Here is a 54,360-nt window from a genome sequence, read left to right on the forward strand (position 1 = left end):
GGGCTACTCGTCCGCCAAGATAGGCTTTCTCTTCGACCAGATAGACCTCGCTTCCCGCTTCGGAAGCTTCCACCGCGGCGGTAAGTCCGCTGATTCCCCCTCCAACCACCAGAATACTCTTATAAGCCATCCTTTTACCTCCCTTATATGCCAATAAACTCTCGACGAACGTCGAGCCGGCTGGTCAAGTTGCCCTGAACCAACCTTATAGCACTCCCCCAGCGTGATTTATGGAGGATATTTGCTTTTAATGGCTAATATACATAGTACCGCTGTATTATTGTAAATTTAAGAGTATTGTGAACTTTTAAAACTCGAAATTAATCGCAAGAAACCGCAAGAAACTACAATATAATGGGGAATATGAATACTTTCACATATAGAAGTAAAAAAAATAAGTAACACCAAAAGACTCTTTTGAAGTGCCCTTAAACGTGATAAACTCAGTCATTTCAACGCTCAGACAGTTCGTTTTCATAATTAAGATTAGCACTGAGGCCTCCATAAGTCAATATTACTATAATTAATATATTATATAGTGAATTAATTTTATAGATAATTCTATTGAAAATTCAAATAGCAGTTCTCTTGCTAAAATAGGTGTGTTAATTTACATGTCGATATAAATCGAATACGAGAAGTTTATGATTGTGCGCTAGGATTTTCCCACGCCTATCACCCCAGCTTCTTGAGATATTTCGCGTATTCAGAGAATAGGACAAAAATGACCATAATAATAACGAATCGTAGAATTAACAAAACCCTCGTTATGCATTAAAAACACATTAAAAAAAACCACGGGGTAACTCAATCGGTTAGCCCCGTGGTTCTCTTAAAGGGAACTATAAAGCTTATAAAGACTCTGGGTACCGCTATTTTCTTCTCCCGCAGCAGCCAGTTTGTCATAAAGTGATTTGGCGAGTTCAAGACCCGGAGTCAGCAAGCCCATTTCTTGGGCGGAATCCAGAGCAATGGTCATATCTTTAATAAAGTGCTTTACATAAAAGCCCGGCGCAAAATCGTTAGCCAGCATACGCGGGGCCAAATTACTTAAGGACCAGCTTCCGGCGGCGCCCGATTCTATACTTTTAAGAACCGTTTCAGGATTTAAACCTGATTTTTGGGCATAAGCAACCGCTTCACATACCCCTATCATATTGGAAGCTATGGCAATTTGATTGCACATTTTTGTATGCTGACCTGCCCCGGCGCTCCCTTGATAAATAATGTTTTTCCCTAAGAAACTCAAGATAGGAACTAAAGCGTTAAAGACTTCCTCGTCTCCGCCTACCATAATCGCCAGGCGGGCCTCTTTCGCTCCCACATCTCCGCCGGAAACAGGAGCATCAATGGCATACATAGTCTTGGCTCGAGCTTCTTGATAGATTCTTTGCGCCAAAGATGGTGAAGAAGTCGTCATATCTACCAGATAGCTGCCGCTTTTGGCGTGTTTAATAATGCCTTTTTCTCCGAGATAGATTTCTTCCACATCTTTAGGGTAGCCGACCATAGAAATAATAACGTCACTGTTCTTTGCCAAATCAGCAACATTGTCTTGCCAAACAGCTCCCGCTTTAAGAAGCGAATCTGCTTTATCTTTAGTACGGGTGTAGATATTCACTTGATAGCCGGCCTTTAGGATATGAGAGGCCATGCTTTTTCCCATAACCCCGGTGCCTACAAAACCAACTTTTGAATTTTTACCAATAACCAGCAACTACTAAATCCCCTTTCATTAGCCCTAAACCGGGTTGCACTGCTTGTCATGACAAGACGTTCGGTTTATTTACCCGCTTTCCAGAGACCATGAATTGTGCAATATTCTCTAACTTCTACCACATCGTCAGCTTTGACCAGGAAGAAAGCTTCCGGGGCTTGTCCGGGCGACAATTCAGCTCTGAGGACTTGATCCTTGGTTAAAACTTCAATAAAGCGAATAAAATGTTTTTCCTCCATAGGATGGGCAGCACTGCCAACTTTAACTTTAATTCCATTGTCCGCCGCTTCACACACAGGCACATGTTTTTCTAAACTGGCGTCGACAACACCGGCTTCCAGTTTATTCATGGCTTTGTTGCAGCAAACTAGAGCCGGCGCCCCTGGGTTAACTACCTCAACGACATTGCCACAGACACTACATACATAGAGTTCTCTCAAATTGGTCATTTTTTCTGCCTCCTTTTAATTTAAGCTTAACCGTCTATAGTATTCAATATTCTTCAAGGGACAAGAATTTCCTTCTTTCAATAAGGATACATTTTGCGCGGCAAGACTATGAAGTATTTGAATTTGTTTGTTATGGTTTTATTTACAGAATATTTCTAATACTATCTGTTTCTTTAGTTAAATTTTTATTATAATAAAAGATAGAGTTACCTTGGAAAATCGTGCTTAGCATTTTGAAGGAATGTTCATTCTCTGATTAAGAAGAAACTTTCCCCTCCTGCTCCCAATATCCTATGTCTTAGCAATCTCAAGGATTGAAATTTGCGGGATAGAGCAGAATCCTCCTCAGGTCAATCTCTAAATCTTTAAGAAAAGGAGCTCTTTAAATGTCTGACGATGATAGACAAGAAAGTGCAGCCAAAGCCCTTAAACTTCTTCAGGAAGAAGCGGAGCTTAAAGGAGCCGCTCGCCAAAACCGCTACCCTGAACAAAAATTTTTCGGCTATTTTTGTTCCTATTTTCCGGAGGAACTTCTTTTGGCGGCAGATCTGGAGCCGCTTCGCCTGCTGCCCGACAGCGGAAACTCGACTCCGGCTGAACTTCCGAGCTATTGTTGTTCTTTAGCCAGAGGAACACTCGCCAGGGAAATAAGCGGTCAGTGGCAGGATCTCATAGGAGTTGGTTTCACGCATACATGTGACACAATGCAATGTCTCAGCGGAATTTGGGCCGCAGCGGGCCACACTAAAACAGTCGACCTTGTTCCCCCCGTCATGTTGAAAGCTCAAGGCGCCTCACGCTATTATCTCTCTGAACTTGAGTCTCTTGTCGTCCAACTAGGGGTGCTAACTCATACTGAGATAAGCGCAGCAAAAATACGCGCTAGTATCGGTTTGTGCAACCGAGCGCGTGAATTAGTCTCCCAGCTTGATGCCCTGCGCCCTCAGCTCCCCTCTCCTTTGGTTTCCGCTCTCCTCAGAGCCGGACAGCTTATGCCGCGTTCTGAATATATAAAAGCTCTGGAAGCATGTTATCCGACAATCCAGGCTATGGCGATGCCGCAGGAGCAAAGGACAGGCATCCTGATCAGCGGAGCAGTCTTGGAAAACGATCATCTCTTGGCCATGATCGAAGACCTAGGCGGCAGAGTTGTGGCTGATGATACTTGCACGGGATATCGTCACTATTCCGGCCCAAGGGTTTCAGGAAGGGATAATCCACTGCAAGATATTGTACAGCGTTACACTGAAATGCCCCCTTGTCCTTGTAAACACCGCGGTTTAAATGAACGGCACAATTACCTGGAAGCTCTGGCTCAGCAGCGCAAAGCCCGGGCTGCCATCCTCGTTATCCGCAAATTCTGTGAACCCCACGCTTGGGATTCCCTATCGCTTGCACGACAGCTCCAAAACAGCGGCCTGCGCACTTTAATTTTAGAACTCGAAGGGACAGATGTTGGCGGACAAGAAAGAACCAGGCTCCAGGCCTTTCTGGAAAACCTGACCTAAGATTTTGATTGTAAAGGAGAACACAAGCCATGGAAAATATGGGGAATTGCGCCAGCAGACTCGCTGCAAATCCTGAACGCCGATCCAAGCGCCGAAGTTACCGGCCTCTGGCCAGCAGCGCTGCGCTCAAAAAAACTATGGGCCGCTATTATGCGCTGACAAATTACCATCACTACTGGGGCAGGGGCTTAAACCGTCCTTTGGCCTGGGTAACAAGCGGTGCACCTGTGGAACTCCTAAGAGCTTTTAAAATTCATCCTGCCTACCCCGAACAATATGCCGCCATCTACAGCACGCGCAAAGCTACGGTGGCCTTGTGTGAAGCTGCTGAAACGGAAGGATATTCCTTAGATCTTTGCTCCTACGCTCGTTCAAATATTGGAGGAGTCCTGCGCCCGGACCTTGCTCCCTATGGAGGCATGCCTAAGCCGGATCTTCTCGTTGCCTGCAACAACATCTGCGGTACCGTGCTCAAATGGTACGAAGTTTTAGCCCGCCATTTCGCTGTCCCTCTCCTGGTTTTAGACACTCCGTTTCTCACCGGAGAATTAACACCTCAGGCTAAAGACTATGTTCTCAGCCAATTATACGGAATGGTCTCAGAGCTCGAGAAAATCACAGGTCGAAAATTCAAAGAAAAGAGCTTAGCCCGGCAAATGCGTCTTAGCAGTGAGATTACCTCGCTTTGGAAAGAAACCAGGCAATTCTGCCAGGCTATTCCTTCCCCGCTCAATGCTCCTGATCTTTTCATTCATATGGCGCCTATTGTTGTCCTGCGCGGAACACAAAGCGGAATCGATTATTACCGTCAGCTTAAGGAAGAAGTCCAAAATCGTGTCGCTCAAGCGGAGGGCGCTATCGAAAATGAACGTATCCGTTTAGTCTGGGACAATATCGCCATCTGGCCTCAGGTTTTTGGCTTTAATAAACTGTTTGCGGAGCGAGGGGCTTGTTTTGTAACCGACACTTATAGCGGCGGTTGGGCCGTTGAGCATGCCCCCGGCACCCCTATGGAAAGCTTAGCGGCTACCTATACCGAAGTTTTCCTCAACCGTTCCCCCGATTTTCGGGCAAATCAGTTAATTAATCTGATCAAAGAATATAAAGCCAACGGCTTTGTCATGCATTCCAATCGCTCTTGTAAGCCTTATTCTTTAGTTCAAGAAGTCATTCGCCGGAAGGTTATGCGTGAAACCGGTGTGCCGGGCTTAATGATTGAAGCGGACATGGCCGATCCCAGAGCCTATGCCGCTGAACCTGTTCGCAACCGGGTTCAGGCTTTTTTAGAAACCTTCGATTAATAGAGATGTGACGAGGAGGAAAGGAATGGAAAACTATTATTTAGGTGTCGATATTGGTTCTCTTACCGTTAAAATTGTCTTGTTAAACCGAGCCAAGGAAATTTTAGGACAAAGTGTGGCGCGAGCGGGCTACAACGGCCGGGATGTAGCTAACCGTTTAATTGAGCAACTTCTTGCGCAGACAGGCTTATCCGCCTCGGAAATCAGCGTCACGGTAGCCACCGGGTATGGTCGGGTCACCTTTCCTTCTGACCGGGAGGTTTCGGAAATTACCTGCCAGGCCAAAGGAATCAGCCATCTTTTCCCTTCTGCTCGAACGATCATAGATATTGGCGGTCAAGATAGTAAAGTTATTAAATTATTGCCAAATGGCAAAGTCGGTGACTTTGCCATGAATGACAAATGCGCTGCGGGAACAGGCCGCTTTCTCGAAGTTATGGCCTCTGCCCTGGAGGTTGACTTGTCGGAAATGGAGGCTTTTGTCGCGCCCGCCAAGAACCCGACAAAAATCTCCTCCTTTTGTACTGTATTTGCCGAGTCTGAAGTCATCTCCCAAGTATCGTCGGGAACCCCAAAAGCGGATATTTTGGCAGGAGTTTGTGACTCCGTCGCCAGCAGAGTAGCTTCTCTGACCAGTCGTATAGGCCTGGAACCGGATATTGTCTTTACAGGCGGGGTAGCCCATAATCACGGCGTTGTGAATTCTTTAGCCAAACAGCTGGGCTTTCCCCTCTTAGTGTTTAAAGAACCAAGCATCACTGCAGCACTTGGGGCTGCCTTACTGGCCTTTGAAATTCGCACTCTCAATCTTTCGTAAAGCTGTGCGAGCACGTTCCCGAACGTTGACAGATTCGCCATAATCTTCGGCAACTCTGCCCAATTCTTTAACAGCCGCTGAGGCTCCAATGTCTCCAAGGGCCTGAGCCGCCATTTCTTTCACGCTAACTACCGGGTCTTTAAGCAGTTGAATGAGAGAAAACGTCGCGGCTTTGTTTTTAAGCTGCCCTAACGCCTGGCAAGCGTTGGCGCGAATTAAGCTGTCATTGTCGCTCAAGCATTTTAGAAGGAGTTCATGAGCCTCGGGAATGCTGGCTAACCCCTTAATTAGATAAATATCCACCCGGCGGCTGACTTTTTTCAATATACTTTTATGTAGCTCCAAAGCCTGTTCCTCTTTTAACTCATCTAAAGTCCAGGCTAATAATTTAATCAAAACCTCCTCATTTTGACTTAGCAGGATTCCCCTGGCCCGTTCAAAATCCTGAACAATTAAGGCACTTTTTAATTGGTCCCCTAATTTAGGCAGGAGAAAGTTGGCAATGGTTTGCGCGCTCTTTTCACTGAGCGTTAATTTTCCTGCCTTATTTTTTTGAATATAGTGCATCGTTGTTAAGCCGTCGATAACGCAAGAAAACAGATTAACGCGCTGCCCTGTGGAAGAACCAAGAACAGAGCCGAGAATCCCTGAAACCTCACCTAAAGATGAAATTAAGTCATCTTCATCCAAGTGCCCTTCATGGGTATGAATAATCTCCAACAGAGCTACTAAATCCGGCACTTGTAAAGGCAACCCTAAATCAATAATCACTTGCTCCAGAATTAAACGTTCTTTAAATAGAGGCTCACCGGTCAGTGAAGTATGAAACTGGTAGAGAAAACTCAATTGTTCCTGGCCAAAATCTCTCAGCTCAAAATTCTGCAGGCATTCTAAAAGGCTGATCCGGTGATTCAGGGCAAACCCTTTGACCTTTTTAAATCTAAGAATGAGCAGATCCAAATAATCTAAGGGATATCCCATTCTTTCAGCGATACTTGGCAGGGATTCATCACAAATCCAGAGGCGGAAGATCCGTCGCCAAGGCTCCTTAGGATCAACCAGCTGTGGGCGCTTGATTATTTTTTGGGCAGGGGCCAACAAATCCTTTGCCAAATCCGCGACTACGGCGGAAGGATTGGCAAACTGATTCTTCAGCTTCCACTGAAGAATTTCACTAAACGTAACGTTTGTCAATAAATCGGCGTTATGGCAAAAACAATAAACAAGATCGGGAATTATTGTCTCATTAATATACTTTAAGGCCATAGGGCTTCTTGGCCCGCCCCATTCTTCCAGCAAAACAACGGCAAGCTCATCCCCTAATTCAGACAGATCAGCTTGGGACCATTCCCTGTGAATTAAATCCGGCACTGCTGATCACCTTCAATGAGACCTTTTTTGGGGATAGTGGTTGCCTCCTCTTCCAGGCCAAGATTCCAGCCAAGTTCCAAGGCTTTTAAGTTTCTGTCAACCGTCCCTTTCGGGGCCCGCTGACGAACAGCCTCCTGAACCTTTTCCAAGGGAACTACCCGGCTTAAAGCGGCTACAACTCCCAGAGCGACGATATTGGCACTTTGTTCGGAAGCAAACTCTGTCCGGGCGGTTTTCGTTATCGGAAGTGAGTAGAGATTTCTCGGGCGCGGTTTGACTTCCGGAACATAAGAATCATCCACGACCAGTACGGCATCTTCATCCAAATTTAAACCGTACTTTTTATAGGCTTCCTGACTGAGGGTTAAAACAAAATCCGGCTTTTCCACTTTGGGATAATAAATGACCTCATTGCCAATGATCACCTCAGCCCGGCAGGCGCCTCCCCTTGCCTCCGGTCCATAGCTCTGGCTTTGGGCGACATTCCTGTCTGCCTTAATTCCGGCCTCAGCTAAAATAATAGCGGCTAGAATCAGCCCCTGACCGCCGGTACCTGTTAAAAGGAATTGCTGTTTAGACATTAATGCTCCCCTCCTGTATTCTTTGTCTTAATTTCTCATACTCATGAGTATATTCCGGTCTCTGGTACCTGAAAATCTCACCAATTTGGAAATCTTCATCGCTCACAATTTTTTGTCCGGCTTTTACGGCATGTTCTTTCTGCCAGAGCAGCATGTCAGCGGGAGTTTTAAAGCGGTTTCTCCGCCCATAAGAGACTGGACACTGTGATATTGCCTCAACTATGGAAAATCCCGGGTTATTATAAGCGTCAATAATGACTTTGGTCAGAAGTTGATTGTGATAAGCGGTCGCTCTCCCTCCGTAGGTTGCCCCTGCGGCTTTACAGAGCTCCAATATTTGAAAAGGTCTTTCCAGATTGCCAAAAGGGGAGGTTGTTCCCCGTTTATCATGAGGAGTTAAAGGGGAAGTCTGTCCACCCGTCATGCCATAAATACTGTTATTTATTACTATGGCTGTCAGATCAATATTGCGCCTGGCAGCATGAATTAAATGATTGCCGCCAATGGCTGAGGAATCTCCGTCTCCCATGACCACAAAGACATCTAACTCAGGGCGGGCAGCCTTAATTCCGGTAGCAAAGGGCAAAGCTCTCCCATGGGTCGTATGAATAGTGTTGAAGTCCAAATAACCGGGCATTCTGGAAGAACAGCCAATTCCCGAGACAAAAATCACTTTATTTTGGTCAAGCTGCAGAGTTTTGATAGCGCGCATAATAGCGGCGGTAATTGTGCCGATTCCACAGCCGGGGCACCAAATATGGGGTAATGTTTCAATGCGAAAGTATTGGGCAATGTCACTGAACATACTCTATTACCTCCCGAATTCTGGCTAAAATTTCCTCAGGAGTGATTAACTCACCGTCCATCCGGTTAAAGCGATGAACCATTTGGTAACCAAAGAGCTTTTCAACTTCTCCGACCAGTTGTCCGCTGTTCATTTCTACAACCAAATATTGGCGTTGAGACAGTCTTTCCAGCTGCTGCCGGGGAAAGGGCCAAATTGTAATCGGTCGAAAAAGCCCTACCTTCAGGCCTTGCTTGCGGGCTGAATAAACCGCTTCCATCGCCGAACGGGCGGAACCTCCGTAGGCGATAACAACTAATTCCGCATCCGCCATCCCAACTTCTTCGAAGATCTGGATACGCTCTAAATAGGGATTGAGTTTTTGCGTCAATCTTTGCATAAATTTTTTCACGACCGGCGGACTACCTGTCGGCAAACCCTTTTCATTGTGAGTCAGGCCTGTGACGTGATAGCGATAACCCTCCCCGAAATTGGCCATAGCCGGAATCATGCTCTCGTTATTTTCATAAGCGATATAATCACCCGGAGGAACCGCCGGCTTTTTGCGTTCAACGACGGTTGTTGCTTCAGGCAGGATAATTTTCTCCCTTAAATGGCCAACAACTTCATCCATCAAAAGGATCACCGGAATGCGGAACTCCTCTGAAAAATTGAAAGCCTGGACCGTCAATTCATAACATTCTTGAACGGAAGACGGGGTTAAAGCAATAATAGGATGGTCTCCATGGGTACCCCAACGGGCTTGCATGACATCGGCCTGAGCGGGGGAAGTCGGCAAACCTGTACTGGGACCGCCACGCTGAACATTTACAAGGACACAAGGTACTTCCGTGGCAATGGCATACCCCAGATTCTCCTGCTTCAGGGAAAATCCCGGCCCGCTTGTTGCGGTAAGAGATTTAAGGCCCGTCAAAGAGGCTCCGATCACAGCTGCCATGCTCCCGATTTCATCCTCCATTTGGATAAAGGTGCCACCGCGCAAAGGCAATTTTTCAGCCATGATTTCAGCAATCTCCGTAGAAGGAGTGATTGGGTAGCCCGCATAGAAAAGCACTCCCGCCGCTAAAGCTCCTTCGGCCACAGCTTCGTTACCTTGCATTAATCGCGCTTCATTCATCGTTTCTCACCTCGACATTTATGGCAAAATCAGGGCAAAGTCTCTCACAAATCTTACAAGCTATACACTGATCGGGCTTAGCCACCACAACTTTACCAAACTCATCCCCTTCAAGTACTTTTTTGGGGCAAAAAGCGATACATATGCCGCATTTTTTGCACCAATCCTGACTAACTACAACCATTGCTGTTTGTACTGCTAACACCAAAACTCAACCATCTCCTCCAGGCTATTAAATTATCGGCTCTCTTAATGAAATTAGTTCCCGGGAAAACAAAGTATGACAAAATAACTGCCAATCTTAAAATAAGTTCTACTTTTGGGACAAGTCTGAATAGTTCTTTACTATTTCGCTGCAGAACAACCAATCTCCTTCATGACAACTTAAAATTTTGGCTTAAGAACTCAGGCAGCGGCAGCCGCATCTTCTCCGATTGCGCCAAGAAAACAGCCCCTCATACCTTTTCGTACGAGGGGCTGATCTCATTCAGAGTTATCAAGAAAACCCGGCCTTATAGCGAGCTTACGAGAACAAAAACCGCTAGCTGCCCTTAGGCCTGAAGTTCCCTCTCATAAGAGAGGCGAAAACAAGCGGGCACTCGATTCTTTAAGCCGATTTGCCAAAGGACGGGTCTGATATTCTTCCAGAACTAATTCTTTGCTGTCTGCAATATCCCGATGAAAATCCTGCTCCAAGCGCTGAGCCAGAGGAGCAGCATAGATAAAAGCGCTGATCTCAAAATTCAGGCTAAAACTGCGAATATCGAAATTAGTAGAGCCGACGACGCCGATTTCTCCATCCAGTATTAAGATTTTGGCGTGCAAAATTCCTTTCTGATACTCATAAATTCGCACACCTGAGGCCAATAGCTCTTCGACATAAGAATGAGACGCCCAATAAGTAATTTTATGATCAGGAACACCCTGAAGTATAATTCTCACATCTAAACCGCAGAGAGCCGCGGTTTTCAAAGCCATAATTGATCCTTCATCCGGTATAAAGTATGGTGTTTCAATGCATATAGTTTTTTCGGCGCTTGTCAAAGCCACAAAAAATATTTCCAGCATAGAGCCCCAATCGGAATCCGGACCGGTAGCGGCAATTTGAGTCATCTGGATGGAGAATTGCTCGGATTGCGGATAGTATTCCGGTTCTGAGACAGCCTGGCGCGTAGTGCCATTCCAATCATTTAAAAATACGGCCTGAAGAAAATTCACCGAATCGCCCTCAAGCTTAAGAAAGGTATCACGCCAAAAACCGATGCGTTGATTGCGCGATAGGTATTCGTCGCCCACATTTAGACCGCCAAGAAAACCTATGCGCCCGTCGACAACAATAATCTTGCGGTGATTGCGCAAATTAAGGCGTCGCGATAAAAACGGGAAACGCACGGGATAAAACACTTCGGCCTCGACTCCGGCTTTTTTTAGCTCTCCAAACCGTTTCCTTACAGAGCGATTAACTAAACCGTCGATGAGCACGCGCACTTTTACTCCCTCGGAAGCTTTGTGAATTAACAAGTTCAGGATATCCTGCCCGATACTGTCGTTATGAAAGATGAAAAATTCGAGGTGGATATGATCCCTGGCACTTTGTAAGGCAGCAATAATGGCTTTAAATGTGTCGTCACCGTTTGTCAATACTTCAGAACGATTATTAAGCGTTATAGATGCCGAGGCATCATTGAGCAATACGCGGGCAAGTTTTTTCTTAATTGGAATAGTTGCCGTATAATCCTCAATTTCTTCACTTAGCTTTACTTGTCTTTCCTGCAAAATTTCTTCGACGCAACTGGGCAGAACTTGTTTATGCCGCGAAAGCTGATGTTTCCGAACTACTCTGCCCAAGATCAAGTAGATCAGAGCTCCTAAAATCGGCAAAACTCCTAAAATCAGCAACCAAATGATCGTCTTGCTCGGATCTCTATTTCCTAAAAAAACCAGGGAGCCAAGGATAATGAGCTGAGCGAAAGTTATTAAAGCAATGGTTATCAGCAGAATGACTATAAATGACCCTCCTCTAAAAAACATCCTTGACGATGTTCTGTAAATCGTCGGCCGAGCGGCAGCGATAAGCTCTCGTATAATAGGGTTGGTAATCTTTCATAATATTATCCGGCTCATTCCACTCTTCGATATTTAAGGGGTTGAGCCAGAAAATATGCCGTACATTTTCAAAGATTTGAGCAATGAACTCTTTTTGAGAGGAACGATAATTATTTTTGCCATCTCCTAACAAAATAACTGTGGCTCTTGAGGAAACATCAGTTAAATAGTTCTCGGCCAGTTCCTTAAAAACCGCTCCATAATCAGAGTAGCCCAGACTGATTCTGTGACCCCAACTTTTAATCTCTTGTTTTATCTCTTCGAGGTCTTCATGCCAAACAAAATCGGAAACATCCCATACCGTATCGATGAAAAAATAAACTCTGACTTTGCGAAAACGTCCTCGCAAACAGGAAACCAAAACTATTAAAAACTCCACATAGGCCGCCATAGAATTAGAAACATCACACAAAACCACCAATTCAGAAGCACGGGGAATTTTGCGGCGATAACTCAGGGCAAAAACCACGCCGTTCCTCTGCGCACTTTGCCGAACTATGCGAGCAATATCAATCATCCCTTTGTTGTGACTGGCTTTCCAGCGTTGTCCGGGCCGGACGGCCAGCTTGCGGGCCCATTTCCGGATACTTGACTTAACCAGGCTCTTTTCTTGGTCGGAAAGGTTGTTTAAAGGCTTAAAGAGCCAATGCTGCCTGACAAGAGGCTGCCAGCTGTTTTCTTGCCGAACCTGAGCCTCTAATACGCTCTGTTTGACCTCGCCCAGCAATGCCAAACGATTCTTTTGATGACTATACCACTCTTCTTCAGTAAGACTGCCGCGCTGGTAGGCTAAATCATAAGAATTAATCCAGGCATAGTAATCCATGTCGGCTAAAGCCGCGTTTACCAGGTCTTCAAAGTCAATCCCCTGATCCATTAGTTTAGCAAGTTTCTGGTGATTTATAATCAAAGAGCGCCCCGCAGCGGAGGCTGAATTCGTCAGGCTAACTCCCCCAAAGCCGGGGCCGATTCCTAAGCCGCCGATATTAGGGCCGCTCTCTTTCTCCTCCCCAAGAGGCAGAACTTTCTTGTCCCGCCTTGGGTCCGCATCCCCCTGAGTGGAATCAAGGATAATTCTCCAAATTGTTTCGAAAGTAAGAGCATCCTGCGGTTTGCGGATTAACAGGGCTTTGAAAATCTCTTTATCAGCTATAAAAGGAAATCGTTCCATACAAAGCTGAAGCTCGAATACATCTTGAGAAGAAACCGCTATGGAAGCTTCCCTCAGAGCACCTATTAATCTCAGGAAATTCCATCCATTCATTCTGCAGCCCATCCTAACTTGACGACGATCCGCGTTTAACAGTGCTTGGATGCCTCAGAATCCCACTTTTTAAGGCGTTCTTCCAATTTGGCAATATCTTTAGGATACTTCAGTAAGACATTGAGGGTCCCCATTAGTTCGCTGTAATTGATCTTTTCTTTTTGAAGTGCGTGGAGTGAACGGGCAAAATCAATGGATTCCGAGACACTGGGTAACTTTTGCAAGGGCAGCTTCCGCACTTTGGCCACAAACTCACAGACTTCTTGCACCAGACGAGCGGATAGTTCAGGTGCCTGAGAGCCAAGGATGGAAATTTCCCGTTCTATGGAAGGATATGTTAAATAAATATGAAGGCAGCGCCGTCTCAGCGCATCGCTAAAGTCACGGCTATTGTTGCTTGTTAAAATCACAATCGGATCGGTCTTGGCAACGATCGTCCCCATCTCGGGAATAGTGACCTGTTGTTCGGCCAATAACTCTAAAAGAAAACTTTCGAATTCTTCATCACTTTTATCTAACTCATCAATTAAGAGCAGAGCAGGTTCTTCTGAACGGATAGATTCCAGCAAAGGGCGGGAAAGTAAAAACTCCTCTGAAAACAAGTCAAACTTAATTTTCTCCCAATCTTCTGTTCTGGAAAGCTGTAAACGCAAAAGTTGCTTGGCATAATTCCAATCGTAGAGTGCTTTCGTTATATCTAATCCTTCGTAGCACTGCAGCCGTATCAATTTTCGTCGTTTTGCCCGCGCCAAAGCCAGTGCCAGTTGCGTCTTGCCAACTCCCGCCGGCCCTTCTATCAGGCAAGGTTTTTTTAAAGCTAAGGCTAAAAAAAGTGTTGTTGCAGCGTCTTGAGCAATCAAATACCCTTCTTTTGCTAAAGCCTGGGTTAAATCCCAAGGAGATGTAAGCATTTTGGGCCTCCTTAAGAGCACTTAAAGCTTGTATTTGCTTTAAATTTCTGGTTTTTATTGTCTCCATCCCAGAGTTATCAATCGTCAATAAAGGAACGTACAAGATGATAGGCGGAAAATTGGCCAAAACTAAAATACGTAATCATAGGTCTTTGCGGGAAAAGCTTTCTTGTTATGGCTTTGGCATCAAGCCCTTTTTGCGTTAGGGTCAAAATCTGACCCTGTAGATCTTCGAGATAGTGTAGTTTTCTCTCGATCAACCGGTAGCCTTGATTAACGACCCCGGCATGAGCACAATAAACCGTATCGAAATTTTTCTTTAACAGCAGCGCCAAAGACTCCATCAGGCGAGGTATATTCTCATGGCGCCGCACAATTCTCGTTTTGTCATGAAGAAAAAGATCACCGCTAAAGAGGCGACCTTTATCCTCATCTAAGAAAACAACATGATCCGAGGTGTGCCCGGGAGTATGAATGACTTCCCAGCGGGAATGTTCATTCTCGACGAAATTTGGCAAGGCCTCGGCTGGAAACTCTTTTCGATTTCCCCAAAATGCCCGGCGGTAAAAGGGAATTTCCCCCTTGACTTGACAGATATGTAGTGATTCCGAGTGGATATAGGCGGGAATCTGAAATTTAGCTGTTAAATATGCCGTATTGCCCGTATGATCTTCATGATAGTGTGTATGTATGATTTTATCCGGACGGTGAAGCAGACAAAATTCCGAGATTTCTTTTTCCATTCGCTGAGGGCCAGTGTCAATAAGCATTCCATCTACAAAATAGCAATAAACATTGAGACGAGAACCCATCATTTGGATCGTACTGCTGAAAACTTTGACCTCTGGATCGTAATTTTGTGAGTTATGACTTAAAATGTTGTGAAGGGTCATTTTAGCAACCTCACTTCTCAGAACCGGAAATAATCGTCCAATTTCCAATTAGTTAATTATACTACAACTTCCCGTTAAAAAGTTAGGGTAAAACCTTGAGCAGGGAAAACCTTCAGACTTACAGCTAACCTTTGGTGCTTGATTTGCGCTGCTTTCCATTGCTTAAGCTTCCGGGCGCTTTTATAAAGGGTGTCTTTTTCGGAGAAGAATCTGAAATTTTCCCATAAGCCATCTCTTTGAGTGAAATCCTTATGCCAAAGGTGTTTTCCAGCTTTTTTATATAGGGCACCTCGGGCTTCGCTACGAGGGATATGGCAACCCCAGGTTCCCCTGCTCTGCCGGTTCTGCCTACCCGGTGGAGATAAAGCTGCGGGTCTTCAGGAAGATCAAGATTAAAAATATGGGTAATTCCTTTGATGTCTAATCCCCTGGCTGCCAGGTCGGAAGCCACGAGCAAGCTTATTTTGCCGTGTTTGAACTCCTCCATTGCCTTTCTGCGGCTCATTTTACTGACACTCCCATAAATCCCTTCCGTCTCCAAGCCGTGGTATCTAAGCTTTTCCACGGTCTTTTCGATTTCCTCACTTTTATTGATAAAAATCAGGGCTCTGGGAGGAACGATTGAACGAATAAGCTTTCTCAAAACTTCAATTTTATCTCTTTGCTCGGCAAGAAAATACATATGGGAAATGGTTGGCGCAATCATTGCTTTAGGGGTAACCCGAACAATCGCCGGGTTTTTCAAAAAGCCTTCAACACGCTGCAGCGTAGCAGGGGCAAGCGTGGCAGAAACCAGAACAAGCTGGGTTTGCTTTAATGTCGTTTTAACAACAGACTGGACATCCTGCAAATTCTGCTCATCCACTAAGCGATCCGCCTCATCAAGCACAATTGTTTTAATAGTTTGAGCCGAGATTTTTCGTTTCCGGATCAATTCGAGAATCCGACCGCTGGACCCCACGATAATATGCTGTTTTTCTTTTAGCTTTTCAATTTGCCTTGAGATATTGACATTGCCAATAATCACAGCTGAAGTGACCGGCAGGCCGGAATTCTTGGCCAGCGTCTCTATTTCACGGTGAATTTGCAAAGCTAATTCATGAGTTGGCGTTAGAATCAAGGCTTGATTCTCTCTCTTGGCACGATTGATTTTCTGGAAAAGAGGCAAAAGATAAGCCAAAGTTTTGCCGGTTCCGGTTTCCGATTGTCCAACAACATCATTAGTCTCCAAGATTAAAGGTATTGTTTGTTCCTGGATTATTGTCGGCTCCTTAATTCCCTGCTGACTCAAAGCCAGCACTAAGGATTCCTCAAGGCCAAGCTGGGCAAAGGATAATGACATTGTGATCTCCGTCCTATCTGATTAATTTTATTGATTAGCGGCAACATACAAAGCTTTCACTGTTATTGCGTGCTAGTCTTAAACTCAAATTTCAATTTGCCTTCCACGGGATTTTCCCAAACTAAATGTGCGGCAAAGGTTTTTCCGGTACTCGATTTAAATCCTTTTATTAAAGGGGTTTTTCCTTTTTTCAGCAGACATTTCATTTGATGGGGAGTGATCGTCTTGCCGCATAGTTGTTTCTTCCAGACCACAAAGCGACAGCCATTTCTCCAATTAGAACAGCCAAACCCTTTTTCTCCTTCGATGACCTCACACCCGCACCTCGGACATTTTCCCAGCGCTTCGGACGGACTCTTCATTGCCGTATTATCGTCAGCTTTCTTCACTCTGCTGACTTTGGCTCCAAGAGCTTTGGTTGTCTTTGGTCCGCCAGCCTCTTTTTCCGCCCTCTTTGACTGCTGCTTGGGAGCTAAGGCTAAGGGGACCTTGCCATGCTGTCGCTCAAAAGAACGAAGCTCATTGATGATCTGCTGAATAGCGGTTTCAACTTCTGCCATGAATTGTTCTAAAGTCTGTTGGCCTTTTTCGACTTTGGAAAGATTAAACTCCATTTGTCCGGTCATTTCCGCACTTATTAAGAGCTGGGCTTTGGGAAGACGCTCTTTAATCAGCCGAATAAGTTCCGATCCTTTCAGTGCAGGTTTCAAGGCCTTCTTATCCTGGAGAATATACCCTCGCTCAATCAGGTTCTCAATAATCGCCGGCCGGGTCGCCACAGTCCCCAAACCTTTTCCTTTTAGCTGCTGCCGCAAAATCTCGTCATCAATTTGCTTACCTGCCCCTTCCATTGCCTTAAGCAAATCGCCTTGGGTATATCGTTGGGGAGGTTTTGTTGATTTTTCTTCTATGAATACCCGCTTCGTGCTAACCTTCTGACCTGGGTTCAAGGGAGGAAGAGCGACATTTTCTTCCTCTCTTGACTCAAGCTCATCCTTCCTCTTAGTTTTCCTCTTTATCGCCTTCTCTACACCTTTATCCTCTTTTTCTTCTAAACTGTAAACAGCTTTCCAGCCGGAGCTCAACAAAACTTTGCCTCTTGTGCGGAAATGTTCCTCTTCAACGACAGTGATGACATCAGTCTGAGCGTAGCGGGCTGAGGGAAACCAGACGGCGAGAAAACGCCGCGCGATCAGGTCATAAAGTTTCTGTTCATCTATTGTGAGTCTGGCTAAGGGAATTTTCTCGGTTGTCGGAATAATGGCGTGATGGGCAGAAATAGTATTGATCACGCGGCTTCCTTTAGGCACCCCATAACGTCCGGCTTCTTCGGCAAACCCGATATAAGGTTCCTGGCGAAGAGCATTTAGATGAGCGGGCAACTTAGGTATCAGATCTTCTGAAAGATAGACACAATCTGTGCGCGGATAGGTTATTCCTTTTTTTTCATAGAGAGATTGGGCTACTTGCAGAACTTTTTCCGCGCTAAAACCATACTTTTTGGATGCAGCAATTGTCAGGGAGGTTAAATCAAACAAAAGAGGGGGCGGTTCCTGTACGTCTTTACGAGTTAGCTTGGCTATGTCCGCGGCTTTATTCTTAGTTTTAGTGACAATCTTCTCGGCTTCTTCAAGCTTCGTCAAGCGCCTGGTTTCGTCCTGGAAATCGAACCACTTTCCTTGGTACTCTCCGAGAGCAGTTGAAAATTCCGCTCGAACTTCAAAGAATGGCTGAGGCACAAAACGTTCTATTTCCCATTCCCGCTCGACAATTAAGGCTAAGGTCGGTGTTTGTACCCGTCCAATGGAAATAACATTGGGTTTTTTGCGAGCCGTGTCAAAACTGCCAAACAAAGAGGTAAACCCTTCCGTTAGGTTCATGCCAAAGTCCCAATCGGCATAAGCTCTGCCGTTCCCGGCGGCTGTTAAACCTGCCATAGAGCCTGCCGAACGAAGCTGCTTCATACCTTCCCGGATAGAAGCCGTCGTTAGTGAAGAAATCCAGAGGCGGGCCAACGGTTTTTGACAGCGAGATGCTTCCCATAGTTCCTGAAAGAGCAACTGACCTTCACGATCGGCATCCGTCCCGCAGATAACTTCCTGAATCTCGGAAGATTTCAGCCAGCGCTGCACCACCTGGTACTGTTTAGCTGCTCCGGCTTTAACTGTTCTGCGGAATTCATTCGTTGGGGGCAGGACCGGCAGCCTGTTTAAACTCCAACGTTTTCCGACTTGATCCAAATTCATATAAGCCTCTGGACGCTCAAGTTCTAAAAGATGGCCAAAACACCAGGTGATGACATATTGCTCGTTTTCCAAGTAACCGTCTCCCCTATTTCCAACGCCTAAAGCTTGGGCATACTCGCGGGCTTGAGACGGCTTCTCCGCGATGATGAGTCTCTTTCCCATCTCATTAGCCTCCGTATCTTCGCCGTCATTAATTATCCAAAGTGTCGCAAGGTATAAATCCCCCGGCATAGTTGACTTATTTTTAATTATATCTTAACAGACTGACAGCTTATTGTAAGCCATGATTTTATCCGCTGACTAATCCGCTCTAAGACTCCCGCTTCGGCAAGCGCTGAGTTAAGAGCGGCTAAATCCCTGGCTAAGTGCGACTAAAATTCAGATAGAGTTAAAATTCCACCTGAATCAAGTCTTCTTTAGTCAGGAAAAATTCAGCCCTAAAACACTCATTCCTCTCAACTAAAAAACACCGTTAACAAAAACGGTGTTTTTAGCGTTTTTCAGGCAATGAGGTTTAAATCTCTTCAGGACTCCAGGAGGCGAGGTAGCCTTTTTGTTCCTCAGTTAAAGTGTCAATGGCTAAACCAAGGGATTGAAGTTTTAGCAGCGCTACTTTCTCATCAATCTCAGTATTCACTTGATAAACACCAGGTGTCAGCTTGTCATAGTTGGAAACGACATACTCAAGCGACAGGGCCTGAAGAGCAAAGGTCATATCCATAACTTCGGCGGGATGTCCATCTCCCGCGGCCAGGTTGACAAGACGACCCTCAGCCAGCAAATACAGCTTTTGACCGCTGGGTAGTTCGTATTCGGTAATATTCGTGCGAGCCGTACGCTCCGAAAGGGCAATTTCTTTGAGTTGAGCTACATTTACCTCAACATCAAAATGACCGGCGTTGCAAAGAATTGCTCCGTCTTTCATGACAACAAAATGCTCTTTATTGATAATACTGGTATTGCCCGTAACCGTTATAAAGAAATCACCAAATCTAGCTGCTTCAGACATGGGCATGACTTCAAAGCCATCCATCAAGGCTTCATTGGCTTTGATCGGATTGATTTCACAAATTATGACCCGGGCGCCTAAACCCTTGGCTCTCATGGCCACACCTTTACCGCACCACCCGTACCCGGCAATAACCGCAGTTTTACCGGCCACTACCAGATTTGTCGTGCGCATAATTCCATCCCAGACGGACTGCCCTGTGCCGTAGCGGTTATCAAAGAGATATTTACACTGGGCATCATTAACCGCTATCATGGGAAATTTAAGAACTCCGTCTTTCGCCATCGAATGCAGCCGCAAAACACCTGTCGTCGTTTCTTCAGCTCCGCCCTTAACTTTCTTGAGCAGCTCAGGGCGTGTTGTATGGATTGTTGAAACAAGGTCTCCTCCATCGTCAATAATAAAGTCCGGCTCAGTATCAAGAGCCCGCTGAAGATGCTGTTTATACTCCTCATCCGTCGCATTGTACCAGGCATGGGCCTCTATCCCTTGTTGCACGAGAGCAGCCACAACATCGTCCTGAGTTGAAAGCGGATTGCTGGCAACCACAGTTACTTTCGCGCCCCCTGCTCTGACTACCTGAGCTAAATAGGCTGTTTTAGCTTCTAAATGCAGACAGATTACTACATTTCGGCCGGCAAAAGGCTTCTTTTGCTCAAATTCCTGACGAACCATATTCAGAACTTGCATTCTTGGCGCCACCCAATCAATTTTGTTCTGTCCTAAGGGTGCTAAAGCTAAGTCTCGAATGGTTGATTGCATACATTCATACCCTCTTTCTATTTCTAAGACTATATTATACTCTATTTCTCAACCTTTTTACTATCGACGAAATAATTGCTCAACTCATCTCTGCCCATAGACGTTAAGGTAAAAATTTCTCATTCCTGCAATATCTTCTGCCGAAAGCTCCACGGCTCCCCCTACAAGCTGAGCAAAAATAATGATCTGCGCCGATTTTTCAACAACTTGGCAGACTTTGAGAGCTTCATCCAAGTCCCTGCCAACCCCCAGCATCCCATGATTGGCAAGCAATACCGCATTTCTGCCTTCTAAGGCTTTCACGGCCTTAGCTCCCAGTTCCGGCGTTCCAGGCAGAGCATATTCGTTAACCCGGACATTCCCGCCGACAATTTGGACTAAATCTTCAATGGCACCGGGGATTTCCTTGCGCGCAACGGCCAGAGAGGTGGCGTAAGCACTGTGGGTATGAATGATAGCCTGCACATCCTGACGGGCAAGATAAATCGCTAAATGCAGAGGTAATTCAATGGAAGGCTTTCTTTTCCCATTAAGGATATTCCCGTTAAAATCTGCAATAACAACATCTTCAGCCGTCAAAGTGTCATAATTCATGCCCGAAGGAGTGATCGCCAAACAATTTTCCGAAGGAATTCGACAACTTATATTGCCCCAGGTCCCTACTGTTAAACGCGTCGCCAAAATCTCATTTCCTTTTTCAACAATTTTTTGGCGAACGGCCATAAGGTTATCCATTTGATTCTCCTTTTAAAATTTCAAAGTAAATTTTATCTATTGACGAAGATTTTAATTATTTTATATTGCCCCAAAGAAACATAATTAAAATCTTTTTAAATAACCCTTTTCAATGGAATCCTCAATGATTTCTTGAACTAATTCCCAAAGCTCAGGCACCGGTTCTTTCAAGAGCTGATTTCGCTTCCAAACATTTTGGCTGGTAATTCCAGGTTTTTGCCAAGTGTGTCCGAAAGTATTGTAATTCAGAAGCAAGGGCTGTAAGCGATCAAGGCTTGCGGCATAGCGTGCTTCAGGCGTTTCCACAGCCTCAAATTCTTGCCATAAATCCATAATTTCTTGAGCCTGATCGGAGGGAAGAAGATTAAATAATTTGTCGGCAGCCTTTTGCTCACGCTCCAGCTTATCGAGATTACCTTTTTCATCATAGCAAAAAGTGTCCCCGGCGTAAATTTCCACAAGGTCATGGACAAGCAGCATTTTTAGAACTCTTAGAGTATTTAACGCTTCAGCTGAGTATTCAGTCAGTAAGACAGCCATGACAGCAAGATGCCAAGAGTGTTCGGCGTCATTTTCTTGCTCCTCGGTCCCGATTACAACATTCTGTCTGAAAATCCTTTTTAAACGATCAATCTCAACAATAAATTCAATTTGCTGTTTTAACCTTGGGTTTTTCAAAGCAGACACTCCTCCAGTGAGATAGTTCCCTGATTAAGATAGTTTAACTAGTCCGGCTGCCCTTGTCGAAATCCAGGCGCTTATAGCAAAACAAACCAGAACTTTATTATTCTACGTCGTTTTCTCGAATTCCTGCCCATACCAGGAATATCTGACTATAAAGAGAACTCGTCTGAAACCCGAAGACCAGTTTTTAGCAGTTCAAAATAGACAACGTTGTCTATTTTGGGATATGCCTAAACCCGACACTCCGACATAGAGTGGAGGGACTTTAAGGGACCCCGGTAAGTGACACAGTTTGTACCTCTGATGACAGTCTAAAAGTATCAACGAAGGTATACCTACCAACTGTACGAAAAAGAGCCGATCACTGATGTGATCGGCTCCCAAGAGGTCAAACTTGTCATTAGCATTCTAAGCTAATGTGTACTGCAAAACATGTTGGTGATTACACGCAACCTGTTGGTTTTGGCAAACCAGCGATTTTACAAGCTCCCTTCCCAGGACCAGCAGGGAAGAGTTCATAAATTTTCTTTTGATCATAGCCGGTGTCTTTGCACAATTTACGAACCATTGGTGATACACCGAATTGATCATAGTAATCTCTGAGGTAGTTGATTACTTTCCAGTGTTCTTCGGTAAGGTCTGAAACTTCCTCGGTGCTGGCAAGAGCCTTAGCAACATCCTCAGTCCATACTTTATGATCCTCTAAGAAACCATCTTCATCCAATTCTACGCTTAAATCCCCTACAACAAGTTGAGCCATTTTAAATTATCCTCCTTCATGAGTTTATAAAATTGATATTGTTGAGCTTAGACTACAAACAGTCTACTCAAACAAGTATCAATAAACCTAACATTTTTAAGCTTGAGCTTGTTCACGTACCGCAATGACCACTTTATAAAGAAGTGTGACTATCAGGGCACCAATTGCGTAGATCGCTAAAACGATAGAAATTTCATTGGCTGTTGGGAAATATTCTACCACACGATCAAAGGAATTGGGAACAAATCCGGCAAGAATTAGAACAATTCCTTTGTCAATCCAGTTAGCAAGGTAAATTGCCAGAAGGGCAACAGGCAGTAAAACCGGACTTTTCCGCGTCGGGAAAATCAACAAAGCAATGCCCAGGAGAGCGAGAACAGCGGCTGTCCACATGAAAGGCACTAAACTAGTATGTCCGTCTAAGCCGACGAAGATATACTTGAATGAGGCCATTTCCTCTGGAATATGACTATAGAACGCTGTAAAGACTTCACACAGGTAGAAAAAAACGTTGGCAATCATAGCATAACGGATAATTTTAACAAGAGACGGTATAGCAATCCGATCCGGATCAGGATCAAATTTGCTGACCTTGCGCACAATTAAGGCCAAAATTATTAAGAGAGACGGACCGGCGGCAAAAGCGGAGGCTAGGAAGCGGGCAGCCATGATGGCCGTTAGCCAAAAATGCCTTCCCGGCAAGCCGGCGTATAAGAAGGCCGTCACTGTGTGAATACTGAAAGCCCAGGGAATTGACAGATAAATGATCGGTTTCACCCACTTCGGGTAATGAACTCCCTTTCGCTCCGCACCCAGTGTTGTCCAACCAACGATGATGTTAATGGCAAGATAACCACACAATACACACATATCATAAAACATGACCGAGTGCAACTGCGGATACAGAAGAACGTTTAAAATACGCATTGGTTGCCCTACGTCCACAAAGATGAACAGGATACACATGATCACGGCGCCAACTGCCAGGAATTCACCTAAAATGACCATTCTGCCAAAGCGTTTGACATCGTGCAGATAATAGGGAGTTACCAGCATAACAGCAGATGCGGCTACACCCACCAAGAAAGTAAACTGAGCAATATACAACCCCCAGGAAACATCGCGGCTCATACCTGTAAGACCAAGACCGTAATTAAACTGTCTCATATAGGAGAAGAAGCCGACAACGATGACAGCAAGCAAGAAAATTATCCAAATCCAATATTTCTTACTGCCTTTCAGAACTTTCTCAAGCATGCTCCTCACCTCCTACCAAGTAATAAACACTCGGTTGGGTTCCCACGTTTACTTTACGGCGGATAGTAAAGCGCGTGCTGACGATTTTACGAACTTCTGAATTAGGATCATCCAAATCACCGAAGATCAGCCCACCATTGGAAGCCTCCACGCAAGCGGGCTGCAAGCCTTTTTCCAGACGCTCATAACAGCCTAAGCATTTTTCCACAACCCCTGGAGTTCTGGTAGGAAAATCAGGGTTAAAGGTTTTAATAAAGGGTCTGGGATCTCTGAAATTGAAACTGCGTGCGCCAAAGGGACAGGCACCCATACAAAATCTACAACCGATGCAGCGGTGAAAGTCCATGGTTACGATCCCGTCAGGACGTTTAAAGGTTGCACCTGTAGGGCAAGCTCTTACACACGGCGGATTCTCACAGTGATTGCAAGTTATCACAAAAGGGAGTTTCTTAAAGTTCTCATCCAAATATTCATTATCCGAATCCGAATCGGCAAAGGTGTGTTCGAAGTCATCTTGCCAAATCCACTTTATCTCATCCTTCGGATTACCGAAGTCCGGGATGTTATGAATTGAATCACAGGCCTGAATGACCCGGGTAAAGTCGTCTTCAGACTTGAATTTACTCATGTCGACAACCATGGCCCAATGCTTTATAGTCACAGCATCCTTAGGGGTTTCGAATTCAGACGCTGCTTGAACCTTTTTACCCTTAAATCCAGTGATTACAACGGAACCTCCAAGTCCCAGAGCAGTTAAAGCTCCGGCTCTCCTTAAAAATTGACGTCTATTGATGCTCATTGATTCGCCCCCCCTGGTTCATTATGGCAACTCCAGCAGGTTGGCTTAACGGATGCATAATTATGGCATGTGACGCAGAATTGATCGGACGAATTTACTGCCGGGTTACTCGCTCCTGTTGTATTTGTCGCGGGATTACTCACACCTGAAGCAGTTGGTGTAATGTTGTTCGCATAGTGACACTTTGTGCAGGTATCGATATTAATGTCAAAGGATTTTCCCTGACTATTGACGTAAACCGTCTGACCGTCACGCACATAGGCGTCTCTCCACTGATTGAGAAGCTGCATATGATTCGCTCTCATATAAGCTGCCGATTCCACGCACTGACTATTTGCAGGAAGGTTTAAGACCGGACCGGCGTTGGCTTTACCCAAATTATAGAAGAAAGGAATCGCTAGAATGGCGACAAAGACGACAAGCGCAGCAATGATTCTTCCGCCTTTATACATTAGTCATTGCCCTCCTTTCCCGGTAAATCATCACCACGTAAATCCATGGTTCTTTCTTTCTCACCTTTCATGACCAGAGCGTTAGCTAGTAACTCATGTGTCCCCGCTACACCGACTCCGGGAACCCAGTAATCCATCAGGGCCGGAAGGGCAGCCCGGTCAACGGCACAGATATTTGCCAGCATATTAACTCCATGTTTCTCATGGACGTACCTCACAGCATTAGCCCGCGGTAAACCGCCTCTCATCCGCTCTTCCATATTCTCCGTTGCGTTTAGACCAGCACCGCTCCCACAGCAGAAAGTCTTTTCTCTGATCGTGTTTTCGGGCATCTCGAAGAAATTATTGCAAACAGATTTAATAACATACCTTGGCTCTTCAAAAAGCCCCATACCTCTGGACGGATTACAAGAGTCATGAAACGTAACTCTGAGGTGGTCGTTTCTGCTCGGGTCTAATACCAATTTATTGTGTTTGATAAGATCCGCTGTGAACTCTGCAATATGGACCATCTTTGTGGATTTCGCATTTTCAAACCTCGTACCGGTGATTGGGGAAACAGGCACCTCAAGAAAATCAGTAGGACCATTCCAGGTATCCATATATTGATTCATGACACGCCACATATGGCCGCATTCTCCGCCAATGATCCATTTAACCCCCAGTCGTTTTGCTTCGGCATAAATCTTGGCGTTTAGTCTCTTGGCCATATCGTTCGAGGTGAAAAAGCCAAAGTTACCTCCTTCAGATGCATAGGTACTCCAGGTGTAGTCCAAACCAAGCTCGTGGAAAAGCATCAGGTACCCCATGCACGTATATATTCCGGGGTCACCTTGATAGTCTCCCGATGGAGTAACAAAGAGAATCTCCGCCCCTTTTCTGTTAAAGGTAGGATTCACTCTGATTCCGGTCAAATCCTCAATATCATCAATCATCGACTCAATGTTGCCTTTGAGGGCATGGGGCTCAATACCTAAGTGATTACCTTTGGCATAACAGGCTGCAACCGGACCGGCAATCCAGTTAATATTTAAGCCCAATAAATTAAGCAGTTCTCTTCCCATCATGGTTAATTCCGCCTGGTCGATACCATAAGGGCAAAAAACCGAACAACGTCGACATTCCGTACATTGGAAGAAGTAATACCACCATTCTTTTAAGACATCAACTGTGAGTTCTCTTGCCCCGGCCAAACGTCCTAAGATTTTCCCGGATTTCGTAAAGTATCTCTTATATACTGATCTCAACAGTTCCGCCCTAAGCACCGGCATGTTTTTAGGATCACCCGTACCAATGTAAAAATGACATTTGTCAGCACAGGCGCCGCATCTCACGCAGATATCCATAAACAATTTAAAAGAACGGTACTTACTTAATCTTTCTTCAATGCCATCTAAAATTATTTTCTCCCAACCATCCGGCAGTTTCCAATCTTCATCCTCGGGAGACCATTGCCTGGCATTTGGAAAACCTACTGTCAATAAATCTTTCTCTTTTGCACTCCACGGAAAGGTAGCCGGCTTAAACTCTACTGGAGTATCCATCCAATCCTTCGCCGGAGGGTTATAATTGATTTGCGCTAATTCTCCAGGCTTAGGAAGTTTATATTTCGCCATCCACGATCACTCCTTTTCCACCGGTATACCAGCTTTTTTCATTTTTTCTCGGAATTCATCCTCGTACTCAGCATAGCTATGGAACTCTACAGCAGGATTCCAGGGATTTATATGACGAACCATGCGGTTATTGCTGATCATGTTGCGGGTTGGGCTGAGGAAAATACCGCCCATATGCATCAGCTTACTTGTTGGAAAATACACAAAGAGACTGCAGACCAAGAATAAGTGCACATAAAAAATCGCACCCACTCCGGTTGGAAGCACGGGATGAAGCATTGCTAAACTCAAGGCCAATTCTTTAACTGAAATAATGTCAACCTTGTAAAAATAGCGCATTAATATTCCTGAACAGGCAATGCTGAAAATTAAGAGCAACGGAAAATAATCTGCGGGCTGAGAAATGTATTTGACTTTCGGAATTACAATTCTGCGCAAGAAGAGGAAAGTAATGGCTACGATAAACAACAAGTCCGTAATATAAATCGGCGGCAAACCAATTTGCAGCATGCTATCCACGCTGTCTACAACCTGTACCGCTGAAGGAATAGGTTCTAAGAAAAATCTCAGGTGGCGGAAAATAATGATCAGAAACGACCAGTGAAAGACCAAGCTCCCCAACCAAAGCCATTTTGCCGAGCCGTAGGCTAACTCCGGCCCTTTAGCACCTTCCCTTAATTCAGTCTTTAAGTTTCCAAACAATGAGCGAAACAAGAGTACTTCTAAAGCCATTCTTACAATGACACCAAAGGCAGACGTTGGATTCTGTATCTTATCCTGTTTGATCCAAGGAAGAGATTTTTGCTGACCGCCCGTTGTCGGAATTCGAAAGGGAACCGGAGAACGCCCCCACTTTACAACACGACAGATGAATCCACCTACAAACAGGACAAAGGCCAGATACGGGATAACAATCCCAAAAACAAAGTGTAAATTTACTATACTCCCACCTATTGCGGCGACAAGGATAAGAACGATTACTGCGAGGAAAGAATAAAAGGCTTTCACTCTACGACCTCCTTCCTTTAAATATTAAATTTTAATTCTTTGCGCTCAACTTCCTGAGCGGGATTTTGGGGCTCACCCTCTTGATCTGGGATCTCGTACATTAAATTTGCCTTTTTGAGTAGTGTGAAGGTCATTCGCTTGAGTTCTTCCGTCTTGATCGTATTGAGTTGTTCCCGACAGCCTGAATATATATCAAAGGCAAAAAGGGCCAGATCATCAATTTGGGATTCAAACTTTAAAAGTTCTTCATAGATCTGGTTTTGCCTGATTTCCTTCCCCAGTTCTTCTCTTATGACTTTTTTAAGCATAAAAATAAAGCTCACTGCTTTAGACGGGGAAAAATCTTGAACCGCCCGGACTCGAATAATATCATCAAGAAACGGCATGCCCTCGGTAAAGTCTTTTCCTTCCAGCAGCGCTGTAAAAAGTTCGTCTGTCCCGACAGTAATCGTATGACCTACAGGATTTTGGAACCTATCCTTTTGCTTGCGCAACATACCTGCCGGATCGTTGGGATAGGTGTTTAATATTTCGTCAAACCACTTCGAGACAAGCACAGATTTCTTTTGCTCCAGAAAGTCTTTAAGCATTGAGTCCATGATGACCACTCCTCGCCGTAATTTTGCTTAAGACAATTGAGTCGATGCCGAATGGCGCATGTTTTCCATCCAACACCGACCTTCCCCCTTAAACGTCTTCATATTAATTGACTCTCCAAGTTTAGCTACCAGGGGCGAATGGCTGTTAACCATCTGAATTCAGAGATATTTTACTATTCGGATTGTGTTTGTTCTTATTATCACTTTCAGTTTAAGGACTTTTGACGTGCTTGTAAAATTCTTATTCCTAATTGTACTATTAGATAATTACATAGTAATATAAGTCTAAGCATGGCATAAACAGGGATTTAAGGCTGTCTTCCCCTTTGCTTTGCTATTTCAAAAGCATTTTCCATAGTGATATTTAATACCCAAAGAGAAAGAACACGTTAATTGAAGTGTCCTTTCTCTTTGACCAAAGCTATCTAAACAGTTTAGCTTAAATTTATTGACTGAGAGCTCGTTCTAAAATTTCATTAAGCCTGTTAACCATGCTTCTGGGGTCTAAAATAAGTCCGGCGGCAATCTGAGCATTCTCAAAGATTTGCTCTGCGGCAACTTTGGCGAAAGTGTCTTCTTTTACCCTGGCTTCATCTAATCGTTTAATCATCGGATGTGCCGCGTTGATTTCCAAAACGCTGGGACCGACGCTGTTAATATCTTTATTCATCAACTGCATCATGCGCTGCATGCTATTGGTTCCATAAGGGCTTAAGACAACAGCCGGACTATCAACCAGGCGTTTCGATTCCCGCACCTCAGTGACTTTAGATCCTAAAACTTCTTTAAGCCAACCCGTCAGGGCCGCCACATTTTCCTCAGACAGGGCCTGTTGGCTTCTTTCCTTTTGTTCTTTATCGACAAGGTCTAAATTTGCTTCATCGGCGGAAACCAGACGTTTTCCGTCATACTCCCCGAGGGTGCCAAAAATATAGTCGTCGATGGCAGCATAAGTATAAAGAACTTCCAAGCCTTTATCGCGGAATATTTCCAGATAAGGCCCGGATTCTATCACTTCGCGTGATGGGCCGTTGACATAATAAATAGCCGTTTGCCCCTCCTTCATGCGCGAAACATACTGGGCCAGAGAAATCAATTCCCCCTGCTCCGTATTGGATGATTCAAATTGCAACAGTTTAACTAAGTCATTGCGGTGTGTGAAGTCATTAGCAGCCCCTTCTTTAAGGAAGAGGTTAAATTTGCCCCAAAACGTTTTAAACTTTTCGGGTTCTGAAGTAGATTGAGCTTCAAGGAATTTGAGGAAACGGCTTGTCACCACTTTGTTGAGTTTCCCAATCAAGGCGCTGTCTTGCATGGTCTCACGGGAAATATTCAAAGGAAGCTCTTCGCTGTCGATAACACCCCTCAAGAAGCGCAGCCACTCGGGTAAAATTGCCGTTGATTTCTCTTGAATCAAAACTTTTTTGCAGTAGAGATTTACTCCCGGCTCCATTCGGCCAAATCCAAATTGTTCGATATTTTCTTGGGGGACAAAGAGCAAGGTGTTGATATTTAAAGGAGCATCGGAAGAAAAATGCAACCTGAAAAGCGGCTCATCATAGGCGTTCGCAATGAACTTATAAAATTCATTATAATCGCTGTCGCTGATTTCGTTTTTGTTTTTTGTCCACAGCGCGTCGACGGTGTTTACTTTCTCACCGTTGACGTAGACCGGGTAAGGCACAAAACTGGAATATTGTTTAATAACCCGCTGTATGGTTTCAGCCTTGGCAAAGTCATAAGCATCCTCTTTCAGATGGAGAACCATCTTCGTGCCGCGTTTTAAGGCTTCACTTGGTTTTATGGTATAACTCCCCACTCCATCGGATTCCCAGATTAAACTATCTCCCTCCGGCGAAAAAGTTCGAGTGTACAGGGTCACTTTCTCCGCAACCATAAAGGCGGAGTAAAATCCCACCCCGAATTGTCCGATAAGATTTAAATCTTTTTGATCCCCTTTAGCGCTTAAATGCTGGATAAATTCCTTAGAGCCGGAATGAGCAATCGTGCCTAAGTTTTCGACCAGTTCATCTCTAGTCAGGCCAATCCCTGTATCGCTAATTGTTAAGGTGTGATTCTCCTCTGAGGTTTCAATGTGAATTTCGAGAGATAACTCTTTATCATAAACATCTTGGCCTGTCAATTGGATGTAACGGAGCTTTTCCATAGCATCTGCGGAGTTAGAAATAAGTTCCCTCAGAAAAATCTCCCGCTCAGTATAAAGAGAGTGAATGACAATGTCCAATAATTGCCGAATTTCTGTTTGAAATTCCTTTGTTTCCACTACCGTACTCACTAGATGACCCTCCATTTAAAAATATTGCTTAAGGAGACTATTGCCAACAGTCTCCTTCTTTAGTTTAATCAATTTTGCCTAAAAGTGCAAAGCTTTATATTCGTTTTTAGGCCTTTTATCCGGGATTCACAGAGGAAAATGGCTTTTATACTTCGTCAAGCATTCGCTGCAAAAGAACCTCAAACTGACGATCATCTTCTGTTTTCCGCTTGTGAGGTCCTTTGGTTCTCCCCCCGCTGCGGCGATATTTTGCTTTGATCTCTCGCTCTTCCAATAAAAACTCAATGGTTTGATTGCTGAATTCTCTGCCCAGCGGATTTAAGCAGCGAACGCCTTTGCCCAGCAGCATAGCTGCCAGTCCCCAGTCCTGTGTCACAGCAATATCACCTGTTTGAGCGAGATTCATCAAACGCATGTCTGCCTCTTGCGAAGCATTGCCGACAATTACGTGGTGATCCGACTGAATATTGTGGTTAAAGCTCGCAACTGTCCAGACTTTAAGTGCATGATTTCCAGCAAGCTTACGGCAAATCTGCAGAACAGACTTTGGACAGGCATCAGCATCGACAATAATTTTCAAAACTACCTCTTCTCCCTTAAGCCATCTTCCGCCTTTACCACCTTATTCTCCTTCAGCAATTTGCCTAGCGCCCTTTTAAAGGCCGCCTTACTCATCTTAAGCCGATTTTCGATTTCCAGAGGATTGCTTTTATCGTTCAAGGGCAAAAAACCCTCTGCATTCCGGATTCCTTCTAAAATCGCCTCTGAGTCTTTGTCCATTTGGAGATAGGAAAGTTCTCTGGGAGAAAGATCCAGCTTTCCATCATCGCGAACTCGAATCACCCGAGCTTCGATCCGGTCACCCTCGTGCAGTTCTTTAAAACATTCGTTGTTGGGGATCATACCAAAATACTTGTTATCTACGGCCACAAAAACACCAACGGCCAGATTTATACGATAAACCACTCCTGCGACTTTGTCGTTTTTTTGATAGGGCGAATTCGTTGTTAAGTACTCGTAAACCTCTGTTGTAGCGCACAATCTTTGACTTTTATCTAAATAAACTTTGACCAAGTAACTCTTGCCTACCTCAATCGGAAATTTCTGTTCCTGAAAAGGCAGGAATAACCCCCGTTCCAGACCTATATCAAGAAAAGCTCCAATTCTAGTTCTGGCGTTAACTTTAAGATAAGCTAAGTCGCCCACCAAAGCTAAAGGTCTTTGACGCGTGGCAATTAAACGTTCTTCGGAATCCCGATAGATGAAAACTTCAAGAACCTCTCCTTCTTGAGCACCCTCCGGAACCTGTTTGATCGGCAGGAGAATATTGTCACTCCTTATTCCCGTTCCGGCATCTAAATAGGCGCCAAACGAGGTGAAATTATTAATTTTCAGTTGATTTAGTTTACCAATTTCAATCACTATCAGAACTCCTTCGCATTAAAGAACCGTTAGGATTAACGGTCTTTTCTTAACAGTTAAGACCATTATATACGCAAGACGAGCAGGAGACAAATTTAGCTTACCGCTGCTGCGACTATTAAATAGGAACATTATTTATTTGCCCCTTCTTTGACATTCTTTTTTAGGACATCGTTTTAAGTTTATTATAAAGAGTAGCTAAAGAAATTTTTAAGACCTTGGCCGCTTCTTTTTTCCCTTCCACAGAATTGCCGTATTGTCTTAAAGCTTTTTGGATCATTTGTTTTTCCAATTCCTCTAAAGGTATAATTTTTTCCACCATCGGCTCATGATCATTAATCGTTTGCGGGGTAATAAAATTAAGAATATGTTTATGGGTGATGATTTCCCCTTCCACAGAAACCATGGCCCGCTCAAGAACATTTTGAATTTCCCGGATATTTCCCGGCCAATTATAATTCATTAGCATGTCTTCCGCTTGCGCAGTTAAACCTGTTACATGTTTGCCGAACTTGCGGTTAAATTTAAGGATAAGAGATTGAACATAGGCCGGTATATCTTCTTTATGCTTCCGCAGAGGCGGAAGCCGCAGCTCCAAAACATTCAGCCGGTAATACAAGTCATCGCGAAATTCTCCCCGTTTGACCATTTCGAGCAGATTGCGATTGGTCGCGGCAATCACCCGCACGTCTACTTTTATAGTTTGAGTCCCCCCCACACGTTCAAATTCCATTTCTTGCAAAACACGCAATAGTTTGGCTTGCAAATAGGGATTCATATCTCCAATTTCATCTAAAAAGATGGTCCCGCCATTTGCCAACTCCATTTTTCCCAGTTTGGTTTTCGAAGCTCCGGTAAAAGCACCCTTTTCATGTCCAAAAAACTCGCTTTCTAAAAGCGTCTCGGGGATTGCAGCGCAGTTGACCTTAATAAACGGCTTGTCCCAGCGCAGACTTGCCCCATGAATAGCATGAGCAAATAATTCTTTGCCTGTACCGGATTCCCCGGTGATTAGAATAGTCGAGTTGCTTTTAGCCGCTTTGCGCGCAAAGTCAAGAGCACATTCGAACTCCGGATGGCTGCCTATTAAATCATCAAACGTATAGGAGCTTGTAGAAATTTGGTTGATTCGGCTTTGCAGCTCATAAATTACTTGATTGGAAGCTCGTAATTGCTCCATTAATTTATAAATATCCGTAAGGGGCTGGAAGACAACAACCGCACCTGCCATTTTGCCATCAACCACAATCGGCGCAGAGTTGGAAATCACTTCAACATTGGTCCCTCCAACCAGAGCACGATGGGCAAAAACCGGTTCGTGCGTTCGCAGGGAACGGGCTAAAGCTCCGCTAGGGGAAACCTCAAAAATATTGTTGCCTATTCTTTGCCCGGCCGGAATCGAGGTCACCCGGCAAAAGGATGGGTTAACATACTTAATTTTCCCGTCTATTCCGGCAACTTCTATAGCTTCCTGTACAGAGTTCAGAATCGCATCCAGTTCTCCTTTATAGCGGCGGATGTCCGCCAGCTTTTCTTTCTCTTCGATTATATGCATCATCAAATTAGCGCCTTGTGCTTCAATGACCGTTGTTGCTGCCCTTTTACTGCGTTTCAACTCCAGCTGAACACTTTGAACTCCGGTCGCCTCAATAATAACGTCCAAATTTTCCACTTTTAAAAAATCCTCCAGGGAAATACAGGTGGGAACACCGTCGACTGTAGCTATTTCCATACCGGAGGTGTTGACAAGATCGCAAACCATGCCGATTTCAATATGCTCGATCCCCCGCAAAGTTTTGTAAATAGTTGATCCGCCTCGCCCCATTCCCACGATTCCGACTCTAACCTTATAGGCCATAGCTAAACCTCCCCAAGAGATTTTAAGCTCTTTAATAATGTTTTTTAATTATTAGAAATATTCGCCATTAAAGCTAAAATTCCTACTTTTATTCTAACCTTTAGAACTTAATAATTTAGACTCAATCTTTTCTGCCTTTCCGGACGGCCCTTTAAACAGGGGCGCGGCATACAGTATTCTTTTAATTTTTCTCTTGTCAGATCTAAGATAACGTGATAAATTAAGAATATATTGGATGGAGCAATGACGCTCTTCTTGAAGATTTATTGATAATCTTTAAGAGGGGAGTCTTTTTGTTTATCTGAGCAAATTGAGAGTTAGGAAGGGAAAAATCATGGAAATTTTTGCCGAAAACGTTTTTAACGATGTTGTCATGAAAGCACGTTTACCCAAGTCCGCTTACAAATCCTTGCGCAAAACCATTGAAGAAGGTCTGCCTTTAGATCCCAATGTTGCCGATGTTGTCGCTAACACTATGAAAGATTGGGCTATCGAAAAGGGCGCTACCCATTTTACACATTGGTTTCAGCCTTTAACCGGCATCACCGCAGAAAAACACGATTCCTTTATTTCCCCTATGAATGATGGCCGCGTCGTCATGGAGTTTTCCGGTAAAGAATTGATTCAAGGCGAACCTGATGCTTCCTCTTTCCCCAGCGGCGGCATTCGCGCCACCTTTGAAGCAAGAGGATATACCGCTTGGGATTGCACATCCCCTGCTTTCTTGAAGGAAGACGGCGGCGCCCTGACCCTATGTATCCCTACGGCGTTTTGCTCATACACCGGGGAAGCTCTTGATAAGAAAACCCCTCTTTTACGCTCCATGCAAGCACTTTCCAAACAAGCCTTACGCATTTTAAAGCTGTTCGGCAATACGACAGCAACTCAAGTTACCAGTACCGTTGGAGCTGAACAGGAATATTTCCTTGTCGACAAAAATTTCTTTGACAAACGTCTTGATCTGATGTTAACAGGCCGCACCTTATTTGGGGCGATGGCTCCTAAAGGGCAGGAACTCGAAGACCACTATTTTGGAAGTCTCAAAACCAGGGTTGCCGCTTTTATGCACGATGTCAATGTGGAACTTTGGAAACTGGGCGTACTTGCCAAAACCCAACATAACGAGGTTGCTCCTGCACAGTTTGAACTTGCCCCTCTTTTCTGCACCACTAATATCGCAACCGACCACAATCAGCTTGTCATGGATACCTTGAAAAAGGTAGCTCTCAAGCACGATTTAGTTTGTTTGCTGCACGAGAAGCCTTACGCCGGTGTTAATGGCTCCGGCAAACACAATAACTGGTCTATGTCTACCAGCGACGGCCTCAATCTTCTCGATCCCGGCAAAACGCCTCACGAAAACTACCAGTTCCTGACCATTATCTCGGCAGTTATTAAGGCTGTTGATGACTATGCTGAAATTTTGAGATTGTCCGCTGCCACTCCCGGCAATGACCATCGGCTGGGAGCCAACGAAGCGCCTCCTGCTATTATCTCTATTTTCTTAGGCGACCAACTTACCGATATCTTTAATCAGCTTCAAAATGGCGGACTTAAACGTTCTCTTCAAGGTGATAAATTATTGAGCGGCGTTGAGACTCTCCCTGCCTTCCTGAGAGATTCAACAGATCGCAACCGCACTTCACCGTTTGCTTTTACCGGCAATAAATTTGAGTTCCGCATGGTAGCTTCTTCACAATCTGTCTCCGGCCCCAATGTCGTGCTCAATCTTATTGTCGCCGAAGTGCTTTCCCAATTTGCCGATCGTCTGGAAAAGGCGGCCGACTTTGATCAAGAACTTAATCAACTCCTAAGGGAGACAGCTAAAAACCACAAACGGATTCTTTTCGACGGCAACGGTTATTCCGCCGAATGGGTCGAAGAAGCAACCCGCCGCGGACTGCCCAATGTCACTTCAACTATCGATGCCTCTCTGGTTCTTAAACGTCAATCTACTATCGATCTCTATGAAAAGCACAAAGTTCTTAATAAGACCGAACTTGAATCCCGCTATGAGATTAATCTGGAGCAGTATTGCAAGCAAATTAATATCGAAGCCCTGACAATGGTCGACATGGCTAAACACCAAATTATTCCAGCCGCCGTAAAATACTCCACTCAATTGGCAAACTCGATCAATGCCATTAAAGCAGCTTCCGACGCAGTCAATGTCTCTGTTCAAGAATCACTTCTTAAAAATGTCTGCGCTACGTTAGCATCATTCCAAGCAAATCTGAGCGATCTTGAGCAAAAGACTCAGGAAGCTGCCGACATGAGCACAGAGGCTTATGAGCAGGGAGTTTTCTACCGCGATGTTGTCTTTAAAGCTATGGGAGTTCTGCGCCAAGACGGCGACCTGCTTGAAAGCATGATTGATGCCGAACTCTGGCCCCTGCCTACCTACGCGCAAATGTTGTTCATGCTCTAAACACACCATTATTAAGGTTGTAACTAAGACTTTAGCCGGCTATCGTTACAACCTTATTTTCAACTGAGTCTATGATATAGAAAAGGGTTGTACACTACTCCGCTGTGTATAACCCTTTTCTATATCTTTCCTATATTTTTAGATAAAAAAACCGGCTGGACACTCGAAGACACTGTCCGCACACGGGTTAGTTCAGCGCAGAAGCCTCTGGTCTACCATAAAAAGACCCACACCGCCGGCATGGGTCTAAATCATATATTATTAAATTATTCTTTAGTGACCGTGATGCTTGCAGTCTGGGGCAAGGCTAAACTTGCCGCAACTTCTATCGTTTTAAGAATGCCCGAAACCCCTGGGCAACTGGGATGAGGACTGTATTTGGCAAACACTTCATAGACTCTTCCGGTATGAAGTTTATTAAACATTTCTTTGTAAGCATCGACCTTTGTCAGTTCTTCGGCGATCTTTTGATAATTGGGACAATCGCTCTCTATCTCTAAAGATACGGTATGACCGTCCTCTGCTGTTGCTTTAACGTTGATCGTAAATCCGCAGATTCCACTGTGAATGACCCCTGTAGCCATTGCTAATATCCTCCTCGCGGTCTATTCTCTATTTCTTGACTTGAGGTACTTTACTCTCCGGACGTTTAATTCCCAAAATAGGTGCCGAGTGATCTTTCCCTAAATAGAAATTAGACCAGGATGAGGTTTGATACAGATCCCAATTGGCAGGCGGAACCGGCGGAACGTCAAGGCTGGCCTCTTCCCCATACTTCTTAAGCCGGGCATAAGCTCGTACCCAGATACATTTCTTCTCATTGGGAAAAACTTCACACCAACCGTTCAAACTTCCCCCACAGGCTCCATTGCGTTGGTTTTTGGGGCATTGAGACATGGGACAGAGGTAAGCAAGATCAAACATGGCACAGTCGCCGCAGTCCTTGCAGTCCAGCATGACAACTTTGGCAACATGCTCGAAGGAATGGAAGCGTTTCTCTGTTTTTTTCTTGCCCTCAATTGAATTATAGAAGCTTCTCATGACGGGGAATAACTTCTTGTTCGGTGTAAACAACAGGGCATGCATACCGCGCATCATCGAATACCCCAGACCTGCGGGCGCATCGAGGGGACGGTTGGCACGATTTGTGGGCTGATCGGTATTAAGGCCCGTTTTTTCATCTTTTTCAAAACAATAGAAACCGTTAGTTTGCGGGTAGTCGAACTCTCGAATAAATTCCTGCCAATTGCCGCTGAGTTCTTCTCCTTTATCGAGAATATACTCCACTTGTTCATACTTAATATTATGTCCGCCAATATGCACCCCTGCGAAACCCATTCCTTTCAGAATCGCGTACATCTTGGCAGCTCTTAGCATGCGCGCGCCGACGCCTTTATCCGCAGCGCCTTTTTCCGCATCGAGTTCTGCTAATAATTTGTCTGTAACAACGCAACCGGGCAGCTGGTTCTGATTCATAACTCTTGCCGCCCCGTAAGGAAGAATATAAATGTTCCCGACAACCGGAATATCAAGGTTATTGACTTTTAAAAACTGCAGCACTTCGTGGAACTTGCGGGCGTCATAGCCGAGCTGAGTGACAATAAACTGCGCCCCGCCGCTAATTTTCTTTTTGAGTTTGTAATACTGAACCATTTGTTCCGCTTCGGTTGCTTTAAAAGGAGAAATTGCCGCACCGGCAAAAAAATCACTGGGCTGGTGGTAAGTTGGTCCTTTCATGCCTTGAATCTCTAAGCCTTTGTTCATTTCTGAAATGAGCTGAAGAGTGTTCGAAGGATCAAGGTCAAAAACCGGCTTAGGACGTCCTTTAAAACCCGATACTGTGTAATCCCCCGTCATGACCAGGAGATTGCGGACTTTCGCCCTGTCTAAGGCGTAAAGCTGACTTTCCATTTGATTCCGGTTTTTATCCTTACAGGTAAAATGAACTAATGGCTCAATCCCCAGCTTTAAAATTTCCATCCCTAAATAATCAGCGAGAATTGCCGGATTTCCTCCCGGATTGTCCGTAATCGTCAGAGCGTGCACCCTGCCTCCTTTGGCAGCTTGTTCCGCCGAGGTGATGGCGGTTTCCTGGGCCTTCTCATTGGCCCCTCGCCCCGGCACCAATTCCCAGGTTACTGACAGCGTATTTTTGTCGAGCAATGATTCTTTAAATTTATTTTCCATCTCTTAGTTCCTCCCTTTCTCCAATATTTCCAAACACCTTTTACATACTTTGCCACTGTACTTACATTATACCTCCTTCCGGACAATAATTTAAGTAAAATTTCAGGCTTCTTTATAACATTCACTCAATTCAGCCGTTCCAGGTACATACTATTCATGAAATAACTAGTGAATGTTGAACTCCCGCCCAGCTCGACATGTTGAATTTTGCGATATAATTCGACAGCAAGAGCAAACTCATGATAATCGAGGAGAGCACGAACTGCCCCCATATGAGCAGCATTACCCACCGCCTTAATCCTCTCCGCCGGAATATTCGGGACAAGACCGATATTCAAAATATTTTCGGCTTTAAGATAGGTGGCAAAGGTTCCCGACAAAATCACAGAATCAAGATCAGCTACGGATAATCCGGCCATTTTAACTAAGGTTTTTATCCCTGCACACACGGCTCCTTTGGCAAACTGCAATTCAGCAATATCTTTTTGGTTAATTGTGATGTCACTGTTCTGATCAAAACCATAGGCAAAGACAAATTCATTTCCCTTTGCTGTGGGCCGGATTCGGCGCTGCAATTCTTGGGGGAGGGATGAAAACTTTTCCCGATCTCCGATTTTTCCCTGCTTGTTTAAGACACCGGCCTGCCTCATCTCATCAATAGCTTCGATCAGACCTGACCCGCATATTCCTGTGGGGGCTTGATTTCCTATGACTTGATAAGCCACTCCCTGCTCTGAAAGGCTGACACTTTCAATAGCTCCTTTTTTAGCTCTCATGCCATGTCTGATTCCCGCGCCTTCAAAGGCCGGACCGGCAGCTGTTGAACAGGCCGTCATGGTATCCTGCGTCTTTAAAAACAACTCACAATTCGTGCCAAGGTCGATTAACAAGTGATTCCCCGGTTCCAAGACCTCCGGGGAACCAACAATGGCCCCTAAAGTATCCCCCCCTACAAAGCTTCCGATATTCGGAAAGAGAAGAACCTGAGCTTGCGGATTTAAGATCAAGCCAAGTTCACCTGCTGAAAATTCCAGCGGCCGGTTGCAGACAGAGACAAAGGGAAACACTGCAAGATGGGACACATCTAAACCGGTAAAAAGATGATGCATGGTCGTATTGCCAACAACGGTCATTTTAATAATTTCTGACAGTTTGACCTTTGTTTTAAGTTCCAGCTCGTTAAGTAACTGATTAATTGTTCGTTGGATGGCCTGTTTTAAAGCAGCGGCATTCTCTTTACTCTCATTGGCAAAAGAAATACGTGAAATCACATCGGCTCCATAAGCAGTCTGTTGATTTTCAGTTGAAACAACCTTCAGGACAGAGCCTTGCAAGAGATCAACTAAGGCAACGGCCACACTTGTTGTTCCTATGTCAACGGCAGCTCCGTATAATCTTGATCTTGTATCCCCTGCTTCAATGTCCAGGATCTTCTGATCTGTAACAGTAGCCGTTAATTGATAGTTTTCTGCCCTGATAACTTCCGGGGCTTTGCTGATAACTTGAAAATCCGCCTGAATAAAGCTGGCAGCCAAAACTCTGTTCACCTCATCCAGCGTACGGTCCCAATCTCCCCGTTCGTCCTCTAAAGCAGGTTTATTTACAGTAAGCAGAACTTTTTTAATTCCCGTGTCCAAAGTGGGGACCTTGATTCCCAGGAGGGCAGCCTCTTTGCGGTCCTGACTTTCTACAAAGTTAAGCTCGACCGTCATCCCTTCCTCCGGCTTTACGGCACAGGCCAGACGAATCCCAGCCTTTAACTCTGCTTCGTTCAAATGTACTCGGTCACGTTCCGAAGGCAGGGGAACTGTACCCGTCAGGCGCACCTTGCATTTGCCGCAGGTTCCCTTGCCGTTGCATATATTTTGTACCGGAAGACGATGGCGAACCAAGACATCCATTAAAGTCTCATTGCTTTCCGCGGTTATAATTTCTGTCTCACAGCCAACAAGTTTGATCTCCATGAACATTCTCCCTTTCACACCTTAATAATTGCAGAGCTACAAATTCTAGGGATTAAATTAGAAGAATTTTAGATTTCTAAGAGCGCTAAAACTGGAATCTCCCCTGGACACGGAAGATGTTATGCTAATTATTCGCTCTCCGTTGTCTAATACCTTCTCTCTCCAGCTCTCTTTAGGGTCACACACCCTGCAAAAGCTCTGCTAATTCTCTTGGCGTTCCAACGAGATGATCCGGTAAGCCTTCCTTGATTTTTTCCAGGGTATGCCAGCCCCAAGTAACCCCGATCGTCATTGTTCCGGCTTTTTTGCCTTCGATCATATCTCCTTTCGTGTCTCCGACATAATAGGCCGGAGTCCCCGGATACAAAGACATGACCGCTAAAATCTTCCGTATTTTGCTCTTCTCCTTCTCAGCTCCCATAACACCTTTAAAGGAGGAAATTCCATGTTGTTTTAAAACCTGAATTGTAGCACTGGAAAGATTTGAGGTAATTACATAAATATCGTGCTTATGCGAAATTTGCTCCAGAGCTTCCGGAATTCCCTTAAAAAGCTGGAGATTCCCCAATTGCACCCCTTGCAGAGCTTCATACCTCCGGAGAATCCCATCAATGGTTGACTCAGCCACTCCCCGCTTGCTCATGGTCTCGTAAACATTACCTTCGAACAGACTGATAACATCCTGCGGGGCCTTAATCTGCTCAAACCCATGTTCCCGACATGCTTGAGAGAAACGCAAGGTAAAAACATCAAGAGAGTCAACAATCACACCGTCATAATCAAACATTACGAGCGCCACCCGCTAAACCTCCTATTCTGATTCCCAAACAACAAGGGATGCTGTTATTAAAAACATCCCCTCCTCTGGTTAGAGGAGGGGACTCTGAACCTTATTTATTGTCTAAGAAATCAAATTGCTTATTTCTAAAGGCTTTGAGATATTTTACACAGTAATCATCTCTGCCGGCCAAAGTTTCAGCCGTAATCAGACTTGCCATCATCATTTTGTCCAGCGGGTTAATGATCAGGCCATCCAAGCCCTTGCCAATTGCCATGATAGCAAAGGCGTGATTCATAAATTTCCGGACGGGCAAACCATAGGATACGTTGGAAAGCCCGCAAATGGTGTGAACACCTTTGAAGCGGGTCATAATAGCTTCCACCGAATTAATAAATTCGACGGCAAAAGCACTGTTGGTGGAAACCGGTTGTACAAGAGGATCGACATAAATATTGGAGAGCGGCACGTTGTTTTTCACCAGGCCGTCAATTAACTTTTCGGCAATTTTTAAGCGGGCATCCGTGGTTTCCGGCATACCTTCATCACTCATACAAAGGGCGACAACTTTGAGATCGGTTCCGGCAACTACCGGGAGCAAAGCATCATAGCGGGTTTTTTCTAAAGATATGGAGTTGATCATGGCTACCCCTTTATGGACAGACAACGCAGCTTCAATGGCTTTGGGGTCGGGACTGTCAATACAGCAGGGGGCATCAACAGCCGCCTGAACGTTTTGAACCAGCCACTTTAAGTACTCCGGCTCCTTACCGACAAAGATTCCGGCGTTGACATCGATATAATCCGCTCCGGCCTCTACTTCATCTTTGGCCACCTTCTGAATATATTCCGCATCTTGAGCCCGGATCGCTTCTCCGATAGCCTTCCGGCTGGCATTAATTAATTCCCCTACAACTAACATGCTTTTTCCTCCCTCGCTAAATCTCTTTATTTTATTCCTGTCTCCCTCAAAATAGCCTTTTTGATCCGAACCCGGTTTCTATCTCCACAAGCTTATTTAGCCAACAATTGGCGGGCCATTTCTACGGCACCAGGGGCATCGGAGCTCCACCCGTCGGCGCCGATCTTCTTAGCGAAGTCTTCCGATACCGGAGCCCCCCCAACCATGGTTTTATAGGTCAGCCCTTGTTCCCGAATCGCCTTAACAGTCACTTCCATAGCCGGCATGGTCGTAGTCAGAAGAGCGGACATGCAGATAATATCGGCATTTTTCTCTCTGGCGGCGGCCAGGAACTTTTCCGTATCAACATCCGGCCCAAGATCAACAACCTCAAAGCCTGCCCCTTCCATCATCATAGCGACAAGGTTTTTCCCGATGTCATGCAAGTCTCCTTTGACGGTTCCGATGACAATAGTACCTTTTTTCTCGTTATCCCCTTGGGACAACAATGGTTTCAGGACTTCGAGACCTGCTTTCATCGCTTTAGCCGCCATTAACATTTCAGGAACAAAGAATTCCCCTTCCGTATAGCGCTGCCCTACTTCGTCCATGGCTCCAATCAGACCTTGAGACAGAATTTCCGAGACATCTGTTCCCTGACTTATTTCTTGCTTGACTAAACCAACCACTTTTTCAATATCGAATTCGACGACACTTTCATAAATTTCTTGTACGCTCATGTTTCTCTTCCTTTCCTCTGAGCTATAAGTCATGAACTTAAGCTCTGTTTGGCTTTCTCTGCTGCCCGGATCTTACAGACTCCATTCGGCATTCCCAGGTACGAGACCAGGGAAATGGCTGCGGACCTTAGCGTCTAACTCGTCGGAAAAGCGGGATTTATTCGGCTTGCTGAGGATTTTACCCGCTTCCTTCAGGGCCCGGCTATGAGCATCCGGCTTGCCTTGGTCCTCCCAGCGGCGACGCATTTCACGGGTTGCAATTTTAGGCAGAACGGCAATCGTGCGCATATTCTTCATCGTATGATCGAGGTCCATGTAACTGCCGCCGGGTCCAACCTTCGCTATGAGATCTAAACAGAGATTTTCTTCGCTGTACTCAAAGCCTTTTTTGATCCGTTTAAGCATTAGAGCAATTTCATTGTCGATGACCGCTTTGGCAAAATCAAAAGCCATTAAGCTGCCCAACAACCCGCCCATATTAAATAAGTCTGCTCCTGCCAGCAAGGCTGCCGTAGTATTCATGCCCGTTTCATACCCGGACTGGGCGTCATTGGAATGAGCATTTGTTAAGCCGATATAACCGCCTGAAGGTACGTTGTAAAATCTGGCCATTTCCGTATGAGCCATTTGCAGCATGCCTGTCTCGATGGCTCCGGGGGCATAAGCTCCGGTACGCATATCGGCTACGGTCGACAATACGGCATAGATCATCGGAGCACCGGGGCGAATCATCTGGGTTAAGGTGGCCAAGCCCAAGAATTCAGCATTGCCTAAAGTTAAGGTGCCCATCAGGCTAAGAGGAGAGGTCATCCCGGCATTGGGGACGATAGTGCCGTAAACGGGCAACCCCTGTTCAAGAAGATAAACTACGGCTTCTGTGGACTCCACGTCAAAGGTCAGAGGCGAAACAACCGGGCAATAATGATGATTAATAAAAGGACGCTTGCGGTATTCTTCTTCACTGCCGGCAATCAGATAACCTAATTCCAGAACTTTTTTCAGGTCGTCCATATTCGGAGTGTTGCTGCGGACAGGTTTTTTGCAGTTCTTCAAAGCGGGGTAAAAGCGGGACAAGCTAAATTGCCCTTCCGGTGCGTCATCGGCCAGGGTCGAAATCGAGAAAACATCAAAACCGGGCAGTTCATTAATTAAATAAGCAATGTTGGCAATATCTGCGGAAGTAGCCCGTCTCTCTTCACCGCTTTGAGGATCAATGATATTGGGGGCAGAACTTCCGGTAACAACAACCGGGCGATCACTGGGCATAGTAACATCAAATTTCGGATCTTGGGCAGTAAAGGTGTAAGTCGGAACAAAAGTCTCCCTGGCTTTCTCTACAACCTGACGGGGAAACTTAACAAGCATAGTTTCTTTATCCACCTGGCAGCCATTTTTCTCAAAAATCGCCAAGGCCTTTGCGTTGCGAACTAACATGCCGACGTTTTCAAGAATTTCCAAGGAAGCTTCATGTACCCGTTCAACATCAGCTTGACTAAATGATTTGACAAATTCCACAACCCTATCCCCTTTCCATTTTAGACCTTTAGTATCAATACTTGAGGACCTTCTTTAAGGATCAATCCTGCTCTAGCAGTGACATGGCCAGCTCAGAAATTTCAGCTTTATGATTTTCAATCCACTTCATTAAGCGAACGTTATGCTGCAAATAGGCCATATACTCATACTCATTTAAGTCAGTGCCCGCATAATAAGCGGTAACGTCCCAATTTATCAAGTAAATATTGGCAGCCGCAATCATAGTCGGCAGGTTTTCCAGCTCAACAGCAGTTAAAGGAGCAAGCTTGCCGAGTTGTTTAAGTTTTTGCTGGTAGGAATTTAAAAAGATCGCACATTTATCGAGTAACAGGACTCCATCCTTTTCATCCTGCCAGCAGCTGCAGCAATAGGCCAAGGCTAAGCAAACATCAAACAAGCGATAATCGATCTTGGACCAGTCGAAGTCAAAAATTCCTACAACCTTACTATCCACATATTTTAAATTACCGGGATGAAAGTCGTTGTGACAGGGGGTAAGAGGCATTTTATCCAAACTAGCGGCGGGGATTTGCGAACTTGCGATAACCTCTAAGATAGACCCCAGGTTTTCTCTGTAATAGTAATGAAATTTAGTATCCTTGTCACGCTGCGCCAAACCCTGATATGTCTCAGGCAAAGTCGGAAGAAATTCCATAATCCTCGGCTCGATTCTCTCCAAACCCTGGGGATCAAAATCACGGGCGGCATTGTGAAAGGTTGCTAAAACTGCCGCGGCACTGGCATATTCCGTATCGTTTAAGGTGGGGTTGTCCCAAGTATACAAGTCTTCACCCTGCAGATATTGATAGACCGCAAAATATATAGCGGTTTGATTGTCGTTTGCCCCCTCAGTCTGCTTAACAAAGGTTGTACCATCTTTGTTGCGAATCAAGCCTGCGGCAATATCTAAACCATGGGCAATGGAATAGTCGATCATAGAATGTTCGAATAAAATTTCTTTTTCCGTTATGCCATATTTATACTTGCGGACAAAATACTCGTAGTGTACACCGTCTTTTTCAGTGATTATGCCGAAACTTCGGTTAACATAACCGCCGAATATTTCATAAATATCTGTAAGGGTTCCGAGGTCATAGTGTTTGAGCGCGTCGACGATCTGATTTCTGATGAGGGCTGTTTCCATTGATTCGAAAAAGTTGGCAGCAATTTCTTTTAAGTCTGCGCTTTGGACGAAAAGAGCAAATGTTTGTCCAACACTTTGCTCTTCGAGGTGTCTCATTTTACTTATGTCCATCTCGATCCTCCTCTTAACTCCCATCCATACTTCGCTTCATTTATTCCAAATTCACTGAGTATGAAGAGGTGTTGTTTATTTGTGTCTTCATCATATCATTTAGAAGCCCGGCATAGCCTAGCACATCTCTGCTCGTTTTGACGTATTACGATCAATTGAATATTCTGATTTATCGTCGAAAATAATAAATCCTTGCCGTATGCAAGGATTATTAAGGATATATTGACGAATTAACGGTATCTTTTAGTCATTAACTTCACAAGATTTTCTTCGATAAACAGCCTGACCTCAAAGGCATCTTCGAAGTAATAATCAGCACCGATTCTTTTGGCATAACCGGAATCCACAGGTGCTCCGCCAACAATGACAATCAGGTTTTTGCGCAGGTTTTGAGCTTCCAGTTCATCAATAACTTCTTTCATCACCGGCATAGTCGTGGTCAGTAACGCTGACATCATGAGAATATCAGGTTTTTCTTTGCGTACAATACCGGCAAACTTTTTGGGAGTAACGTCTACTCCTAAATTAACGACCTGTGCCCCCGTTGACATGATCATCATTTTGACTAAGCTTAGTCCAATATCATGGAGGTCCCCGGCAACAGTACCCATGACAATCTTACCGGAGACTTTTTTCTCGGCATTTTTGAGTAACGGTTCCACGAGGCTTAACCCCGCGTGCATGGCCCGAGAGGCCATCAGAACTTCCGGCACCATAACTCGTTGATCGCGAAATTTATCGGCTACACGGTCCATGCCGGCAATTAAGCCCTTTTCCAGAACAGACTCGGCCGTGAACCCTTGGGTTAAGGCATGTTTCGTCAAAACCAGGCATTCCTCGGCTTCTCCTGCAACGATAGATTTAATGATGCCTTGAAAAATCACTAGTCTCCCCCCTCTAATACAAACTGTTTTTATAGATTATAGGGGTAACCCCAATGTATTTGCGAAACACCTTGGCAAAATAGCTTTGGTTTTGAAAGCCAACGGCCTTGGAAACTTGGGCGACACTTAATTCAGGCTTTTTCATGATTTCAACCGCTTGCTCTACTCTTACCCGCGTCAGATAGTCGTTAATCGTACAGTCCAATTCCTCCCGAAACAACCGCGAAAGATGGGAAGGACTGATAAAGAGATGCTGAGCCACACTGTTGACCGTAAGAGGCAGAGCATAGTTTTCCATCATAAAGTCCCGGGCATCTTTAACAATCGCCAGGTGTTTTTTATTAGCTAAGGTAAAAATCCCTTCTAAGAAGGTCTCAACAATCCGTTGAATTTTATAAAAGAACTTCTCAACCCGCTCAATTCCGTCAATTTCTTTATTGAACTCTTTGAGTAAAATCATAATTCTATCGGCATTGGCTCCGCCTTCAACGGCCGCTCTGGAAGTTAACGTCGCTAATTCTAAGATTCTTACTTTAACCGTCTCCAAGTCTCCCACTGTTTTGGTGTAAAGATCCGTGAGCAGACTTTGCAGAGTTTGGTTGGCTCTCGTCCGGTCTCCCAAGCGAATATAGCGCAGAAATTTGCGCTCTTTTTTCAAATAAGCGTCATAGTCGCTCAGATCAGGCAGGTGCTTGCGTTTCCGTTCCTCAATCTCCTGTCGGATTTGCTGTTGCTGCAAGCGTGTGGCGTCAATTTCTTTTAAACTGTTAATATCCCGTTTGACAATATGGTTTACGACGACAAAAAGCATATCCGCCGCGGCTTGAGACCTTGCAGGAGAGATGACCTCAAGCTTGCCGGCTTTAGTCTTTAAAATTTCTATATTCTCGACGCCGACGTTCAGTTTTTCAAGCTCTTGAAAAAAGAAATGATCCGGTTCCCACATCAGAACTTGACCGCAAATAATACTTCCCAGAGAAACCCCTTTGATCATAATCGGAACAGCCCAAATAACAAGCCCGGCATGGCAGCGGAAAAAATAAGGCTCTTCCCACTTGGCCGCCTCCAGGCTGGCTCGTTTATAGGAGTCCAGACACTTTTTTTCTCCCTCAGGCTGACAGCGAATATAGCGGCAAAAATCGCTGCGCTCCAATTTCCCCAGCACTGAGAAGGTGGCTCCTTCATTGTTGATCGCCTCAATATGCAGTCCTGTCGCCTTGTGAAAACTGCTTAAGATCTCTTCAAGATAATTCGGGTCCAGAAGGTTGGAATCTAATGGCTCTCGCACAGAACTCACCCTTCCATCACGATAAATCAATAGATTTTCCCCGCCCTGCTCAGCGATTAAACACTAAAGTTTTTAAGACCACAGGTACGACCCTTCCCCCCATTAGGGGTTTGCCAATATCAATATAATCGCACCCTTCAACTTCAAGCTGGTCTATACAAATCAACTCTAAAGGATATGAGGTTAACGCCTTAAGGCATTGACCCAAAACTTTGCCGCAATCCGCTTCCAATACGAGGATGAGAAGATTATTCTCCGCTAAATAGCTCTCCATGCCTTGTAAAAGCCCTCGCGCTAAACACTGAATGTCCGCAAAAGACATAGAGCGAGGTCCTTGCAAAGTAATCGCGACAATTGTACCTTGAGAACTGTCCAATTCCAAACGGCGCAGCTCACGGCGGAGGACTTCAGCAATGCCTTGCTCCGTATCGGGAATCGTCGCGGGAAAAGGTGACACGACCAGGACATTTCTCAAGGGTAAGATTGTCTCTTGAAGATGAATGGTGCTGCCGCTCAAATTCACAGACTGAGTCCCCGTTCCAATAACTGTTGCCCGCACGGTTTCCCTGGGTTTCTCCAGAACAAATCCCGCCGCCTCAAGACTCCCCTTGAGCTCCCACCCCAGCAAAGGGCCAAAGTCTCCGTAAACCGTTACTTCCACCATGGTTTCCGGCCCTTTGGGAGCATAAACATAGTCGGCGACTCCGCCGGAAATCATGACTTTTTTAATAGGCACTTCCAGGTTTAAAGGTGGGGTCATGAGCAGCTTCTCAGTTAAACCTCTCGGCGCAGACGTCTGCAGAAGGTTCACTACGGATTCCGCCATGGCTTTTACCAGCGGACGCAATTGAGGAAGGGCCACGCGTTCCCCTTCGGAAAGCCTCTGTCCCGTGGCAAGCAAGGCGACCTTCGCCGGTGGTGATAAATAGGTAATCCGCTCCCCCTGTGGTTCAAACTCAATGAGATGGCCGCCGACATTCAGACAGGCAGTGTCAACAGCCTTGCCTTCGTAAAATGTGGCAAAGTTGGAAGTTCCCCCGCCGACATCGATATTAACAACCACTTGGTGCTTTTGCGCGGAATACATTGCCGCACCCGAACCTTTACCGGCGAAGACCGACTCTAAATTTGCCCCGGCAGTAGCCACGACAAAGTCACCGGCAAACCCTGCCAAGGCGTCAATGATAGCCTTGGCATTTTCCTTTTTTGCAGTTTCACCCGTAATAATGACCGCCCCGGTGTCAATCTGTTCCGGAGTCAGACCCGCAGCCGAGTATTCTGCTTCAACAATCCTGGAGACCGCAACTGCGTTAATTAACTCGCGGTCTAACAGCGGGGTAAAATAGATTCGGCTGCGATGGACAACTTCCTTAGCGGTGATCTCGACTCGCGGCACAAAGGTCCCGGAGGCCGTATTCTCAACAGTTAAACGGCTAATCACCAGTTGGGTCGTAGTGGTTCCTATATCAATGCCCACACTTGTGATTGTTTGCATATTCGATTCGGGCATTATATCACCACCCTTATTTTTGCTGATTTAATTTTACCCCACTGGCTTTGACGGTCAAGATCTGTTTAAGAACATCTGTGAGATGTGCTCCGGCTTCTGCCGGAGGTATGCCCCCTTTATGGATATTGGAGATTACCGTTCGATCGGCTTCTACGGTTTTTTCATTGGGGCGGTAAATCATATAGGCACTGAGGCTTTCTGCCGTGCCCAGACCGGGCCGCTCTCCAATCAGCGATATGATGACCTCGGAATTGACGAGTGCTGCCACATGATCCTGAACCCAGACACGTCCGTATTTCACAAAGAACGGTGCCCCAACTTTAATGCCTGCTGATTTCAGTCCCTGCATTAAGGCCGGCAAAAGATCGGGAATATTGGCTTCAATCGCGCTGGAGCTTAAGCCATCGACAATTAAGACCTGAACTTGAACATTTTTTTCACAGGTTTCAGAGATTTTCTTGATGGCTTCGGCAGATAGGCGCCGTCCTAAATCCGGCCGGGTGAGAAACTCATCTTTATTGGCAGCGGCACTCTGCACCGACATTAAATTCATCTGTTGCAGAAATTTCTCCGAGACATCAAGAAACACAGCGTCCTGTGCCACGGCATGATCTGCCAGGAACCTCAACCAGGACATAGTTTTAGAGCGCGCACCCGCTCTGCCAATTCCAATACGGGCTGGGGTCGTTTTCATCATGGCTTTAACCGCATCCCCATTGACCGGGTTTAGGAGCTGCATTTCATTTCCGGGCGGAAATGTCACCATCTCAGCGGCCGAGAACTCAGCCAAGGGTTTGTCCATCATGGCCACCGACATGACATGGTCTTGGCTCTTGGAGGTCAGTAAACCTTTTTTTGCCAGTTCCTCCAAAACACTGTGCATAATGACTTCTTCTAATTCTTTATTGACAACTGCCATATCTATTCACCCCCTGTTAATCAAAAATAGATAGATCTCCGGCTCTCTCAGTCAATATTCCATTTTCCATAATTCCCAATTTCTCCAGCCACTTTTCAAACTCCGGCAGGGGACGAAGACCTAAGATTTCCCGAGTACTGGCGTCATCATGATAACTGGTATCCTGATAACTCAGCATAACATCGTCGCCGCCAGGCACTCCCATAAAGTAACTCGATCCGGCCATGGCACAGAGAAGGGTTCCCATTTCCTGATCATTCTGGTCTGCTTTCATATGGTTGGTGTAACAAGGCGCAATACCCATGGGGAGTCCGTGCAATTTACCCATAAACAAGTCTTCCAAATCCGCCCGAATAACCTCCCGCCCGGAATAAATAGTTTCCGGACCAATAAAACCTGATACATTGTTGGTCATAAAGGGCTGATAACCACGGGCAAATCCATAGGTTCGAGCTTCCAGCGTCATCATATCCACGCCTAAATGCGCATCAAGAGAAACCTCCGAGCCCTGACCTGTCTCAAAATACATAAGGTTCGGTCCTGTTGCCGCCCCTTTCTTCTTAACAAGGGCAAAAGCCTCATCAAGCATGGCTGAAGTTACCCCAAAAGCATCATTGGCCTTTTGAGTTCCGGCGATACTTTGGAAGACCAAATCGACAGGCGCGCCTTTTTCTATAGCTTTCATCTGGGTCGTGACGTGGGCTAAAACACAGTTTTGAGTCGGGATCGCCCATTGAGTCATAAAGTTTTTAACGGTATCCAAAAGACGGGTGACCGTTTCGACGTTGTCCTCCACCGGATTGATGCCAATAACCGCATCACCCGATCCATAGGACAATCCTTCTTTAAGAGAAGCCATAATCCCTTCAACATTATCCGTCGGATGATTAGGCTGGCAGCGAAAGGCCAGAGTGCCCGGTATTCCAAGGGTCGTGTTGCAATGGGACTGCACGCGCATTTTCTTAGCACCGTAGACGAGGTCAATCGTCGACATTAATTTAGCCACTGCGGCAATCATTTCACTTGTCAGCCCACGGCTGATGTAGGCCAAATTTTCCCCGGTTGTCTTATGATCCAGAATATATTCGCGCAAATAGCCCACTGTCCAGCTTTTTATTTCCTGGAAAATCCTCAGGTTCAGAGTGTCGTAAATGGCCCGGGTTACTTCGTCCTCTTCATAAGCAATTACGGGATTATTATAAATATCTTCCAACGTAAGATTGCTTAAAACCAATTTGGCGGCAACCCGTTCCGAAGCTGAAGTTGCGGCAATGCCGACTAATTCATCCCCGGACTTTTCTTCATTGGCTTTAGCCAGCACATCTTTTAAGTTTTTAAATTCAAAAATTTTGTTGTATACTTTTGCTTTTAATATCATCGCATTTCCCCCAATCTGACTTGAAGTCCTTATTCGCAAAAATCTGCCCAGTTCGCGGGGTAGGTTGCGTAAAACACTTTACAAAAGGTCGGTGATGAGAAGACAACTCTGCTCCCTTTGGGAATATAAACCACGTCCCCTGCTTTAGCCCGGAAGACCTTGTTCTCAACTTCCAGCACAAATTCTCCTTCTATTACATAATCGACTTCATCATAGTTCAAGAACCAGGGCAATTGAGAATGGTCAAAGGTCATAAAACCGGAACACAAGTTGCCTTCCCGGGAACTGATCACATCGACCAGTCCGACCTTTTGCCCCGGCGGGGCTTCCGGAAAAGGCTGAATGACTACGTTCTCTCCTTGGACGTGGGTGGCGCGGGGATTGGCACAGGCAGGTTTGAGGACTTCCTGCACGATTTTTTGTACTGTCTTTTTTAAGTCTGAGTCCAAAAACTCGCAGGCCGGCTTTTCAACAGGTTGAGCGGGCGACAGCGGCAAAATGCCCGGCGTTTGCCCAAGGGCAGATTGACTGATGATTTCCTGCCGCCCCTTGGTAATAGTAATCCCTAACTCTTTGGCCAGGTCCTTAGCGGAAGGAGTAAGGACACTGTCTTCGTCCAAGACAATATGCTTATCCGCTTTGGCCAGGTCACGCAAAACAGCCGCCGAGATAAATCGTCCCATGAATATACCTCCTTAATCGAGGCTCTAACTAGCACCTCAAAATCATCTCAGACTTTCAATCAGTTGTTTTGATGGGCGCGGTATAACGACCTTTCGTATAAGTAACCCCTTAGCACTGGCCACGGCGCTGCCGGTTTCCACGGCAGCTTTGACAGAAGCAACTTCTCCCGTAACAATAGTGTAGCTTTTTCCGCCTATGCCAAAGGCCAAATGCAAGAGCAACGGTTCGACATCTCCGGCTTTAACAGCACTGTCCGCCGCTTCTATTAAAGAGGCAACACTATAAGTTTCAATAATCCCCAGAGCCTTGATGTCCTTTAAAAGGTTCGCCCCACTAATTGCGGGCAGGATCGAGGGATGAACGTTGGGAATCACGAAAGAATCTACAACCGTTTCTGCCCCCAGCTCAATTCCGGCATTCACAGATTGTTGTATGGCGGAAACATCTCCGCTGATGAGAACGATATATTTGCCGGGACATGTAGTTTTGGCCACTAAAATATTAACGTCGGCCGTTTTCGCCATAATGTCGGCGCATTCTATGCCTTGAGCTATACTGGTAAACTCAACGAGTCCGATAGCGTGAATCACGTGGCTGCTCCCCCTTTCCCTATCGTGATGCTTTGGGGCGTAACTTTCAGGACAACTCCGGCAAGGCTGGCATGAACTCGTGCACCTAAGGCTCCCTCCGGAATTTCTCCGACAACCTGACCAAGATGTACCGTTTCTCCGACCTGGACGACAGGAAGGGCCGGCGCCCCGATATGCTGTTGAAGCTTGAGGGTAACTTCAACCGGTTCGTAGGGTTCTGCGGCTAAAGGAGCTTCTTTATACCACATTCTCAAATTCAAGCGATCCATTAGACGGGAAGAGGGGATCAGGCGGTACTGGGCCATAGGATCTTCTCTTCCTAGTTCTCCCTGATATTTCACACCTTGGGAGCGAAGTTCGGATTTTAAGGCACGGTTGACTCGCATCGGAGAAATACCGACCGGGCAAGCATAGACTTCACAAACTCCGCATTCTGAGCAGATTAAGGCCGTACTTAACGTAGCCAGGTCTCCCATGGCTTTATAGTTAACTGCCCGGATCAAACGGTGCGGGGCCAGTTCGTGACCAATCATATGGCGGGGGCAGAGTTCGGTGCAAAAACTGCATTGCTCACAAACCGTTCTGGCGATTTTCAAAACGCTCTCTAAAGGCATTTGCTTACGCTGAATCAGAGGATGATCTTGAGGAAGCGCAATGAGTCCGCCGGTGGTCTTCGTGACAGGAGTCGTAAAATCCGCCACTAAATTCCCCATCATCGGACCGCCCAGAATATAAGCCAGATCATCCCCCCGTCCCCCTCCTGCCAAAGCAAGTACTTCCTGCAGAGATGTTCCAATAGGCACCGTAACCGTAAGGGGCCGGTTTACCGCACCGGTGACTGTGAACGTCCGTGTGGTTACCGGAAAACCTTTGTTGGCCCGGGCTATATTAAGGAGAGTTTGGAGATTATTGACCACAACCCCAATATCAAGGGGAATACCACCAGGCGGGACGCGCCGCCCTGTCGTAAACCAAATAGTAAATACTTCATCACCGGCAGGGTAGATATCCGGAAGAATTTTAAGCTGAACTGTTTCCGTGAGATACGGCCTCAGGGCGGCAATGGCTGCCGAATATTTCTCTTTTAAAGCGATAATCCCCATTTTAGCCCCTGTGGCTTTTAATTCTAACTGGAGTCCTTGAACCACTTCTTCAGCGTACTTAGCTGCTAATTGCTGGTCAGTTTTCAGCAATGGTTCACATTCAGCTCCATTGACCACTACAATCTCCGCTTGAGCGGAAAGTTTAACATGGGTCGGAAAGCCTGCTCCGCCTGCTCCCACGACACCCGCATTCTTAACGTTCCTGCGGATATCCTCGGCACTCAAAGCCTGAATGTCAATTCTTAAGTTTGCTCGACCTGCAGCATCGCAGCCATTAATTTTACTGTCCTTGACGTCCACATTTATATCCATTTAATTCCTCACCCACTTCAGCATTACGCTTCAAAGGTTTCCTTATCAATAATGCCAACAATAATGGCATCTATGGGAATGTTGGTGTTGGCCAGCCCCTGCCGGGCTGAGGAACCGCTGGCCACCATGACCAGTTCGCTCTCTCCCGCTCCGATCTGGTCCGCCGCTATCAGGGAATGTCCGTGCTCTCTCAGCTCGGCTTTCCCCTCTTCATCATA

The 54,360-nt window shown here is 45.4% G+C and carries 49 protein-coding genes; 4 read left to right on the forward strand and 45 right to left on the reverse strand.

What is annotated here, in order from left to right; genetic code table 11:
• From REC12_RS12815 to REC12_RS12825, 3 genes are all read right to left on the reverse strand, one after another.
• The coding region (locus REC12_RS12815) for an FAD-dependent oxidoreductase (protein WP_308895112.1) at positions 1-130 on the reverse strand (130 nt) is incomplete at its 3' end.
• Between the two features lie 702 nt (positions 131-832).
• Positions 833-1,717 (reverse strand): NAD(P)-dependent oxidoreductase, encoded by an 885-nt coding sequence (locus REC12_RS12820; RefSeq protein WP_308895021.1) that lies wholly within the window; start codon positions 1,715-1,717, stop codon positions 833-835.
• Between the two features lie 65 nt (positions 1,718-1,782).
• Positions 1,783-2,166 carry a desulfoferrodoxin gene (locus REC12_RS12825; protein ID WP_308895023.1) on the reverse strand — a complete coding sequence of 128 codons (384 nt, stop codon included), beginning with the start codon at positions 2,164-2,166 and terminating at the stop codon, positions 1,783-1,785.
• A gap of 386 nt (positions 2,167-2,552) precedes the next feature.
• Here REC12_RS12825 and REC12_RS12830 point away from each other — a divergent pair, with 386 nt between their 5' ends.
• From REC12_RS12830 to REC12_RS12840, 3 genes are read left to right on the forward strand one after another with little or no spacing between them, the layout of a single operon-like run.
• Positions 2,553-3,674, forward strand: coding sequence for a 2-hydroxyacyl-CoA dehydratase subunit D (locus REC12_RS12830; RefSeq protein ID WP_308895026.1), 1,122 nt, complete (start codon positions 2,553-2,555; stop codon positions 3,672-3,674).
• 38 nt (positions 3,675-3,712) lie between these two features.
• Positions 3,713-4,975, forward strand: coding sequence for a 2-hydroxyacyl-CoA dehydratase subunit D (locus tag REC12_RS12835; protein WP_374214206.1), 1,263 nt, complete (start codon positions 3,713-3,715; stop codon positions 4,973-4,975).
• A 25-nt stretch (positions 4,976-5,000) separates the two neighbouring features.
• Entirely contained in the window at positions 5,001-5,792 is a 792-nt protein-coding gene (locus REC12_RS12840; RefSeq protein WP_308895030.1) for an acyl-CoA dehydratase activase, read from the forward strand.
• Here REC12_RS12840 and REC12_RS12845 read toward each other — a convergent pair.
• The 25 genes from REC12_RS12845 to REC12_RS12965 form a co-directional block, all read right to left on the reverse strand.
• Positions 5,754-7,163 (reverse strand): HEAT repeat domain-containing protein, encoded by a 1,410-nt coding sequence (locus REC12_RS12845; RefSeq protein ID WP_308895032.1) that lies wholly within the window; start codon positions 7,161-7,163, stop codon positions 5,754-5,756. The genes REC12_RS12840 and REC12_RS12845 overlap by 39 nt on opposite strands.
• Positions 7,151-7,744: a 2-oxoacid:acceptor oxidoreductase family protein gene (locus REC12_RS12850; RefSeq protein ID WP_308895035.1), complete on the reverse strand. Its 594-nt coding sequence runs from the start codon at positions 7,742-7,744 to the stop codon at positions 7,151-7,153. Before REC12_RS12850 ends, REC12_RS12845 begins: the two co-directional genes overlap by 13 nt.
• Positions 7,737-8,549 carry a 2-oxoacid:ferredoxin oxidoreductase subunit beta gene (locus tag REC12_RS12855; protein ID WP_308895037.1) on the reverse strand — a complete coding sequence of 271 codons (813 nt, stop codon included), beginning with the start codon at positions 8,547-8,549 and terminating at the stop codon, positions 7,737-7,739. The genes REC12_RS12850 and REC12_RS12855 overlap by 8 nt, the downstream gene beginning before the upstream one ends.
• Positions 8,539-9,666, reverse strand: coding sequence for a 2-oxoacid:acceptor oxidoreductase subunit alpha (locus REC12_RS12860; protein WP_308895039.1), 1,128 nt, complete (start codon positions 9,664-9,666; stop codon positions 8,539-8,541). Before REC12_RS12860 ends, REC12_RS12855 begins: the two co-directional genes overlap by 11 nt.
• A complete protein-coding gene (locus REC12_RS12865; RefSeq protein WP_374214207.1) occupies positions 9,659-9,850 on the reverse strand; it encodes a 4Fe-4S dicluster domain-containing protein in 192 nt (63 codons plus the stop codon). Before REC12_RS12865 ends, REC12_RS12860 begins: the two co-directional genes overlap by 8 nt.
• 386 nt (positions 9,851-10,236) lie before the next feature.
• Positions 10,237-11,697, reverse strand: a complete 1,461-nt coding sequence (gene cls / locus REC12_RS12870) for a cardiolipin synthase (RefSeq protein ID WP_308895042.1) — start codon at positions 11,695-11,697, stop codon at positions 10,237-10,239.
• Positions 11,687-13,036, reverse strand: a complete 1,350-nt coding sequence (locus tag REC12_RS12875) for a VWA domain-containing protein (RefSeq protein WP_308895043.1) — start codon at positions 13,034-13,036, stop codon at positions 11,687-11,689. The genes cls and REC12_RS12875 overlap by 11 nt, the downstream gene beginning before the upstream one ends.
• Before the next feature lie 35 nt (positions 13,037-13,071).
• A complete protein-coding gene (locus tag REC12_RS12880) occupies positions 13,072-13,947 on the reverse strand; it encodes an AAA family ATPase (protein ID WP_308895045.1) in 876 nt (291 codons plus the stop codon).
• A gap of 77 nt (positions 13,948-14,024) precedes the next feature.
• Positions 14,025-14,840, reverse strand: a complete 816-nt coding sequence (locus REC12_RS12885) for an MBL fold metallo-hydrolase (protein ID WP_308895047.1) — start codon at positions 14,838-14,840, stop codon at positions 14,025-14,027.
• Between the two features lie 124 nt (positions 14,841-14,964).
• Entirely contained in the window at positions 14,965-16,182 is a 1,218-nt protein-coding gene (locus REC12_RS12890; protein ID WP_308895052.1) for a DEAD/DEAH box helicase, read from the reverse strand.
• A 62-nt stretch (positions 16,183-16,244) separates the two neighbouring features.
• Positions 16,245-18,590, reverse strand: coding sequence for a type IA DNA topoisomerase (locus REC12_RS12895; protein ID WP_308895054.1), 2,346 nt, complete (start codon positions 18,588-18,590; stop codon positions 16,245-16,247).
• 352 nt (positions 18,591-18,942) lie between these two features.
• Positions 18,943-20,199 carry an adenosylhomocysteinase gene (locus REC12_RS12900; protein WP_308895056.1) on the reverse strand — a complete coding sequence of 419 codons (1,257 nt, stop codon included), beginning with the start codon at positions 20,197-20,199 and terminating at the stop codon, positions 18,943-18,945.
• 84 nt (positions 20,200-20,283) lie between these two features.
• Positions 20,284-20,934, reverse strand: a complete 651-nt coding sequence (locus REC12_RS12905) for a class II aldolase/adducin family protein (protein ID WP_308895057.1) — start codon at positions 20,932-20,934, stop codon at positions 20,284-20,286.
• 84 nt (positions 20,935-21,018) lie between these two features.
• A complete protein-coding gene (locus REC12_RS12910) occupies positions 21,019-21,612 on the reverse strand; it encodes an HD domain-containing protein (protein WP_308895058.1) in 594 nt (197 codons plus the stop codon).
• 448 nt (positions 21,613-22,060) lie between these two features.
• Positions 22,061-22,378, reverse strand: a complete 318-nt coding sequence (locus REC12_RS12915; RefSeq protein WP_308895059.1) for a TusE/DsrC/DsvC family sulfur relay protein — start codon at positions 22,376-22,378, stop codon at positions 22,061-22,063.
• Positions 22,379-22,474: 96 nt separating this feature from the next.
• Positions 22,475-23,635, reverse strand: a complete 1,161-nt coding sequence (dsrP, locus tag REC12_RS12920) for a sulfate reduction electron transfer complex DsrMKJOP subunit DsrP (protein ID WP_308895061.1) — start codon at positions 23,633-23,635, stop codon at positions 22,475-22,477.
• Positions 23,628-24,434, reverse strand: a complete 807-nt coding sequence (gene dsrO / locus REC12_RS12925; RefSeq protein ID WP_308895063.1) for a sulfate reduction electron transfer complex DsrMKJOP subunit DsrO — start codon at positions 24,432-24,434, stop codon at positions 23,628-23,630. Before dsrO ends, dsrP begins: the two co-directional genes overlap by 8 nt.
• On the reverse strand, positions 24,431-24,886 hold the full coding sequence (gene dsrJ / locus REC12_RS12930) for a sulfate reduction electron transfer complex DsrMKJOP subunit DsrJ (protein WP_308895066.1): 456 nt from the start codon (positions 24,884-24,886) through the stop codon (positions 24,431-24,433). The genes dsrO and dsrJ overlap by 4 nt, the downstream gene beginning before the upstream one ends.
• The gene (gene dsrK, locus REC12_RS12935; RefSeq protein WP_308895071.1) at positions 24,886-26,502 is read right to left on the reverse strand and encodes a sulfate reduction electron transfer complex DsrMKJOP subunit DsrK; all 1,617 of its coding nucleotides are present in this window, start codon (positions 26,500-26,502) and stop codon (positions 24,886-24,888) included. Before dsrK ends, dsrJ begins: the two co-directional genes overlap by 1 nt.
• A gap of 6 nt (positions 26,503-26,508) precedes the next feature.
• Positions 26,509-27,510, reverse strand: a complete 1,002-nt coding sequence (gene dsrM / locus REC12_RS12940; RefSeq protein ID WP_308895073.1) for a sulfate reduction electron transfer complex DsrMKJOP subunit DsrM — start codon at positions 27,508-27,510, stop codon at positions 26,509-26,511.
• A gap of 17 nt (positions 27,511-27,527) precedes the next feature.
• A complete protein-coding gene (locus tag REC12_RS12945) occupies positions 27,528-28,109 on the reverse strand; it encodes an RsbRD N-terminal domain-containing protein (RefSeq protein ID WP_308895075.1) in 582 nt (193 codons plus the stop codon).
• A gap of 445 nt (positions 28,110-28,554) precedes the next feature.
• A complete protein-coding gene (gene htpG, locus REC12_RS12950) occupies positions 28,555-30,420 on the reverse strand; it encodes a molecular chaperone HtpG (protein ID WP_308895076.1) in 1,866 nt (621 codons plus the stop codon).
• Between the two features lie 130 nt (positions 30,421-30,550).
• Positions 30,551-30,985 carry a YaiI/YqxD family protein gene (locus REC12_RS12955; RefSeq protein WP_308895078.1) on the reverse strand — a complete coding sequence of 145 codons (435 nt, stop codon included), beginning with the start codon at positions 30,983-30,985 and terminating at the stop codon, positions 30,551-30,553.
• A 2-nt stretch (positions 30,986-30,987) separates the two neighbouring features.
• A complete protein-coding gene (locus tag REC12_RS12960; RefSeq protein WP_308895080.1) occupies positions 30,988-31,827 on the reverse strand; it encodes a CvfB family protein in 840 nt (279 codons plus the stop codon).
• A gap of 163 nt (positions 31,828-31,990) precedes the next feature.
• A complete protein-coding gene (locus REC12_RS12965; RefSeq protein WP_308895081.1) occupies positions 31,991-33,685 on the reverse strand; it encodes a sigma 54-interacting transcriptional regulator in 1,695 nt (564 codons plus the stop codon).
• Positions 33,686-34,019: 334 nt separating this feature from the next.
• Between REC12_RS12965 and REC12_RS12970 the strand changes: the two genes are divergently transcribed.
• A complete protein-coding gene (locus tag REC12_RS12970; protein ID WP_308895083.1) occupies positions 34,020-36,113 on the forward strand; it encodes a glutamine synthetase III family protein in 2,094 nt (697 codons plus the stop codon).
• Positions 36,114-36,379: 266 nt separating this feature from the next.
• Here REC12_RS12970 and REC12_RS12975 read toward each other — a convergent pair whose 3' ends face one another.
• The 17 genes from REC12_RS12975 to REC12_RS13055 form a co-directional block, all read right to left on the reverse strand.
• Positions 36,380-36,697 carry a DUF6951 family protein gene (locus REC12_RS12975; protein ID WP_308895085.1) on the reverse strand — a complete coding sequence of 106 codons (318 nt, stop codon included), beginning with the start codon at positions 36,695-36,697 and terminating at the stop codon, positions 36,380-36,382.
• Between the two features lie 28 nt (positions 36,698-36,725).
• Positions 36,726-38,300, reverse strand: coding sequence for a methylenetetrahydrofolate reductase C-terminal domain-containing protein (locus tag REC12_RS12980; RefSeq protein ID WP_308895087.1), 1,575 nt, complete (start codon positions 38,298-38,300; stop codon positions 36,726-36,728).
• 125 nt (positions 38,301-38,425) lie between these two features.
• On the reverse strand, positions 38,426-40,264 hold the full coding sequence (locus REC12_RS12985; RefSeq protein ID WP_308895089.1) for an ASKHA domain-containing protein: 1,839 nt from the start codon (positions 40,262-40,264) through the stop codon (positions 38,426-38,428).
• Positions 40,265-40,442: 178 nt separating this feature from the next.
• A complete protein-coding gene (locus REC12_RS12990; protein WP_308895090.1) occupies positions 40,443-41,063 on the reverse strand; it encodes an HAD family hydrolase in 621 nt (206 codons plus the stop codon).
• Between the two features lie 91 nt (positions 41,064-41,154).
• Positions 41,155-41,964, reverse strand: coding sequence for a methyltetrahydrofolate cobalamin methyltransferase (locus REC12_RS12995; protein WP_308895091.1), 810 nt, complete (start codon positions 41,962-41,964; stop codon positions 41,155-41,157).
• A 92-nt stretch (positions 41,965-42,056) separates the two neighbouring features.
• Positions 42,057-42,683, reverse strand: coding sequence for a cobalamin B12-binding domain-containing protein (locus REC12_RS13000; RefSeq protein ID WP_308895093.1), 627 nt, complete (start codon positions 42,681-42,683; stop codon positions 42,057-42,059).
• Between the two features lie 72 nt (positions 42,684-42,755).
• On the reverse strand, positions 42,756-44,198 hold the full coding sequence (locus REC12_RS13005; protein ID WP_308895095.1) for a trimethylamine methyltransferase family protein: 1,443 nt from the start codon (positions 44,196-44,198) through the stop codon (positions 42,756-42,758).
• A gap of 61 nt (positions 44,199-44,259) precedes the next feature.
• Positions 44,260-45,474 carry a phosphotransferase enzyme family protein gene (locus tag REC12_RS13010; RefSeq protein ID WP_308895097.1) on the reverse strand — a complete coding sequence of 405 codons (1,215 nt, stop codon included), beginning with the start codon at positions 45,472-45,474 and terminating at the stop codon, positions 44,260-44,262.
• Positions 45,475-45,704: 230 nt separating this feature from the next.
• The gene (locus REC12_RS13015; RefSeq protein ID WP_308895099.1) at positions 45,705-46,358 is read right to left on the reverse strand and encodes a cobalamin B12-binding domain-containing protein; all 654 of its coding nucleotides are present in this window, start codon (positions 46,356-46,358) and stop codon (positions 45,705-45,707) included.
• A 13-nt stretch (positions 46,359-46,371) separates the two neighbouring features.
• Complete coding sequence (locus REC12_RS13020; protein ID WP_308895101.1) at positions 46,372-47,646, reverse strand: PocR ligand-binding domain-containing protein; 1,275 nt, start codon at positions 47,644-47,646, stop codon at positions 46,372-46,374.
• Positions 47,647-47,695: 49 nt separating this feature from the next.
• Positions 47,696-49,156: an ethanolamine ammonia-lyase reactivating factor EutA gene (locus tag REC12_RS13025; RefSeq protein WP_308895103.1), complete on the reverse strand. Its 1,461-nt coding sequence runs from the start codon at positions 49,154-49,156 to the stop codon at positions 47,696-47,698.
• A 13-nt stretch (positions 49,157-49,169) separates the two neighbouring features.
• Complete coding sequence (gene eutC, locus REC12_RS13030) at positions 49,170-50,075, reverse strand: ethanolamine ammonia-lyase subunit EutC (RefSeq protein ID WP_308895105.1); 906 nt, start codon at positions 50,073-50,075, stop codon at positions 49,170-49,172.
• 16 nt (positions 50,076-50,091) lie between these two features.
• A complete protein-coding gene (locus tag REC12_RS13035; RefSeq protein WP_308895106.1) occupies positions 50,092-51,453 on the reverse strand; it encodes an ethanolamine ammonia-lyase subunit EutB in 1,362 nt (453 codons plus the stop codon).
• A gap of 29 nt (positions 51,454-51,482) precedes the next feature.
• Complete coding sequence (locus tag REC12_RS13040; RefSeq protein ID WP_308895107.1) at positions 51,483-52,136, reverse strand: EutQ-related cupin domain-containing protein; 654 nt, start codon at positions 52,134-52,136, stop codon at positions 51,483-51,485.
• A gap of 42 nt (positions 52,137-52,178) precedes the next feature.
• Positions 52,179-52,727 carry a BMC domain-containing protein gene (locus REC12_RS13045; RefSeq protein WP_308895109.1) on the reverse strand — a complete coding sequence of 183 codons (549 nt, stop codon included), beginning with the start codon at positions 52,725-52,727 and terminating at the stop codon, positions 52,179-52,181.
• Positions 52,724-54,142, reverse strand: coding sequence for a 4Fe-4S dicluster domain-containing protein (locus tag REC12_RS13050; RefSeq protein WP_374214205.1), 1,419 nt, complete (start codon positions 54,140-54,142; stop codon positions 52,724-52,726). Before REC12_RS13050 ends, REC12_RS13045 begins: the two co-directional genes overlap by 4 nt.
• Positions 54,143-54,165: 23 nt before the next feature.
• Positions 54,166-54,360: EutN/CcmL family microcompartment protein (locus tag REC12_RS13055; protein WP_308895111.1), on the reverse strand; the 195-nt coding region annotated here is incomplete at its 5' end.

Origin of the sequence: Candidatus Desulfosporosinus nitrosoreducens (genome assembly GCF_030954495.1) — a bacterium.
GTDB lineage: Bacteria > Bacillota > Desulfitobacteriia > Desulfitobacteriales > Desulfitobacteriaceae > Desulfosporosinus > Desulfosporosinus nitrosoreducens.

Coding starts and splice junctions, on each gene's coding strand:
- REC12_RS12825 (WP_308895023.1), bottom strand. CDS start 2,166: ATGACCAATTTGAGAGAACTCTATGTATGTAGTGTCTGTGGCAATGTC.
- REC12_RS12830 (WP_308895026.1), top strand. CDS start 2,553: ATGTCTGACGATGATAGACAAGAAAGTGCAGCCAAAGCCCTTAAACTT.
- REC12_RS12835 (WP_374214206.1), top strand. CDS start 3,713: ATGGGGAATTGCGCCAGCAGACTCGCTGCAAATCCTGAACGCCGATCC.
- REC12_RS12840 (WP_308895030.1), top strand. CDS start 5,001: ATGGAAAACTATTATTTAGGTGTCGATATTGGTTCTCTTACCGTTAAA.
- REC12_RS12850 (WP_308895035.1), bottom strand. CDS start 7,744: ATGTCTAAACAGCAATTCCTTTTAACAGGTACCGGCGGTCAGGGGCTG.
- REC12_RS12855 (WP_308895037.1), bottom strand. CDS start 8,549: ATGTTCAGTGACATTGCCCAATACTTTCGCATTGAAACATTACCCCAT.
- REC12_RS12860 (WP_308895039.1), bottom strand. CDS start 9,666: ATGAATGAAGCGCGATTAATGCAAGGTAACGAAGCTGTGGCCGAAGGA.
- REC12_RS12865 (WP_374214207.1), bottom strand. CDS start 9,850: ATGGTTGTAGTTAGTCAGGATTGGTGCAAAAAATGCGGCATATGTATC.
- cls (WP_308895042.1), bottom strand. CDS start 11,697: ATGTTTTTTAGAGGAGGGTCATTTATAGTCATTCTGCTGATAACCATT.
- REC12_RS12875 (WP_308895043.1), bottom strand. CDS start 13,036: ATGAATGGATGGAATTTCCTGAGATTAATAGGTGCTCTGAGGGAAGCT.
- REC12_RS12880 (WP_308895045.1), bottom strand. CDS start 13,947: ATGCTTACATCTCCTTGGGATTTAACCCAGGCTTTAGCAAAAGAAGGG.
- REC12_RS12885 (WP_308895047.1), bottom strand. CDS start 14,840: ATGACCCTTCACAACATTTTAAGTCATAACTCACAAAATTACGATCCA.
- REC12_RS12890 (WP_308895052.1), bottom strand. CDS start 16,182: ATGTCATTATCCTTTGCCCAGCTTGGCCTTGAGGAATCCTTAGTGCTG.
- REC12_RS12895 (WP_308895054.1), bottom strand. CDS start 18,590: ATGGGAAAGAGACTCATCATCGCGGAGAAGCCGTCTCAAGCCCGCGAG.
- REC12_RS12900 (WP_308895056.1), bottom strand. CDS start 20,199: ATGCAATCAACCATTCGAGACTTAGCTTTAGCACCCTTAGGACAGAAC.
- REC12_RS12905 (WP_308895057.1), bottom strand. CDS start 20,934: ATGGATAACCTTATGGCCGTTCGCCAAAAAATTGTTGAAAAAGGAAAT.
- REC12_RS12915 (WP_308895059.1), bottom strand. CDS start 22,378: ATGGCTCAACTTGTTGTAGGGGATTTAAGCGTAGAATTGGATGAAGAT.
- dsrP (WP_308895061.1), bottom strand. CDS start 23,635: ATGCTTGAGAAAGTTCTGAAAGGCAGTAAGAAATATTGGATTTGGATA.
- dsrO (WP_308895063.1), bottom strand. CDS start 24,434: ATGAGCATCAATAGACGTCAATTTTTAAGGAGAGCCGGAGCTTTAACT.
- dsrJ (WP_308895066.1), bottom strand. CDS start 24,886: ATGTATAAAGGCGGAAGAATCATTGCTGCGCTTGTCGTCTTTGTCGCC.
- dsrK (WP_308895071.1), bottom strand. CDS start 26,502: ATGGCGAAATATAAACTTCCTAAGCCTGGAGAATTAGCGCAAATCAAT.
- REC12_RS12945 (WP_308895075.1), bottom strand. CDS start 28,109: ATGGACTCAATGCTTAAAGACTTTCTGGAGCAAAAGAAATCTGTGCTT.
- htpG (WP_308895076.1), bottom strand. CDS start 30,420: ATGGAGGGTCATCTAGTGAGTACGGTAGTGGAAACAAAGGAATTTCAA.
- REC12_RS12965 (WP_308895081.1), bottom strand. CDS start 33,685: ATGGCCTATAAGGTTAGAGTCGGAATCGTGGGAATGGGGCGAGGCGGA.
- REC12_RS12970 (WP_308895083.1), top strand. CDS start 34,020: ATGGAAATTTTTGCCGAAAACGTTTTTAACGATGTTGTCATGAAAGCA.
- REC12_RS12975 (WP_308895085.1), bottom strand. CDS start 36,697: ATGGCTACAGGGGTCATTCACAGTGGAATCTGCGGATTTACGATCAAC.
- REC12_RS12980 (WP_308895087.1), bottom strand. CDS start 38,300: ATGGAAAATAAATTTAAAGAATCATTGCTCGACAAAAATACGCTGTCA.
- REC12_RS12985 (WP_308895089.1), bottom strand. CDS start 40,264: ATGGAGATCAAACTTGTTGGCTGTGAGACAGAAATTATAACCGCGGAA.
- REC12_RS12995 (WP_308895091.1), bottom strand. CDS start 41,964: ATGTTAGTTGTAGGGGAATTAATTAATGCCAGCCGGAAGGCTATCGGA.
- REC12_RS13000 (WP_308895093.1), bottom strand. CDS start 42,683: ATGAGCGTACAAGAAATTTATGAAAGTGTCGTCGAATTCGATATTGAA.
- REC12_RS13010 (WP_308895097.1), bottom strand. CDS start 45,474: ATGGACATAAGTAAAATGAGACACCTCGAAGAGCAAAGTGTTGGACAA.
- REC12_RS13025 (WP_308895103.1), bottom strand. CDS start 49,156: ATGCCCGAATCGAATATGCAAACAATCACAAGTGTGGGCATTGATATA.
- eutC (WP_308895105.1), bottom strand. CDS start 50,075: ATGGCAGTTGTCAATAAAGAATTAGAAGAAGTCATTATGCACAGTGTT.
- REC12_RS13035 (WP_308895106.1), bottom strand. CDS start 51,453: ATGATATTAAAAGCAAAAGTATACAACAAAATTTTTGAATTTAAAAAC.
- REC12_RS13040 (WP_308895107.1), bottom strand. CDS start 52,136: ATGGGACGATTTATCTCGGCGGCTGTTTTGCGTGACCTGGCCAAAGCG.
- REC12_RS13050 (WP_374214205.1), bottom strand. CDS start 54,142: ATGGATATAAATGTGGACGTCAAGGACAGTAAAATTAATGGCTGCGAT.